General features: G+C 28.3%; 59 protein-coding genes (2 of these 59 only partly in view). 58 read left to right on the forward strand and 1 reads right to left on the reverse strand.

Going from position 1 to position 57671, the window contains the following annotated elements; genetic code table 11:
- The 5 genes in view from QOZ84_RS06250 to QOZ84_RS06270 are tightly spaced (at most 23 nt apart) and all read left to right on the forward strand, a layout consistent with a single transcriptional unit that may run on beyond the window.
- Window positions 1-1062, forward strand: the 3' portion of a protein-coding gene (locus QOZ84_RS06250) for an L-lactate permease (RefSeq protein WP_284132104.1). 501 nt of this gene lie to the left of the window's left edge; only the last 1062 of its 1563 coding nucleotides appear in the window; its start codon lies off the left edge, out of view; its stop codon occupies window positions 1060-1062.
- Between the two features lie 23 nt (window positions 1063-1085).
- The gene (larA, locus tag QOZ84_RS06255) at window positions 1086-2360 is read left to right on the forward strand and encodes a nickel-dependent lactate racemase (RefSeq protein WP_284132105.1); all 1275 of its coding nucleotides are present in this window, start codon (window positions 1086-1088) and stop codon (window positions 2358-2360) included.
- 16 nt (window positions 2361-2376) lie between these two features.
- Complete coding sequence (locus tag QOZ84_RS06260; protein ID WP_284132106.1) at window positions 2377-3165, forward strand: electron transfer flavoprotein subunit beta/FixA family protein; 789 nt, start codon at window positions 2377-2379, stop codon at window positions 3163-3165.
- A gap of 13 nt (window positions 3166-3178) precedes the next feature.
- Window positions 3179-4390, forward strand: coding sequence for an electron transfer flavoprotein subunit alpha (locus QOZ84_RS06265; protein WP_284132107.1), 1212 nt, complete (start codon window positions 3179-3181; stop codon window positions 4388-4390).
- Window positions 4391-4401: 11 nt separating this feature from the next.
- Window positions 4402-5793 carry an FAD-binding oxidoreductase gene (locus QOZ84_RS06270; RefSeq protein WP_284132108.1) on the forward strand — a complete coding sequence of 464 codons (1392 nt, stop codon included), beginning with the start codon at window positions 4402-4404 and terminating at the stop codon, window positions 5791-5793.
- A gap of 71 nt (window positions 5794-5864) precedes the next feature.
- On the opposite strand, the gene QOZ84_RS06275 is transcribed toward QOZ84_RS06270, so the two are convergent.
- Window positions 5865-7145, reverse strand: a complete 1281-nt coding sequence (locus QOZ84_RS06275) for a nucleotidyltransferase (protein ID WP_284132109.1) — start codon at window positions 7143-7145, stop codon at window positions 5865-5867.
- A gap of 315 nt (window positions 7146-7460) precedes the next feature.
- On the opposite strand from QOZ84_RS06275, the gene QOZ84_RS06280 reads away from it, so the two are divergent.
- The 53 genes from QOZ84_RS06280 to QOZ84_RS06540 form a co-directional block, all read left to right on the forward strand.
- A complete protein-coding gene (locus QOZ84_RS06280; RefSeq protein ID WP_284132110.1) occupies window positions 7461-8657 on the forward strand; it encodes an acetate/propionate family kinase in 1197 nt (398 codons plus the stop codon).
- Window positions 8658-8816: 159 nt separating this feature from the next.
- Entirely contained in the window at window positions 8817-9344 is a 528-nt protein-coding gene (locus QOZ84_RS06285) for a YceD family protein (protein ID WP_284132111.1), read from the forward strand.
- A 13-nt stretch (window positions 9345-9357) separates the two neighbouring features.
- Window positions 9358-9534 carry a 50S ribosomal protein L32 gene (rpmF, locus tag QOZ84_RS06290; RefSeq protein WP_026900430.1) on the forward strand — a complete coding sequence of 59 codons (177 nt, stop codon included), beginning with the start codon at window positions 9358-9360 and terminating at the stop codon, window positions 9532-9534.
- A gap of 210 nt (window positions 9535-9744) precedes the next feature.
- Window positions 9745-10302, forward strand: coding sequence for a transcription factor FapR (gene fapR, locus QOZ84_RS06295; protein WP_284132112.1), 558 nt, complete (start codon window positions 9745-9747; stop codon window positions 10300-10302).
- Window positions 10303-10313: 11 nt separating this feature from the next.
- Window positions 10314-11324 (forward strand): phosphate acyltransferase PlsX, encoded by a 1011-nt coding sequence (gene plsX / locus QOZ84_RS06300; RefSeq protein WP_284132113.1) that lies wholly within the window; start codon window positions 10314-10316, stop codon window positions 11322-11324.
- Between the two features lie 26 nt (window positions 11325-11350).
- A complete protein-coding gene (locus QOZ84_RS06305) occupies window positions 11351-12355 on the forward strand; it encodes a beta-ketoacyl-ACP synthase III (RefSeq protein ID WP_284132114.1) in 1005 nt (334 codons plus the stop codon).
- The gene (gene fabK, locus QOZ84_RS06310) at window positions 12348-13277 is read left to right on the forward strand and encodes an enoyl-[acyl-carrier-protein] reductase FabK (protein WP_284132115.1); all 930 of its coding nucleotides are present in this window, start codon (window positions 12348-12350) and stop codon (window positions 13275-13277) included. Before QOZ84_RS06305 ends, fabK begins: the two co-directional genes overlap by 8 nt.
- Before the next feature lie 16 nt (window positions 13278-13293).
- The gene (gene fabD / locus QOZ84_RS06315; RefSeq protein WP_284132116.1) at window positions 13294-14247 is read left to right on the forward strand and encodes an ACP S-malonyltransferase; all 954 of its coding nucleotides are present in this window, start codon (window positions 13294-13296) and stop codon (window positions 14245-14247) included.
- On the forward strand, window positions 14244-14993 hold the full coding sequence (fabG, locus tag QOZ84_RS06320) for a 3-oxoacyl-[acyl-carrier-protein] reductase (RefSeq protein ID WP_284132117.1): 750 nt from the start codon (window positions 14244-14246) through the stop codon (window positions 14991-14993). Before fabD ends, fabG begins: the two co-directional genes overlap by 4 nt.
- A 66-nt stretch (window positions 14994-15059) precedes the next feature.
- Window positions 15060-15284 carry an acyl carrier protein gene (gene acpP, locus QOZ84_RS06325; RefSeq protein ID WP_026900437.1) on the forward strand — a complete coding sequence of 75 codons (225 nt, stop codon included), beginning with the start codon at window positions 15060-15062 and terminating at the stop codon, window positions 15282-15284.
- A gap of 14 nt (window positions 15285-15298) precedes the next feature.
- Window positions 15299-16534: a beta-ketoacyl-ACP synthase II gene (fabF, locus tag QOZ84_RS06330; RefSeq protein ID WP_284132118.1), complete on the forward strand. Its 1236-nt coding sequence runs from the start codon at window positions 15299-15301 to the stop codon at window positions 16532-16534.
- Window positions 16535-16693: 159 nt separating this feature from the next.
- Entirely contained in the window at window positions 16694-17662 is a 969-nt protein-coding gene (spoIIIAA, locus tag QOZ84_RS06335) for a stage III sporulation protein AA (protein WP_284132119.1), read from the forward strand.
- Window positions 17652-18173: a stage III sporulation protein AB gene (locus tag QOZ84_RS06340; RefSeq protein ID WP_284132120.1), complete on the forward strand. Its 522-nt coding sequence runs from the start codon at window positions 17652-17654 to the stop codon at window positions 18171-18173. The genes spoIIIAA and QOZ84_RS06340 overlap by 11 nt, the downstream gene beginning before the upstream one ends.
- A 12-nt stretch (window positions 18174-18185) precedes the next feature.
- A complete protein-coding gene (gene spoIIIAC, locus QOZ84_RS06345; protein WP_026900441.1) occupies window positions 18186-18383 on the forward strand; it encodes a stage III sporulation protein AC in 198 nt (65 codons plus the stop codon).
- 24 nt (window positions 18384-18407) lie between these two features.
- Window positions 18408-18785, forward strand: a complete 378-nt coding sequence (spoIIIAD, locus tag QOZ84_RS06350; RefSeq protein ID WP_284132477.1) for a stage III sporulation protein AD — start codon at window positions 18408-18410, stop codon at window positions 18783-18785.
- 14 nt (window positions 18786-18799) lie between these two features.
- Entirely contained in the window at window positions 18800-19987 is a 1188-nt protein-coding gene (gene spoIIIAE / locus QOZ84_RS06355) for a stage III sporulation protein AE (RefSeq protein ID WP_284132121.1), read from the forward strand.
- Window positions 19988-19997: 10 nt separating this feature from the next.
- On the forward strand, window positions 19998-20570 hold the full coding sequence (locus QOZ84_RS06360) for a stage III sporulation protein AF (RefSeq protein WP_284132122.1): 573 nt from the start codon (window positions 19998-20000) through the stop codon (window positions 20568-20570).
- Window positions 20571-20584: 14 nt separating this feature from the next.
- Window positions 20585-21127 carry a stage III sporulation protein AG gene (locus tag QOZ84_RS06365; RefSeq protein WP_284132123.1) on the forward strand — a complete coding sequence of 181 codons (543 nt, stop codon included), beginning with the start codon at window positions 20585-20587 and terminating at the stop codon, window positions 21125-21127.
- A gap of 25 nt (window positions 21128-21152) precedes the next feature.
- The gene (locus tag QOZ84_RS06370; protein WP_284132124.1) at window positions 21153-21824 is read left to right on the forward strand and encodes a SpoIIIAH-like family protein; all 672 of its coding nucleotides are present in this window, start codon (window positions 21153-21155) and stop codon (window positions 21822-21824) included.
- A gap of 182 nt (window positions 21825-22006) precedes the next feature.
- On the forward strand, window positions 22007-22369 hold the full coding sequence (locus QOZ84_RS06375; RefSeq protein ID WP_026900447.1) for an Asp23/Gls24 family envelope stress response protein: 363 nt from the start codon (window positions 22007-22009) through the stop codon (window positions 22367-22369).
- A gap of 78 nt (window positions 22370-22447) precedes the next feature.
- Entirely contained in the window at window positions 22448-22951 is a 504-nt protein-coding gene (gene nusB / locus QOZ84_RS06380) for a transcription antitermination factor NusB (RefSeq protein ID WP_284132125.1), read from the forward strand.
- Window positions 22932-23915 carry a Kae1-like domain-containing protein gene (locus QOZ84_RS06385; protein WP_284132126.1) on the forward strand — a complete coding sequence of 328 codons (984 nt, stop codon included), beginning with the start codon at window positions 22932-22934 and terminating at the stop codon, window positions 23913-23915. The genes nusB and QOZ84_RS06385 overlap by 20 nt, the downstream gene beginning before the upstream one ends.
- Window positions 23890-25095 carry an exodeoxyribonuclease VII large subunit gene (xseA, locus tag QOZ84_RS06390; RefSeq protein WP_284132127.1) on the forward strand — a complete coding sequence of 402 codons (1206 nt, stop codon included), beginning with the start codon at window positions 23890-23892 and terminating at the stop codon, window positions 25093-25095. The genes QOZ84_RS06385 and xseA overlap by 26 nt, the downstream gene beginning before the upstream one ends.
- Before the next feature lie 2 nt (window positions 25096-25097).
- Window positions 25098-25313 carry an exodeoxyribonuclease VII small subunit gene (xseB, locus tag QOZ84_RS06395; RefSeq protein WP_026900451.1) on the forward strand — a complete coding sequence of 72 codons (216 nt, stop codon included), beginning with the start codon at window positions 25098-25100 and terminating at the stop codon, window positions 25311-25313.
- Window positions 25314-25315: 2 nt separating this feature from the next.
- Window positions 25316-26203 (forward strand): polyprenyl synthetase family protein, encoded by an 888-nt coding sequence (locus tag QOZ84_RS06400; protein ID WP_284132128.1) that lies wholly within the window; start codon window positions 25316-25318, stop codon window positions 26201-26203.
- 9 nt (window positions 26204-26212) lie between these two features.
- A complete protein-coding gene (locus tag QOZ84_RS06405; RefSeq protein WP_284132129.1) occupies window positions 26213-26650 on the forward strand; it encodes a divergent PAP2 family protein in 438 nt (145 codons plus the stop codon).
- Between the two features lie 315 nt (window positions 26651-26965).
- A complete protein-coding gene (dxs, locus tag QOZ84_RS06410; protein WP_284132130.1) occupies window positions 26966-28822 on the forward strand; it encodes a 1-deoxy-D-xylulose-5-phosphate synthase in 1857 nt (618 codons plus the stop codon).
- Window positions 28823-28839: 17 nt separating this feature from the next.
- Window positions 28840-29652, forward strand: coding sequence for a TlyA family RNA methyltransferase (locus QOZ84_RS06415; protein ID WP_284132131.1), 813 nt, complete (start codon window positions 28840-28842; stop codon window positions 29650-29652).
- 77 nt (window positions 29653-29729) lie between these two features.
- Window positions 29730-31412, forward strand: coding sequence for a DNA repair protein RecN (gene recN, locus QOZ84_RS06420; RefSeq protein ID WP_284132132.1), 1683 nt, complete (start codon window positions 29730-29732; stop codon window positions 31410-31412).
- 97 nt (window positions 31413-31509) lie between these two features.
- Entirely contained in the window at window positions 31510-32547 is a 1038-nt protein-coding gene (locus QOZ84_RS06425) for a SpoIVB peptidase S55 domain-containing protein (protein WP_284132133.1), read from the forward strand.
- Window positions 32548-32684: 137 nt separating this feature from the next.
- Entirely contained in the window at window positions 32685-33512 is an 828-nt protein-coding gene (gene spo0A, locus QOZ84_RS06430) for a sporulation transcription factor Spo0A (protein ID WP_284132134.1), read from the forward strand.
- A gap of 182 nt (window positions 33513-33694) precedes the next feature.
- Window positions 33695-34948, forward strand: a complete 1254-nt coding sequence (locus QOZ84_RS06435) for a CCA tRNA nucleotidyltransferase (protein ID WP_284132135.1) — start codon at window positions 33695-33697, stop codon at window positions 34946-34948.
- A gap of 153 nt (window positions 34949-35101) precedes the next feature.
- Window positions 35102-36223 (forward strand): putative cytokinetic ring protein SteA, encoded by a 1122-nt coding sequence (gene steA / locus QOZ84_RS06440; protein WP_026900460.1) that lies wholly within the window; start codon window positions 35102-35104, stop codon window positions 36221-36223.
- A 16-nt stretch (window positions 36224-36239) separates the two neighbouring features.
- Window positions 36240-37115 carry a copper transporter gene (locus tag QOZ84_RS06445; RefSeq protein ID WP_284132136.1) on the forward strand — a complete coding sequence of 292 codons (876 nt, stop codon included), beginning with the start codon at window positions 36240-36242 and terminating at the stop codon, window positions 37113-37115.
- A 17-nt stretch (window positions 37116-37132) separates the two neighbouring features.
- Complete coding sequence (locus QOZ84_RS06450; protein WP_284132137.1) at window positions 37133-37825, forward strand: glycosyltransferase family 2 protein; 693 nt, start codon at window positions 37133-37135, stop codon at window positions 37823-37825.
- Between the two features lie 7 nt (window positions 37826-37832).
- Entirely contained in the window at window positions 37833-38657 is an 825-nt protein-coding gene (locus QOZ84_RS06455) for an MraY family glycosyltransferase (RefSeq protein WP_284132138.1), read from the forward strand.
- Window positions 38658-38661: 4 nt separating this feature from the next.
- A complete protein-coding gene (locus QOZ84_RS06460; RefSeq protein ID WP_284132139.1) occupies window positions 38662-39756 on the forward strand; it encodes a DUF3866 family protein in 1095 nt (364 codons plus the stop codon).
- On the forward strand, window positions 39731-40258 hold the full coding sequence (locus QOZ84_RS06465) for an NUDIX hydrolase (RefSeq protein ID WP_284132140.1): 528 nt from the start codon (window positions 39731-39733) through the stop codon (window positions 40256-40258). The genes QOZ84_RS06460 and QOZ84_RS06465 overlap by 26 nt, the downstream gene beginning before the upstream one ends.
- A gap of 61 nt (window positions 40259-40319) precedes the next feature.
- Window positions 40320-40925: a stage II sporulation protein M gene (locus QOZ84_RS06470; RefSeq protein WP_284132141.1), complete on the forward strand. Its 606-nt coding sequence runs from the start codon at window positions 40320-40322 to the stop codon at window positions 40923-40925.
- A gap of 11 nt (window positions 40926-40936) precedes the next feature.
- A complete protein-coding gene (locus tag QOZ84_RS06475) occupies window positions 40937-41812 on the forward strand; it encodes a tyrosine-type recombinase/integrase (protein ID WP_284132142.1) in 876 nt (291 codons plus the stop codon).
- 23 nt (window positions 41813-41835) lie between these two features.
- Window positions 41836-43008: a phosphopentomutase gene (locus tag QOZ84_RS06480; RefSeq protein ID WP_284132143.1), complete on the forward strand. Its 1173-nt coding sequence runs from the start codon at window positions 41836-41838 to the stop codon at window positions 43006-43008.
- 15 nt (window positions 43009-43023) lie between these two features.
- Entirely contained in the window at window positions 43024-43845 is an 822-nt protein-coding gene (locus QOZ84_RS06485) for a purine-nucleoside phosphorylase (RefSeq protein WP_331496530.1), read from the forward strand.
- A 137-nt stretch (window positions 43846-43982) separates the two neighbouring features.
- A complete protein-coding gene (locus QOZ84_RS06490; protein ID WP_284132144.1) occupies window positions 43983-45308 on the forward strand; it encodes a pyrimidine-nucleoside phosphorylase in 1326 nt (441 codons plus the stop codon).
- 225 nt (window positions 45309-45533) lie between these two features.
- The gene (gene mltG / locus QOZ84_RS06495) at window positions 45534-46586 is read left to right on the forward strand and encodes an endolytic transglycosylase MltG (protein ID WP_284132145.1); all 1053 of its coding nucleotides are present in this window, start codon (window positions 45534-45536) and stop codon (window positions 46584-46586) included.
- Window positions 46587-46692: 106 nt separating this feature from the next.
- Window positions 46693-47361: an O-methyltransferase gene (locus QOZ84_RS06500; RefSeq protein WP_284132146.1), complete on the forward strand. Its 669-nt coding sequence runs from the start codon at window positions 46693-46695 to the stop codon at window positions 47359-47361.
- Entirely contained in the window at window positions 47354-48280 is a 927-nt protein-coding gene (locus tag QOZ84_RS06505) for a peptidase U32 family protein (protein WP_284132147.1), read from the forward strand. Before QOZ84_RS06500 ends, QOZ84_RS06505 begins: the two co-directional genes overlap by 8 nt.
- A gap of 37 nt (window positions 48281-48317) precedes the next feature.
- On the forward strand, window positions 48318-48947 hold the full coding sequence (gene udk / locus QOZ84_RS06510; protein WP_284132148.1) for a uridine kinase: 630 nt from the start codon (window positions 48318-48320) through the stop codon (window positions 48945-48947).
- Window positions 48948-49035: 88 nt separating this feature from the next.
- Entirely contained in the window at window positions 49036-50703 is a 1668-nt protein-coding gene (locus QOZ84_RS06515; protein WP_284132149.1) for a peptidoglycan D,D-transpeptidase FtsI family protein, read from the forward strand.
- A gap of 88 nt (window positions 50704-50791) precedes the next feature.
- Window positions 50792-51442 carry an RNA polymerase sporulation sigma factor SigK gene (sigK, locus tag QOZ84_RS06520; protein WP_284132150.1) on the forward strand — a complete coding sequence of 217 codons (651 nt, stop codon included), beginning with the start codon at window positions 50792-50794 and terminating at the stop codon, window positions 51440-51442.
- Window positions 51443-52159: 717 nt separating this feature from the next.
- Window positions 52160-54127, forward strand: a complete 1968-nt coding sequence (locus QOZ84_RS06525) for a PAS domain-containing sensor histidine kinase (protein ID WP_284132151.1) — start codon at window positions 52160-52162, stop codon at window positions 54125-54127.
- A gap of 30 nt (window positions 54128-54157) precedes the next feature.
- Window positions 54158-56611, forward strand: a complete 2454-nt coding sequence (locus QOZ84_RS06530) for a PAS domain-containing sensor histidine kinase (protein WP_284132152.1) — start codon at window positions 54158-54160, stop codon at window positions 56609-56611.
- Between the two features lie 60 nt (window positions 56612-56671).
- Entirely contained in the window at window positions 56672-57520 is an 849-nt protein-coding gene (gene aroE / locus QOZ84_RS06535; RefSeq protein ID WP_284132153.1) for a shikimate dehydrogenase, read from the forward strand.
- A 101-nt stretch (window positions 57521-57621) separates the two neighbouring features.
- Window positions 57622-57671 carry the 5' end (the start) of a hypothetical protein gene (locus QOZ84_RS06540; protein ID WP_284132154.1) on the forward strand. The gene runs 310 nt beyond the window's last position, so 50 of the gene's 360 nt are visible here — the first part of the coding sequence; the start codon lies at window positions 57622-57624; the stop codon falls past the right edge of the window.

Genomic DNA, 57671 nt, shown 5'->3' on the forward strand with positions numbered 1-57671 from the left:
ACATTAGCTACAGTTACAGGTTTAGATGTGATGAAGTTAAGTTACTTAATATCAATTCAATTAGCACCATTCATAATAATAATACCATTTGCATTAGTAATCTTAACTAAAAAAAGTTTTAAAGCTATAAAAGGTGTATTTTGGATAACTTTAGTATCTGGTCTAGCATTTGCTATACCACAGATATTTGTTGCAAAATATTTAGGAGCTGAATTACCTGCGCTAATAGGAAGTTTATGTAGTATGTTAGCTACGGTAATTATGGCAAAATTTATGAACAAAAATCAATCTAAATTAGAAATAGAAAGCGAAGAATCACAAGTTTATGACGTAGTAGCTCAAAGTAAAGTAACATTTAGAGAAGGGTTATTAGCATGGCTTCCATACATACTTCTATGCATTTTAATACTAATAGCTAGCCCTTTATTCCCCTCAATTAATGAATTTTTAGCGAAATTTACCAGTGAAATACAAGTTTATACTGGAGAAGGAGCTAAAGCGACATCGTTTATATGGATAAATACACCAGGAATGATGATCATAATTTCCACTTTTATGGCTGGATTAATTCAAAAAGTGAAAATTTCAATCATGTTAAACGTATTTATATCAACAATAAAACAATTAACAAAATCGTTTATAACGATAACATCTATAGTAGCAATTTCAAAAATTATGTCTTACAGTGGAATGACAAGTTCAATATCTTTTGGGCTATGTGCAACAACAGGATCATTTTACCCTATAATATCGCCATTATTAGGCTCTATAGGAACTTTTGTAACAGGTAGTGATACATCAGCAAATATATTATTTGGAGGGTTGCAAACTCAGGCAGCTACGTCTTTAGGAATAAGCCCGTATTGGATAGCAGCAGCAAACACTGCAGGAGCAACTGCTGGGAAGATGATTTCTCCTCAAAGCATAGCTATAGCTGCTTCTGCTACAGGTCTTATAGGTAAAGAAGGTAAGATTTTTAGCTCAACAGTTAAATTCTGCTTAGGATATGTAATTATATTAGGAATACTAGTTTATTTTGGTAGTTATTTCTTTACAATTTAGTCAAATACATAGGGGGTGGAAAAATGGCTACTTTAAAAGTACCTTATTCAAAAGAGGGAATGATTTTAAATATTGAAGATAAGAATTTATCAAAAATATTACAATCAAAAGCACATAACTATAAAGTAGATAAAACGCAACAAGAAATAGTAGAGCAATCTATGGATAACCCAATAGGTTCAAAACATATAGAACAATTAGTAAAGGGTAAAAAAAATGTAGTAATAATAACTAGTGATCATACTAGACCAGTACCTAGCAAAATAACAATGCCAATAATATTAAGAAGACTAAGGGAATCAAATCCAAATATAAATATAAAAATTCTAGTTGCTACTGGATTTCATAGACCTAGTACAAGAGAAGAATTAATTTATAAAATGGGTGAGGAAATAGTAAATAATGAAGAAATTGTAATGCATATATCTACAGATGATAGCAAGATGATTAAGGCAGGGATATTACCATCTGGAGGAGATTTTTACATAAATAAACTTGCATATGAAGCAGATCTCCTAATAGCAGAAGGATTTATAGAACCTCATTTCTTTGCAGGATTTTCAGGTGGAAGAAAAAGTATACTTCCAGGTATAGCATCAGCAAAAACTATAATGTATAACCATTGTAGTGATTTTATAGATAGCGAAAATGCAAGAACAGGTACTTTAAAAAATAACCCTATACATGAAGATATGGTATATGCGGCTAAAACTGCTAAATTAGCATTTATAGTAAATGTTGTAATAGACCAAGATAAAAAAGTCATAGCATCTTTTGCTGGAGATGTAGAAGATGCACATATTAGAGGTTGTAAATTCGTAACTGAGTTATCTAAAATAGATTCTCATAAAGCTGATATAGTGGTAAGTACAAATGGGGGTTATCCTCTAGATCAAAATATATATCAATCAGTAAAAGGGATGACAGCAGCAGAAGCTACATGTAATGAGGGTGGAGTTATAATAATGATTTCTGCATGCAATGATGGTCATGGAGGTCAATCTTTTTATGACAACATAGCTAATGCAAAATCACCAACTGCTATATTAGAATCTGTAAGAAAAATTAGAAGAGGAAATACATCTCCAGATCAATGGGAATTCCAAATACTGGCTAGAATATTAGAAAAACATACAGTAATAATGGTTACAGACCAATGTGATCCTGAAATGATAAAAAATATGCATATGAAGCATGCATATAATTTTGACGAAGCTTTAAAAATGGCTTTAGAGATTAAAGGGAAAGACTCAAAAGTCGTGGTTATTCCAGATGGAGTATCTGTGATAGTAAAATAGATAAGGGGGAAAAACTATGGAGATTTTAACATGTATTAAACAAGTTCCAGGAACTAGTGAAGTAGAAGTTGATGAAAAAACAGGTGTATTAAAAAGAGATGGTGTAGATTCTAAGATGAACCCATATGACTTATATGCACTAGAAACTGCTCTTAGAATAAAACAAGAAAAAGGTGCTACTTTAAAGGTAATAACTATGGGACCTCCACAAGCTAAACAAATAATCGAAGAAAGTTTTATGATGGGAGTCGATGAAGGCGCGATAGTAAGTGATAGAAAGTTTGCGGGAGCTGATGTACTTGCAACATCATACACATTATCACAAGGAATTAAAAAGGCAGGAAACCCTGATTTAATAATATGTGGAAAACAAACAACAGATGGAGATACTGCTCAAGTTGGTCCAGAAATAGCAGAGTTTTTAAATATACCTCATGTTACAAATGTAACTAAGATAATAGAAGTTAAAGATGAAGCTATAGTTGTAGAGGTTGATATGCCAAACACATTAGAGGTTTGTGAAATACAATATCCATGCTTAATAACAGTTGAAAAAGGAATATTCCAACCAAGACTTCCTTCTTTTAAATTAGGATTAAAAACAAAAGACAGAGATATACAAATGTATAGTCTAAAAGATTTTGAAGATCAAAATGAAAATAATTATGGGCTAAATGGTTCGCCAACTCAAGTTTTAAGAATCTTCCCTCCTGCTTCAAATAATGAAAAGGAAATTTTAAGAGGAAGTGCAGAAGAAACAACTGATATTTTAGTAGGGAAGCTAAAAGATTTAAAATTAGTGTAAGGGGGAGTAACAAATGGCTAAAATAGTTATAAATCACGATAAAGTAAAAGATTTGAAAGAAGCAATTGAAATATGTCCATTTAATGCAATAGAAGTGGTTAATGATAAATTAGAAATAAACGCTGGATGTAAGATGTGTAAATTATGTGTCAAAAAAGGTCCGAAAGGAGTATTTGAATTTATAGAAGATAAAAAAATAGAAATAGATAAAAATGAGTGGAAGGGAATAACTGTATATGTAGATCACCATGAAGGTGAAATACACCCTGTAACTTATGAACTTATAGGTAAAGCTCGTGAGATGGCAGCAAAAATAAATCATCCAGTTTATTGTGTGTTTGTAGGAAGCAATATAAAAGATAAGTGCGATAAATTATTGTCTTATGGAGTGGATGAAGTATTTGTTTATGATGATATAGAATTTAAAGACTTTAGAATAGAACCATACACTAAAGCAGTAGAAAATTTTATAGAAAATATAAAGCCTACAATAATGTTAGTTGGGGGAACTACTTTAGGAAGATCTCTTGCTCCAAGACTTGCAGCTAGATTTAAAACAGGTCTTACAGCAGACTGTACAATACTTGATATACAAGAAAATACTGACTTAGATCAAATTAGACCAGCCTTTGGCGGTAATATAATGGCTCATATACATACACCAAATAATAGACCACAATTTGCAACAGTTAGATATAAAATATTCTCAGCACCAGAACAAGTTGAAGACCCAACTGGAAAAGTTACTTTATGTAATATTAAAAAAGAAGATCTAGTTTCTAAAATAAACGTATTAGATATAAAGGCTAAAACTAAAGAGGTTGGTCTTGAAGATGCAGAAGTTATAGTAGTAGCAAGTAGAGCAATTAAAAAACAAGATGACATGAATATGATTTATAAATTAGCTGATGTATTAGGCGCACAAATTGCAGGAACAAGACCATTAATAGAAGCAGGATGGATAGATGCAAGGAAACAAATAGGTCTTAGCGGAAGAACTGTAAAACCAAGACTTATAATAACTTGTGGTGTATCTGGAGCTGTACAATTTGTGGCAGGTATGCAAGGTTCAGACTATATAGTAGCTATAAATCAAGATGAAAAGGCTCCGATATTTGATGTGGCTCACGTATCTTTAGTAGGAGATTTATATGAGATAATTCCTAAAATAATAGAAAAAATAGAGCAAAACCAATTAGAGATGGCATTAACAGTAGAAGAATAGGGGGGATAAAAATGTATAAAAAAATTGATAAAAATGATATAGATTTTTTAATAAGCACTTGTGGAGAAGAAGAAATAATTATAGGAAAAAACATAAGTGAAGATTTTTCACATGATGAATTAGGTGGAATTGAAAAATATCCAGAAGTACTTGTATATGCACACAATACAGAACAAGTATCTAAAATAATGAAATATGCTTATGAAAATAACATACCAGTAACTCCTAGAGGTCAAGGAACAGGGTTAGTCGGAGCAGCAGTAGCAATTCATGGAGGAATAATGCTTAATTTAAGCAAAATGAATCAAATATTAGAACTAGATGAAGAAAACTTAACATTGACAGTAGAACCAGGTGTATTACTTATGACAATAGGTCAGTATGTTCAAGAAAGAGACTTATTTTATCCACCTGATCCAGGAGAGAAAAGTGCTACAATAGCAGGGAATATAAATACTAATGCAGGTGGTATGAGAGCGGTTAAATATGGCGTAACAAGAGATTATGTAAGAGGGTTAGAAATAGTACTTCCTAATGGTGACGTTATAAATATAGGAGGTAAAGTAGTTAAAAATAGTTCTGGCTATAGTATAAAAGACTTAATAGTAGGATCAGAAGGGACTTTAGGAATAGTAACTAAAGCTATGCTTAAATTACTACCACTTCCTAAAAAAGATATAAGTTTATTAATACCTTTCCCAGATTTATCTTTGGCTATAGAAACAGTACCTAAAATAATAAAATCAAAATCTATACCAACTGCGATAGAGTTTATGGAAAGAGATGTAATACTTGCAGCAGAAGAATTTTTAGGGAAAAAATTCCCGGATAATACATCAGATGCATATCTTTTATTAAAATTTGATGGAAATAGTAAAGAAGAGATTGAAAAGGAATATGAAAATGTAGCGCACCTTTGTTTGGAAAACGGAGCATACGATGTATTTATATCTGACACACAAGAAAGAAATGAATCTATCTGGTCTGCAAGAGGAGCTTTTCTAGAGGCTATAAAGGCATCTACAACAGAAATGGATGAATGTGATGTTGTTGTACCTAGGGATAAGGTTGCAGAGTTTATAAGATACACTCATGATCTTCAAAATAAATTAAATGTAAGAATAAAGAGTTTTGGTCATGCAGGTGATGGAAATTTACATGTTTACACATTGAGAGATGACATGAACGATAAAGAATGGGAAATGAAGTTAAAAGAGACTTTTGATCATATGTATAAAAAATCAAGAGAACTTAGAGGCCAAGTCTCAGGAGAACATGGTATAGGATACGCTAAAAAAGAATATTTACATGAATCTCAAAGTGAAGCGTATATGGGATTAATAAAAAATATAAAATCAGTATTCGATTCTAAAAATATTTTAAATCCAGGGAAAATATATTAAAAATTTTAATGAAATTAAAATAGAGCACAGTTATTAAGCTGTGCTCTGTTTATACTAAAGGTAAATTTATATTATTTTATAGTATTTCTAACATAAATAGGAGTAGTATAGTAATCCATAGGACCTTTTAGTAAATGTTTATTATTTTGATAGTAGACCATATTGTAGATATTACTAGCTTTTATATCGTAATTTATTAAAGTTTTAAATACATCATCATCCATATTAAAGGATATATTTGAAAACTTATTGATAATATTAATATCAGAATTACTTTTTATGGTTTTTAAAATTTCGCGTCCTTTATCATTGAATGCTAAAACTCTTATATAAGGCATATTATTTATATTTTTAACAAGATTCATATCATCTTTTGTTATGCCTAGTAAAATATTATTAAGAGTACGTTTTATTTTGGTTAATGTGTATCTTTTTGATTTTACAGATAACTGTAAATCTTTAAGAGACGTAGATGTAAATACATTTTGATATATTTTATTCTCAATTCCTTCATTAACATCGAAGTATTTATTTAAAATATCACAATCTCTAAGAACTATAGAGTTAATTAAATCAAAATATTTATCATCAAACATAGGTAAAAAATTAGAGTTTAATTTAGATTTTAGGAAACTATAAGTGATATAAGGTATAACATCTTTAATAAGAGACAAATCATTAAAATCTTTTAAAGATTTTCTTATTGCAGTTGCAGAACAAATATCACTATCTATATTTTCGCAATTGTATGAAGATGATACTCTAGAGATTGTAAAAGGTTTTATATTACTTTTTAATTTTAGTAGACATTTTATATACTCTAGGCCTAAAATATTATTAGAGGAATTTAATAATGATAAAAGTTTTTCTTTTGAAATATCTAACAATTTGTATTTATCAATATAGTCAAATAGTGCGAGGCTTCGAGCAGTTGGATAGAGCATGCCTTTATCCAAGTGATTTTTTAGGGAATCTTTGAATTCTTTGGGTTCCTCAACTAATATATTTGAAACTACATAAAGAACATCAACATTACCTTCTTCGCTACCGAAGCAGATAGAATTTATACAATTTAGCGAATTAAGAGTAGTGATAGCTCCATGGGCAAAAAATTCTGCACTTTGACATGCAAACATAGTTGGCAATTCTATAACTAAATCGACACCATTTTTTACGGCTATTTCTGCGCGCGTATATTTATCAAACAAAGCAGGTTCACCTCTTTGTAAAAAGTTACCGCTCATTATAGCTACACTATGAGTAGCTTTAGTTATTTCTAAAGATTTAGTTAAATGGTACAAGTGTCCATTATGAAAAGGATTGTATTCAACTATTAATCCTAATATATTCATGAAATTTCTCCTTTGGTTTATTCAAAATATGTGTTTTATTAAGTATATAATAAAATTGATTATATATTTAGCAAAACATAAATAAATGTAGTGATTATATTATAATATTATAACAAATAAAGAAAAATAATCTATGTTAATAAAAAAATAATGTTTATTCAAATAAATATATTAAATACTGTACTTTTATAAAGAAAAGTGGTATATTAATTTATGTTGAAACATGTTTACTGTATACAATGTAAAATACTTTGTAAATATTAAGCCTAATAGGCTTGTTACATATTATTCATAAAATTTTAAGGAGGTATACTAATGAAAGTATTAGTATTAAACTGTGGTAGTTCTTCATTAAAATATCAATTAATAGATATGTCAAATGAAGAAGTTTTATGTATTGGATTAGTTGAAAGAATAGGTATAGATGGATCTATACTTAAGCAAGAAAAAGACGGTGTTGAAGGTAAATTAGTTGTAGAACAACCAATGAACAATCACCAAGATGCTATCAAATTAGTATTAGAAGCTGTTGTTGATACTAAATTTGGTGGAGTTAAAGAAATAAGCGAAGTTGAAGCTGTAGGACACAGAGTTGTTCATGGTGGAGAGAAATTCGCAGGATCAGTTTTAATAACTGACGACGTTATGGGTGCATTACAAGAGTGTGTTGAATTAGCACCACTTCATAATCCAGCTAACATAATGGGAATAGAAGCTTGTGAAGCTATACTTCCAGGTGTAAAAATGGTAGGGGTATTTGATACTGCTTTCCATCAAACAATGCCTAAAGAGTCTTACTTATATGGTTTACCTCATGAGTTATATACTAAGTACGGTGTAAGAAGATACGGATTCCACGGAACTTCTCACAGATATGTATCTGAAAGAGCTGCTGCTATGTTAGGAAAAAACATAGAAGATACTAAAATAATAACTTGTCACTTAGGAAATGGAGCTTCAATAGCTGCAATTGATGGTGGTAAATGTGTAGATACATCTATGGGATTCACTCCATTAGAAGGATTAATAATGGGTACTAGATGTGGAGATATAGATGCTGCTATATTACCATTCTTAATGGAAAAAGAAGGATTAGATGCTAAAGGATTATCAGACTTAATGAACAAAAAGTCAGGTGTATACGGAATGACTGGTATATCAAGTGACTTTAGAGATATAGAAGATGGAGCTAAATCTGGAAATGAATTAGCGCAAGTAGCTTTAAAAGCTTATGTTCAAAAAGTTAAGAAATATATAGGATCTTATGCTGCAGAAATGAACGGTGTTGACGCTGTTGTATTCACTGCTGGTGTAGGTGAAAATGGTATAGGTATGAGAGCTGACATAGCTTCTAACATGGAGTTCTTAGGAATGAAGTTAGATAAAGAAGCTAATAATGTTAGAGGAAAAGAAAGAGTAATATCTACAGAAGATTCTAACGTTAAGATATTATTAATACCAACTAACGAAGAATTAGTTATAGCTAGAGATACATTAGCTTTAGTAAAATAATTATAAATGGATATAATACATTTAAGGTAGGGTAAAACCTACCTTAAATTATGTCTAATTTATAATAGATTTTATTTTGATATATCTATCAAGTAAAAATACTTGACAAACAAGTTTCAAATTTGTATAATAAATTGGTAATGTATTGAGGTGAATTTAATGCAAATAAGTCTAGATAGATTAACTAGAAGAGAAACTGACAAAATAGACTTGAATTTTTGTCAAAAAATTGATACTATTAATTATTGTGATATAGATTATAAATTAGCTTCACCTGTTAGTATAAACGGTAAAGTCTCAACTACTAAAACAGGTTTGTACTTAGATGTAGATGTGGAATTTACAGTTCTTGACAATTGCTCAAGATGTTTAGAAGAGGTAGAAGTACCAATAGTATATTCTATACAAGGTTTCTTAGTCAAAGAAGACTTTGACGAAAATAGTTTTGAAAATGATGATGCATTTATTTATGATGGACAAGTATTAAACCTTGTAAATATAATAGAGCAAACATTAGACTTCAAAATGCCAGCAAGAGTTCTTTGTAATGAAAGTTGCAAAGGCCTTTGCACAAAATGTGGAGCAAACTTAAATAAACAAGATTGTTCTTGCAATAAAATCGCGAACGACGAGGAGATTATAGATCCCCGTTTTGCTAAATTAAAAGATATATTTAAAAACGACTAAGGAGGTGGCGTAAATGGCAGTACCAAAGCGTAAAACATCTAAATCAAAAACAAAAATGAGAAGAGCAGCTAACTCAAAAATGGTAGCAACTGGAATAGTAAGTTGCCCACAATGTCATGAGCCAAAATTACCACATAGAGTATGTCCAGACTGTGGATATTATAAAGGTAAAGAAGTTGTATCTAACTAATAACTTCTAAAAACATGTAGATTACTCTACATGTTTTTTTTGTTTAAAAAGGAAAAAACAGATAATAAAATGAAATATTAAATAAATAAAATGCATAGCCTAATATCAATTCTAAAAAATAATAATAAAAGTATTGATAATTTTATTGCGTTATTATATACTACTATTAGTAGTTGGTACTAATTGCAGCTATAAAAATTTGGAGGTAACATGAAAAAGAAAAGTAAAGCCCAAAGACAAAAAGAGCTTATTGAAATGCTACAGGCCGATCCTTTCTATACAGATGAAGAATTATCTAGTTTGTTTGAAGTTAGTATTCAAACGATAAGACTAGATAGAATGAGTTTAAATATACCGGAATTAAGAGAAAGAGTTAAGTCTATAGCGGAAACAGAAAGTTCAAAAGTTAAAACGTTAGGAGTTAAGGAAATTACAGGAGAAATAATTGACTTATCGGTAGGGCAGCTAGGAATATCTATGTTAGAAATTACAGATGATATGCTTTATTCTAAAACTAATACTTTAAAGGATGCATATATATTTTCTCTAGCAGACTCGTTAGCTATGGCGATAATTGACGCGCCAAAGGTAATTATGAGATTTGCAAATGTAAAATGCTTGAAATTAATACAACAAAGAGATAGGCTTATAGCTAAGGCGGAAATTTACAAAAAAGCTGATAAAAAGCACTATGTAAAAGTTGTAGTTAATAACAAAGCACAAGAGCAAATATTTAGAGGAAAATTTATATTTGAAGAATTAGATTAGGAGGAGTAGTTATGAAAATAGTAATAGATGGTATGGGTGGAGATAATGCACCGAAATCTAATGTAGAGGGCGTTGTAAACGCTATAAAAGAATATAATGTGGATTTAATAATCACTGGAGATAAAGATACTTTAGAAAAGGAATTTTCTAATTATGAATTTGATAGAAGTAAGCTAGAAATAGTTCATGCCAGTGAAATAATAGAAAATGAAGATAAGCCTGTTAAAGCTATTAGATCTAAAAAAGACTCGTCTATGGTTGTTGCCTTAAGACTTGTAAAAGAAGGTAGAGCAGATGCGGTTATATCGGCTGGAAACACAGGAGCGTTGCTTGCAGGAGGATTATTTGTAGTAGGTAGGATAAAAGGTATAGATAGACCTTGTTTATGTCCTGTTATACCTAATATAAAAAGAGGTATGACTCTTATAGCAGATGGTGGAGCTAATGCAGATTGCAAGCCTAAAAATTTAGTAGAATTTGCAGCTATGAGTAATATATATGCAAAAAAAGTTTTGGATATTAAAAGTCCAAAAGTAGCCTTAGCCAATGTAGGTACAGAAGAAGGCAAAGGAAATGACTTAGTAAAAAAAGCTTATGATGAGCTTAAAAATATAGATTTGAATTTTATAGGAAATGTAGAAGCAAGAGACGTAATAAATGCGTATACGGACATAATAGTTTGTGATGGATTCACAGGTAATATATTATTGAAGTCGGCAGAAGGTGTAGCGATGTCTGTTATGAGCTTACTAAAAGAAACATTTTTATCTAGTACAAAAGGTAAAATGGGAGCACTACTATTAAAAGATGATTTAAGAAAGCTAAAAAGCTTTATGGATTATTCTGAGTATGGAGGAGCACCGCTTTTAGGAGTTAATGGAGGTGTTATAAAAGCTCACGGAAGTTCTGACTCTAAAGCTATAAAAAATGCTATAAATCAAGGCATTAAATTTACACAAGGAAATGTTGTTGAAGATATAAAAGAATTTATAAAAAATAACGAAGATCAAGAAGAAAAATAAACTCGTTTTGGAGGTTTAATTTATATATGAACAAAAATGCTGGTATATTAGGAGTAGGAAGTTATTTACCACAAAAGATAGTAGATAATTTTCACTTTGAAAAGATAATGGATACAAGTGATGAGTGGATAAAAGCTCGAACTGGAATAAGTGAAAGAAGAATGGCTGAGGAAGATGAAAGTAGTTCAGATTTAGGAACTAAAGCAGCATTAAAAGCAATAGAATGCGCTAAATTAAGTCCTGAAGATATAGATTTGATAATTGTGGCTACGTCTACTCCAGATATGATTCTTCCATCAACAGCGTGCCTGATACAAGCAAACATAGGAGCGCATAATGCAGTAGCATTTGACGTATCGGCAGCATGTTCTGGTTTTGTATATGGTCTTTCTATTGGAGAACAATTTATAAAAAGTGGAATTCACAAAAATGTTCTTGTAATCGGAACCGAGGTCATGTCTAGAATTTTAGATTATAGTGATAGATCTACTGCAATATTATTTGGAGATGGCGCGGGAGCTGTTGTAATAGGAAATGTTGATGAAGGTGGAATATTATCTACGTATCTAGGTTCAGATGGAAGAGGTAAAGACTTTCTAAAGATACCAGCAGGAGGTTCTAGACTTCCGGCGAGTAAAAATACAGTAGAGAATAGATTACATAATATACAGATGGCAGGAAATGATGTATATAAATTTGCAGTAAGGATAATGGGTGAATCATCTTTAAAGGCCCTTGAAATGGCAAATTTATCTACTGATGAAATAGACTATCTTATACCACATCAAGCTAATATTAGAATAATTGAAGCATCAGCAAAAAGATTAAAATTAGATATGGATAAAGTTTATGTTAATTTAGATAAATATGGAAATATGTCTGCAGCGTCAATTCCAGTAGCAATGGACGAAGCATATAGACAAGGCAAGATAAATAAGGGTGATAATGTAGTATTAGTAGGATTTGGCGGCGGACTAACTTGGGGAGCTTCAGTAATTAAATGGAGCACACAAGGAGGTAATAATGAATAGAATTTGTGAATTATTAAACATAAAATACCCTATAATTCAGGGTGGTATGGCTTGGGTAGCAGATGCATCACTAGCCAGTGCAGTTTCAAATGCAGGTGCATTAGGACTTATTGCAGGAGGAAATGCACCAAAAGAAATTATTAAAGAAGAAATAAGAAAATGTAGAGAACTAACAGATAAACCATTTGGTGTAAATGTTATGTTATTGTCTCCATTCGCAGACGATATAATTGATTTAATAATAGAAGAAAAAATTCCGGTAATAACTACGGGAGCAGGTAATCCTGCAAAGTATGTAGATAGGTTAAAAGAAGTTGGTATTAAAATAATTCCAGTTGTACCTAGTATAGCTTTAGCTCAGAGAATGGAAAAGTTAGGCGCTGATGCTGTAATAGTTGAAGGAACAGAAGCTGGTGGCCATATAGGAGAATTAACTACAATGGTTCTTACTCCTCAAGTAGTAGATGCTGTTAATATACCTGTTATAGCAGCAGGAGGAATAGCTGATGGAAGAGGAATTGTTGCAACTTTTGCACTAGGTGCAAGTGGTGTACAAATAGGAACTAGATTTATATGTAGTGATGAATGCAATGTCCATGAAAATTATAAAAATATGGTTTTAAAATCTAAGGATAGAGATGCAATAGTAACAGGTAGAACTACTGGTCATCCAGTTAGAACTTTAAAAAATAAACTATCTAAAGAAATTTTAAACATGGAAAAAGAAGGTCAACCGACAGAAGAAATAGATAAAAGAGGTATAGGCTCTTTAAGAATTGCTACCATAGAAGGAGACATAAATAATGGATCTTTTATGGCAGGTCAGATAGCATCAATTATAAAGGATGTAAAACCTTGCAAAGAGATTATTGAAGAAATGATAAGTCAAGCGAAAAACATAATGCCTAACATACAATTATAAACTAGGAGGTTATTCTATGGGAAAGATAGCGTTAGTATTTCCTGGTCAAGGATCACAATATGTAGGAATGGCTAAGGATATATATGAAAACAATGAAAGTGCTAAAAATGTAATAGATAATGCTTGTAGTGTTTTAGATTTAGATCTAAAAAATATAATGTTTGAAGGTAGCGATGAAGAGTTATCAAAAACAGAAAATACTCAGCCTGCTATAGTAACTCATAGTATAGCACTTTTAGAAGCTTTAAATGAAAAAATAGACTTAAAATATGATGCATGTCTAGGTTTATCTTTAGGTGAATATAGTGCTTTAGTTGCAGCAGATGCTATTGAGTTTAAAGATGCTGTATCTTTAGTTAAAAAAAGAGGTAGATTCATGCAAGACACAGTTCCTGTAGGAAAAGGTGCTATGGCTGCAATACTTGGATTAAATAGAGACGCAGTAGAGAATGTTATAAACAATATTGATAGTGGTATTGTTGAAGTTGCAAATTACAACTCTCCAGGTCAAATAGTTATATCAGGAGAAAATGATAAAATAGATGAAGTAATGACCATGTTAAAAGAAAGTGGAGCTAAAAGAACAGTTAAATTAAACGTAAGTGGACCTTTTCATTCGTCAATGTTAAAAGAAGCTGGAAATAAATTATCTAAAGAATTAGATAAGATTAATTTGAGCAAACCTAAGGTTCATGTAGTTTCAAATGTTAGTGCAAACTACTATGAAGATGAAGGAAAAAATTTACTTATAAAGCAAGTTAGCTCATCGGTTCTTTGGGAAGATTCTATAGAAAAACTTTTAGCTGAAGGGTTTGATACTTTTATAGAAATAGGACCAGGAAAAACATTAAGAGGTTTCATAAAAAAGATTTCTTCTAGCAAAAATATTGATGTAAATATTTATAATATAGAGGACACAAAATCATTAAATGAATTTGTAGAAACTTATAATAAGGGAGAGGTTATATGATAAATTTAAATGATAGAGTAGCGATAGTTACTGGAGGTTCTAGAGGTATAGGTAAAGAAGTAGCTAAAAAACTAGCAACACTTGGAGCTAATTTAGTTATTAACTATACTTCAAAAGAAGAAGAAGCTTTAAAAACTAAAGCTGAAATAGAAGCTTTAGGAGTAAAGTGTATAAGTGTGAAATGTGACGTATCAAAATCAGAACAAGTTAACCAAATGGTAGAAACTGCAGTTAAAGAGTTTGGAAAAGTAGATATATTAGTAAATAATGCTGGTATAACTAAAGATGGTTTACTTATGAGAATGAAAGAAGAAGATTTTGATAAGGTTATAGAAATAAACTTAAAAGGTGTATTTAACTGCACCAAAGCAGTAACTAAGTTAATGATGAAAAACAAATATGGAAAAATAATAAATATGGCTTCTGTAGTAGGAGTTATAGGAAATGCAGGGCAAGCTAATTATTGTGCATCTAAAGCTGGTGTAATAGGATTTACTAAATCAACAGCTAGAGAGTTAGCATCAAGAAATATAAATATAAATGCAGTGGCACCAGGATTTATAGATACAGATATGACTAAAGTATTAAGTGATGATGTAAAACAAAATATGTTAAATAACATTCCTAAGAATGCTTTTGGAAATCCAGAAGATGTAGCTAATGTTGTAGCATTTTTAGCTAGTGATATGTCAAGCTATGTTACAGGTCAGGTTATAAATGTAGATGGTGGAATGGTAATGCAATAAGATTAATTAAGTTTAAAACAGATTTGAAATATAAAAATATAACTAAAAATTTAGGAGGAAACAAATATGTTTAATAAAGTTGTAGAAATAATAAGAGAGCAATTAAGTGTTGAGGATAAAGAAATAACAATGGAGACTTCTTTAATGAAAGATTTAGAAGCGGATTCATTAGATGCTGTAGAAATAATAATGGCATTAGAAGACGAATTTGATGTTGAAATACCAGATGCTGAAGGTGAAAAATTTAAGTCTATAGGTGACATAGTTAAATATATAGAAGCTAATAAATAGTGGAGGTATTCTCTATGAAAAAGAGAGTTGTAATAACAGGTCTTGGATGTGTAACACCTGTTGGAAATGGTAAAGATGAATTTTGGAAAAATATTAAAGCTGGTGTATGTGGAATAGACACTGTAACTAGATTTGATGCAAGTACTTTTCAAACACAAGTAGCTGGAGAAGTAAAAAACTTTAACGGTGAAGATTATATAAATAAAAAAGAGTTAAAAAGATTAGATAAGTTTACTCAATACGCTATAGCCTCTGCAAAAATGGCAGTAGAAGATGCTGAGATAGATTTAGAGTCTATTGATAGAGATCGTATGGGAGTTATAATAGGTTCTGGTATAGGTGGAGTTGAAACTATAGAAGAACAACATAAAGCACTTTTAAATAAAGGTAATAAAAGAGTAAGCCCATTCTTTATTCCTATGATGATAGGTAATATGGCAGCAGGTCAAGTATCTATATTCTTAGGAGCTAAAGGTCCTAATACTAATGTATGTACTGCATGTGCATCTGGAACACATTCAATAGGAGATGCATTTAAGCTTGTCCAAAGAGGAGATGCAAATGTTATGGTAGCTGGAGGTAGTGAAGCTCCTGTAACAGCTCTTGCGTTTGCAGGATTCTGTAATATGAAAGCAATGTCTACTAGAAATGATGATCCTAAAACATCATCAAGACCATTTGACAAAGACAGAGATGGATTTGTAATGGGAGAAGGCGCTGGAATTGTAATATTAGAAGAATTAGAACATGCATTAAAAAGAAATGCTAAGATATATGCAGAAGTAGTAGGATATGGATTAACAGCAGATGCGTACCACATGACTACACCAGCTGAAGGTGGAGAAGGTGCAACTCGTGCTATGAAAATGGCCCTACAAGATGGTAATGTACCATTAGACGAAGTTGACTATATAAATGCACATGGAACATCTACACCTTATAATGATAGACTAGAAACTCAAGCGATAAAAAATATATTTGAAGAGAGAGCATATGATATATGTGTTTCATCTACAAAATCTATGACAGGACATTTATTAGGAGCATCAGGAGCAGTAGAAGCTGTTATTTGTGCGATGAGTATAAAAGATAATTTTGTACCTCCGACAATTAATGTTCAAGAAGTTGATGAAGAGCTTGACTTAGACTATGTACTACATAAAGGTAGAGATAGAGAAGTTCGATATGCAATGTCAAATTCTTTAGGATTTGGTGGACACAACGCAACTTTAGTATTAAAAAAATATTAATTATATAAAAAAATCTCCTTATTTAAATAAGGGGATTATTTTTTATTTAAAAAACTAAATTCTATTATACAAAAAGAAGTCTAATGACTTCTTTTTTTTGTAATATTTTTGATTTTTGATTAATACAATAGTTATATAAACAAAAGAGGAGGACAAGGTATGAATAATCTTAGCGATGAAATAATTAATTCGTTAGCAGTTAATTTAAGAGAAAAAATTAAAAATGTTTGCAAAGATGATATAAACATAGAAGAAATTAGACTTCGTTCTCAAAAACCACTTATATTAAATGCAAACAATAAAGACTATTTTTATAATATTAATTCAAACAAGCTAGATAAAAGAATGAACTCTCCATATATAGTTAGCAAAGAAGACATAGAACAGACATTTCAAATAATATGTAAATATTCTATTCACTCATTTATGGATGATATTAAAAAAGGATTCATAACTCTTAGAGGAGGGCACAGAGTAGGACTAGTTGGTAAGGTAATAGTAGAAGATGGACAAGTCAAAAACATAAAGCATATATCTTCGTTAAATATAAGGGTATCAAGAGAAATCATAGGATGTTCTGATAAAATTTTAAAGCACGTAATAAAAGGAGATAATCAGGTAAATAATACACTGATAATTTCACCACCTCAGTGTGGTAAAACAACTTTAATTAGAGATATAGTAAGAAATTTAAGTAATGGGAATGAGGAATATAGATTTAAAGGTATAAAAGTAGCATTGATAGATGAACGTAATGAAATATCAGGTTCTTATTTAGGATCATCTCAAATGGATGTAGGGATAAGAACTGACATAATAGAAACGTGCCCAAAAGATTTGGGAATTGTGATGCTTTTAAGATCTATGTCCCCTAATTTAATAGTAACAGATGAAATAGGTAGTTTAGATGAAATAAAAGCTCTATATACGGCTTTAAATGGTGGTGTAAGCTTAATCACAACTGTTCATGGGGATTCTATTGAAGATATAAAAAATAGGAAAGAAATGAGCAATTTATTAGATAAAGACTTATTTAAAAAAGTAATTATACTATCAGCGAAAAAAGGCCCAGGAACAATAGAGAAAATATATGATTTGGAAGAAAAGAGATGGTATTTTGCAAATTAAAATAATGATAATAGGGGTTTTGGTAGCTTGTAGTTATTTAATAGGTGAATATATTTATAAAGCTTATACAAATAGGCATAAACAACTAAATGACCTCATAAGAATATTAGAGATAATAAGGATGGATTTATCATTTGGTATGTATACATTAGAAGAAATTTTTAAAAGGGTAGGAGATAAAAAGGAATACTGTACTTCTCAATTCTTTAAAAAAATAGAATGTGAATTACATAATAATCAAGCTAAAGTTTTAGATGAAATTCTAAATGACAATATGTACTTATTAACAAAAGAAACTTATTTACAAAACAAGGAGGTTGATGAAATAAAAAAACTTATACTTACATTGGGTAAAAGTGACATAGAATCTCAAACAAGAATGATAGATTTGTCTATTGAAAATCTAAAAAAATTAACATCTGAAACAAAAGAAGATATAGATAAAAAAGGTATGGTCTATAGAAAGTTATCTACAGTAATAGGACTAGTAATAGGAATAATTTTGATATAGGGGGGGATGAGTATGGATATATCTTTAATAATAAAGGTTGCGGGTATAGGAATATTAATATCAGTACTTAATATGTTGTTGGAAAAAAGTGATAGAAAAGATTGGGCATCTCTAACTACATTAGCAGGGGTAATAATTGTTTTAGGTATGGTATTAACAGAAATAAGTGATTTATTTAATACAGTAAGAACAATGTTTCAACTTTACTAAAGAGGGGGAGATATCTTGGAAGTTATGCAATTAGTAGGGATTGCAATAATCTCAACAACACTCTGTTTGGTAATAAAAAAAGACAGGCCAGAAATAGCAATGTTTATAGCAATACTTACAGGAATAACAATATTACTATCAGTAATATTTAAGCTTAATTTTATAGTAGAGAGTATACAAGACTTAGCAGTAAGAGCTAACATACCTTCTATGTACATAACACTAATAATAAAATTAATTGGGATAGCATATCTTATGGAATTTGCTATACAGATTTGCAAAGATTGTGGGGAAGGAAATATAGCATCTAAATTAGAATTTGGTGGCAAAATAATAGTTATGACAATGTCATTCCCTATACTTTTATCCATTGTAGAAATGATAATAAATATTATCCCATAGGAGAATGATAACGTATGAAAAAAAAATTTTTAGGAACTATATTAACCTTATTATTAATATTAGGATCTTTCGTAGTATGTTTTGGTAACGACGGTAAAGAAGCTGAAAACTACGATGATACTAAGAAAAGTATAAATAGTTATATAGACAGTCAATTAGAAAAAATAAAAATAGATGAAATACAAGGGTTTGTAAAAAATTCCCAAGTACTACATGATGTGAACCTAAAAACATTTATAAAAGATCTCATTAGCGGAGAAAAAACAATATTGGATTTATTTAATAAAGAAGGTATAAAGCTTATGTTGTTTGATGAAGTTAAATCTAGCTTAAAGGTAGCTGTAATAATACTTGTTTTAGCACTTTTATCATCTGTATTAAAAAGTCTAGATAATTCGTTTTCATCAGGAGCAGTAAGTCAAATAACCACTTATATAATATTTATAACGATGGTTTCATTAACATTGGTTGGATTTAAAGATGTACTACAAATATGCAATACAACCATAGATTCTACAGTAGGTTTAATGCAAGTAATAATGCCAGTACTTATAACATTATTGGTATTAATTGGATTCCCAATCACATCAACAGTTTTAAATCCGATATTTATAGGCGGAGTAACATTTATAAATGTTGTATTTAAAAATTTCTTATTTGTATCAATTGCAGTTGCTTTTGCAATTCTTGTCATAAATAATTTATCAAAAAATATCAGGCTAAAAAAATTATCATCATTTATAAAGCACATAAACTTAGTATCGTTAGGTGCGATGTTTACTATTTATTTAGGACTTGTATCGATGCAAGGATTATATGTTAAAAATATTGATAACTTCACTGTTAAAACGGCCAAATTTGCAATAGGTAATTTTATACCAGTAGTAGGAGGATTTGTATCAGATTCTGTTGATATACTTTTATCATCATCACAACTTATAAAAGGAGTATTTGGTGGTATAGGACTAGTTTTATTAGTTGGTATATGTTTAATACCAGTTATAAAAATTTTATCTATAGTAGTTGTATATAAAGTATCTGCAATAGTAGTAGAGCCTATAGGAGAAGAAGGTATATCTAGCTTTTTAAATGAAGTTGCAAATTTAATGGTGCTAATGCTAGCAGCTATAATAGCAATAACAATAATGTTTTTTGTAACAGTAGCAATATTAACATCAATAAGTGTAGTATCTCAAGGATAAGAGGTGTGATATGTTAGATAATATAAAAATTTGGATTGTAACAATATTAGTAGGAGCATTTATAGTCAATATAGTTGATATGATATTACCTTCTTCTAAAATGAAACCGTATGTAAATCTTGTACTTAATTTTATATTTGTATTTATTGTGTTGACCCCTATTATAAGTTTATTCTCAAAGGATATGAGCCTTGAAGATACTATATTAAAATCAATGGGAAAATACAATAAAGAATATGTAGATAGTACTAATGCTTTAGCCGATAAGACAGGTTGTAATAGCCTAACAAAAGGATATGAAAATGGATTACAAGAGGTTCTAAAGCTAAAGTTAGATGAGTATGGATATAAATTAGAGGATATAGAGTTTGATGGGTCTGAGATAGGAAATATAAAAGTTAAAGAAAAAAATAGTAATAAAGATAAAAAAGAGGACATACAATCTAAAGAAAAAGAAAATATAAAGCCGGCATTCAAAGAAAATAAAGAAAAAGAGTATGAATTAGACTTAAATGAAAATAAACTTAAAGAAGACTTAGTTAAAATACTAGACGTATCAATTGAAACTGTAGAAATTGATTAATAGGGGTTGAGTAAATGTTTAAAAACTTAAATGAAAAAGACAAGAAAAAGATATACACACTATTAACCTTAGGAATAGTTTGTGCTATAGCTCTTATAGCAATTCCAAGCTTATCTAAAGAAGAAAGTAAACCAAAAAAATCCAGTACTGATAGTCAAACTCAAGTGGTAAAGGCAGAAAATAAAGAGCCTTTAGAAGCAAAATTAAAAAGTATTTTATCTCAAATTGATAAAGCTGGAGAACTAGATGTAATGATAACATTTGAATCAAGTGAGGAAATACAGCCAGCGTTTAATACTAATTCAACAACAGAAAAAACACAAGAAAAAGATACTAAAGGTGGAGAAAGAACAGTTACAACAGCAAGTGAAAATAAAACAATGATAACATCAGGGTCAAGTGAACCAGTAGTAATAAAAACTAATGAAGCTAAAATTAAAGGAGTAATAGTAGTAGCGAGTGGAGCAAGTGATCCACAAGTTAAAGAAACGCTATATAGCGCGGTACAAACAGCACTTCAAATATCAGGGCATCAAGTAGAGATATATACTAAATAACTATATTAAACTTGGGGGGATAAAAATGAAATTTAATTATAAGGGAAGAGGATTTGTAGTATTAACTTTAGCAACAATGTTAGTAGTAGTAGGGACTGTGAATTATAAATTAAGTGAAAAATCAGCAATAGAAACAAGCAAAGAATTAAAAGCATATGAACAAACTCAGATGCAAAAAAATGATGATAAAAAAGAAGCTACTGATAATAAAAAAGAAGCTAATAAAGGAGAAGAAATAAAGGTAGTTGATAGTAAGACTACTGATATTGATGAAAAGGTAACTGAAACTAGTAAAGAAATAAAAAATCAATTAACTTCACAAAAAAATATGAAAAAAGCTACGTACATATTAGATATGAAAATGACTAGAGAGAAGCAAAGAAATGAGTTAGCTCAAAATTTAAACGAAATGATAAATAATCCATCTACAGCAGAAGAGTCTAGAAAAGAAGCTTCTTCAATGAAATTACAACTAGTGAAAGATCAAGAGACTGAGCTTAAGATAGAAAACCTTTTAAGTACTAAGGGGTTTGAAGATGCGTTAGTTTACATAAGTAATGGTGGTGTGAATGTAGTAGTAAATGAAGAAAAATTAGAAAAAGCAGATGCAGCAAAAGTATTTGATTTAGTAGCAGAACAAGCAAAAGTAAAATATGAGAATATAAAACTGATGCAACCTAATAAATCTAAACTATAAAAATTAAAGTATTATATAAATATTTTATTAAATCATATAATTATTAGAAAATATTCAATATAAATTTATTTTTTATTAAACCTCAGAGATTAACTGAGGTTATTTTCTTGCAAAGTTCTTTTATATTTGGTATTATTATAATAATAAAAATAGTTCCTTAAAATAAGGGGGTAGAATTTATCATGGAAAGCAACAATTTTGGACAAGTGAAAATATCTAATGAAGTAATAGCTACTATAGCAGGACTTGCAGCATTAGAAGTTGAAGGTGTAGAAACAAATACGACATTCACAGATAAATTACTTAAAAACAACGGCGTTAAAATACAAATAGAAGAAGAGGAAGTTAACTTAGATGTAATGGTTATGATAGATTACGGAATATCTATACCAGATGTAGCTTTTAAAATTCAGGAAAATGTAAAAAATACTGTTGAAACAATGACAGGATTGAACGTTTCTCAAGTGAATATACATGTTCAAGGAATCAGCTTTAAAAAAGAAAAAGCTGAGAAGGAAGAAGCTAAGCAAATCAAAAAAAGTTAATATATACCCTCTGAAAAATCAGAGGGTTTTTTCTTGCTTAATGTGCAAATAATAAGAATTCAAGGAGGATTATAGCCAATGAAAAATGATAAAGCTAAAAAAGTGACAAGCAGAGAGTATATGATGAAATTGATATACCAATCGGATATAAATAAAGAAAGTATGGAAGGGAAGTTAGATACATTTTTAAACAATAATTTTGAATATATATCTAATAGATACGAAGAACTTAGATTACAATACTCAGATAATCCAAACTTAGAACTCAAAAATTTAGAAATAGATAATGTTGTAGACAAAGAATACATGAATAAAATGTGTGTTGCATTAAAAGAAAATAGCGAAAAAATAAATGAATTAATAAGCAAATATGCAAAGAACTGGTCGATAGAAAGAATGCCAAAAGTAGATTTAGCTGTATTAAAAGTAGCTATATGTGAAATACTTTTTGTAGAAGATATACCTAATAAAGTTTCTATAAATGAAGCTATAGAGATTGCAAAAATATATTGTGATGATAAAACTCCTAAATTTATAAACGGAATATTAGGAAGCGTAGTTAATGAGCTTTCAGGAAAATAATATAATAATCGGAATAGATACTAGCTGCTATACAACCTCTATAGCAGCTATATCTTTGGGCAAAAATGTTATATTTAATAAAAAGATTATGCTAGAGGTGAAAAAAGACAGCAAAGGCTTAAGGCAAAGTGAGGCTGTTTTTCAACATGTAAAAAATTTAGGGGCAATACAAGAAGAAATAAAAGAGATAATAAAAAATTATGAGATAGTTGCAATATGTGTATCAAATAAGCCTAGGCCGATAGAAAATTCATATATGCCAGTATTTACAGTAGGACATAATTTCGCAAAGCTTTGTTCAACTATGATGAAATGTGAGTTATATGAGACTACTCACCAAGAAAATCATATAGAAGCGAGTTTGTTTACTAATAATATAAAAAATAAGGAAAGCTTTTTGTCTGTTCATATGTCAGGAGGAACTACAGAAATACTGTTATGCAAAAGTAATAAAAATGATCTTAACTATAGCGTAGAAATAGTTGGAGGAAGTAAAGATATAAGTTTTGGGCAACTTATAGATAGAGTTGGAGTTAAAATGGGGTATAGATTTCCAGCAGGTAAATATGTAGATGAAAGTGCTATAAATTGTACTAAGAAAATAGAACAAGGATTAAAAACATCTGTAAAAGAAGGGTATATGAATTTATCAGGACTAGAGAATCAAATTAATAAAATATTAAATGAAAAAGACGAAGAGTATATTTGTAAATTGATTTTAGACTCAGTTGTTAGAAATATGGTTAAAAGTATTATATATCTAAGTGAAAAGCATAATATTGATGAAGTTGTATTTGCAGGAGGAGTGTCTGCTAGTAAATATATATCAAAGGAGTTAATATTAAAGCTTAAAAAGTATAAAATAAATGCTTATTTTACTGATCCTGAGTATTGTACAGATAATGGTGTAGGATGTGCGTTAATAGGAGTGAATAAATTTGAAAATAAGAGCTCTAAAAATTAGTGAAGCTAATTCATATATAAAAAGAATTTTAAGCAATGACCCTATATTGTATAACTTAAAGGTAAAAGGAGAAATATCTAATTTCAAAATACATAGTAGTAAAAATGTGTATTTATCATTAAAAGATGAAAGTTCCAAGATAAACTGTGTAATTTTTAAAAATAACTTTGATGAATCCCTACAATTAGATAACGGAGTTAAAGTTATAGCAAGTGGATACATATCAGTTTATGAAAGGGATGGATCATATCAACTATATATAAATTCAATAGAAATAGAAGGAATCGGAAATTTATATATAGAGTTTAACAAACTAAAAGAAAAATTAAGCAAAGAAGGTCTATTTGATAATAAATATAAAAAGGCAATACCTAAAATGCCAAAATCAATTGGAGTTATAACTTCTCAAACTGGTGCAGTTATAAAAGATATAATAAATGTTGTAAAAAGAAGATATCCAAAGGTTAATATAAAACTTTATTCTGTAAATGTTCAGGGAAAAAGTTCTAAGGATGAGATCTGTGATGGAATTAAATTTTTTAATGAGATTCATAATGTAGATACTATAATACTTGGAAGAGGTGGAGGTTCTATAGAAGAACTTTGGTCATTTAATGAAGAAATTGTAGCTAGAGCTATTTTTGACTCTAAGATACCTATAATATCTGCAGTAGGTCATGAGACTGATTTCACTATATGTGACTTTGTGTCAGATATGCGTGCACCCACACCTTCAGCAGCAGCAGAAATAGCAACGCCATCATTAGATGATATTAACTATAAATTAGAAAATATATTAAGTAGGATGAATAAGTCTATGGCTAATACATTACAAGTTAGTGAATATAAATTAAACTATACAATTGATAAAATAAATAACTACTTAGGTTCATATACAATCAAAGATAAATTTGTACAATTAGATAAAATATATGATAAAATAAATTCTGAGGCAGAAAACAATATAAGCAGAGAAAAAGAAAGACTTCAAAGTATGGGCACTATATTACACAACCTAAGTCCACTAGCTACAATAGATAGAGGTTATAGCATAGTCCAAAAAGATGGAGAAGTTGTAAATAGTACTAAAAATCTAAATTTAAAAGATAATATAGATATTGTACTTAAAGATGGAAATATTGAGTGTATTATAGAAAAAATCAAAAATAAAGAGGTATAAGTATGAATTTAACATATGAACAAGCCTATAAAAAATTAGAAGATATATTAGAAAAATTAGAATCTAAAGGTGCTAGCTTAGATGAATCTTTAAGTTTGTATGAAGAAGGAATAAGTCTTTACAAACATTGTAATAAACTTTTAGAAAATGCCCAGCTAAAAATTAGCAAATTTACTAAATTAGGTATAGAAGAAGAATTAAATACTAGGGAGGAATAAAAGTGGAATTTAAATTAGTATTGAAGGAAAAAGCAAATTATATAGAACAATTATTAAATAAATATATGCCAACAGAAGAAGGTTATCAAAAAACTATAATGGAGGCTATGAACTATAGTTTAAGTGCAGGCGGAAAAAGATTAAGACCGATATTAACTTTAGAAGCATGTAAAATAGTAGGTGGAAATGAAAATGATGCGATACCTTTTGCAGTAGCAATAGAGATGATACACACATATTCTTTAATACATGATGATCTACCAGCCCTTGATAATGACGACTTAAGAAGAGGAAGAAAAACTAATCATATAGTATATGGAGAGGATATGGCTATACTTGCTGGAGATGCTCTTTTAAATTATGCATTTGAGATTATGCTTTCAAATTCACTAGGAAAAGAAAATCCAGAAAAATATTTAAAAGCAATAAATGAAATAGCTAAGTCATCAGGTATATATGGAATGATAGGTGGACAAGTTGTAGATGTCCAAAGTGAAAATCAACAAATACCTAAAGAAAAATTAGATTATATACACAACAATAAAACAGCTGCAATTATGATTGGTTGTATGAGAGCCGGAGCTATAATAGGAAATGCTAATGAAGAAGAGTTAGATAAAATAACAAAATACGCAAATAATATAGGGCTATCTTTCCAAATAGTAGATGACATATTAGATATAGTAGGAGATGAGTCTAAATTAGGAAAAAAAGTTGGAAGTGATATAGAGAACAATAAGTCTACATATCCATCACTATTAGGCTTAGAAAAATCAAAAGAAATTGCACGAACACTAATAAATGAAGCTAAAGAAAATATAAATGAACTTTCTGAGCATGTTGACTTCTTAAATGGATTAGCTGATTATATAATAGATAGAGAATATTAAGGAGGAACAATGAACGTTTTTTCACAAATTTTTAACAACCAAGTTTTAAGCATAAGTGTGTTTGCTTGTTTTTTAGCGCAATTTATAAAAATATTTACTGGAAAAGAGAAAAGAATTGATTTAATGAGGCTGTTTTCTTCTGGTGGAATGCCAAGTTCTCACAGTTCTTTTGTTACAAGTTTAGCAACTTTAGTTGGAATTGAAAAGGGATACAGTTCAACCGAATTTGCAATAGTATGTGTATTTGCATTAATAATAATGTATGATGCAACTGGAGTTAGGCGCTCTGTAGGAAAACAGGCGGCAATAATAAATCAAATGTTAGATGACTTACACCATAGAAAGCCTATAGAACAAAAACGATTAAAAGAGTTAGTAGGCCATACTCCAAAAGAAGTTTTATTTGGTGCAGTACTAGGAGTTATAACTGCCTTAACTTTGCGATAAATTGAAAAAAAATGTAGTATATGGTATAATTTTTATTTATCAAAGTATTATAAAAGTTAGTAATCATTGATAACTTCTATTAAAAAACAATATAAGTAAATATCTTGTAATTTTTAATTAGTAAAATAAATTTCAAGAAACTATATCCACGATATCGAGGAAGTAAATGTTTTAATATAGTTATAAAATGAATATAACTTAGTCAATACTAAGATATATTCATTTTTTATATATTGAAGTTATTGGCAAGAGAAGCTAAGCCAATTTTATAAATTAGAATAAATAAAAATTTACACAATAAAAGGTGAGGATAATATGTATAAGTATTTAGATAAAGTAAATTCTCCAAAAGATGTAAAAGTTATGGATGCTGAAGAAATGGATATGTTAGCAAAAGACATACGAAAATTTTTAGTAAGATCGGTTTCTCAAACTGGAGGTCACTTAGCATCTAATTTAGGTGTAGTAGAATTAACACTAGCTCTACATAAAGTATTTGAAAGTCCTAAAGATAAAATAGTATGGGATGTAGGGCATCAATCTTATGTACATAAAATAATTACAGGAAGAAAAGATAGTTTTGTATCTTTAAGACAATTTAATGGGTTAAGTGGATTTCCAAAGGAAAATGAGAGTCCTCATGATATATTTGATACTGGCCATAGTAGTACTTCTATTTCAGTTGCACAAGGGATAGCTTGCGCAAGAGATATAAAAGGAGAAGATGGAAGTGTTATCGCAGTAATAGGAGACGGATCTATAACTGGAGGAATGGCTCTTGAAGCACTAAATCATTTAGGTTATACAAACACTGATATGATAGTGATTCTTAATGATAATGAAATGTCGATAGATAAAAATGTTGGAGGTATGTCTAGACATCTGTCTAACATAATAAGAAATTCAACAGCAAATAAAGTAAAAGATGAAGTAGAAAAAATATTAAGTGTGGCACCAGGTGGCAATTTAATATCAAAAACAGCAAACAAAGTAAAAGATACTATTGTTAGTAAATTTATACCACAAGAATGTGCGTTGTTTGATTCATTAGGAATAAAGTATTATGGACCAATAGATGGACATAATACCAAAGAATTAATACAGATATTAAATAAAGCAAAAAACAAAAAAGGCGCCGTGTTGTTGCACGTAATAACTAAAAAAGGAAAAGGGTATAGATATGCAGAAAATGAGCCACAAAAATATCATGCAGTATCAAAGTTTGATATAAAAGAAGGTGTCAAAAGTGGATCAAGCAAATCTATATCAGCATCAGTAGGAGAAAAACTTGTTTCAATGGCAAGTAAAGATGATAGAGTAGTAGCTATAACAGCGGCTATGCCATCAGGAACAGGTCTTAACTTATTTGAAAAAGCTTATCCAAATAGATATTATGATGTAGGAATAGCAGAACAACACGCTACAACATTTGCAGCAGGGTTAGCTAAAAATGGAATGAAACCATACTTTGCAGTCTATTCATCATTTTTACAAAGAGGATATGATCAAATTATACATGATGTATGTATAACTAAAAAACCAGTAACATTCCTTATTGATAGAGCTGGTATTGTCGGAAATGATGGAGAAACACATCATGGTATGTTTGATTTGAGTTATTTAAATTTGATACCAAACATAGTAGTTATGGCTCCTAAAGATACTAAGGAACTAAATTTAATGATGGATTTATCTCTAAAATTAAATTCTCCAGTAGCTATAAGGTATCCAAGAGGCAATAGTTATTATTTAGAAAGCGGCGAATATGAGCCAATAGACTTAGGTAGCTATGAAGTATTGTCTAGTGGAGAAGATACTGTTATTTTAGCTATAGGAAACATGGTAAAACAAGCGATAGAAGCTAAGAGAATTTTACTAGACAATAATATAAATCCAGCTATAGTTAATGCTAGATTTTTAAAGCCGATAGATGAAAATTTGTTAAATGATTTATTTAAGAAATATAAAAATGTAGTAACCATAGAGGATAATACTATAACAGGCGGATTTGGTAGTAGAATTAATAAATTTATAATAGATAATAATCACAATATAAAAGTAGTAAATATAGCTCTTCCAGAAGAATTTGTTCATCATGGAAGTACAGAGGAGATATATGAAAGTATAGGCTTATCACCAAGTAAAATAGCAGATAAAATAAAAAGTTTATAAACAAGAAAGGTAAATTTATGAAAAAAAGAATAGATGTATTATTAGTAGAGCAAGGTCACTTTGAGAGTAGAGAAAGAGCAAAAAAAGCTATAATGGCAGGTCTTATATTTGTTGATAATCAAAGATGTGACAAGCCTGGGGTAGAGGTTAAAGAAGAGGCTAAGATAGAAGTAAAAGGAAATCCAATACCATATGTTAGTAGAGGTGGACTTAAACTTGAAAAAGCTATGAAAAACTTTGATTTAACTTTAGATAAAAAAATATGTATGGATATAGGCTCGTCTACTGGTGGATTTACAGATTGTATGCTTCAAAATGGAGCGGTTAAAGTATTTTCAATAGATGTAGGATATGGTCAACTTGCTTGGAAACTAAGACAAGATGAAAGAGTTGTTTGTATGGAAAGAACTAATATAAGATATGTAACCATAGAACAAACAAAGGAATTTGCAGACTTTGCATCTATAGATGTATCATTTATATCTTTAAAATTAGTGCTTCCAAAATGTAAGGAACTTGTTAGTCCAAATGGGGAAATAGTAGCATTAATAAAACCTCAATTTGAAGCAGGAAGAGCAAAAGTTGGTAAAAAAGGTGTTGTTAGAGAAAAGTCTACACATATTGAAGTTATAGATATGATATCAAAGTTTGCAGTAGAAAATGGATTTGAAATATTAGGATTAGACTATTCTCCTATAAAGGGTCCAGAAGGTAATATAGAATATCTAATTCACTTAAAAAATGGAAACGAAGGATATACATTCAATGAAGAAGAGCACAATAAAGAAATAGTAAAAGTAGTTGAAGATTCTCATAATTTAAGTAAATAAGTTTGATTTTATATTTTAATATTTAAATAGATAATGTTTATAGTTCGAATTTTTAGATAAAAAGAGGGTGATTTAAATTGATCCTTGAGTTATATATGAAAAACTGTGCATTAGTAGAAGAACTAAGGTTAAATATTGATGAAAAACTAAATATATTAACAGGTGAAACTGGTTCAGGAAAATCTATAATAATTGATGCTTTAGGATTATGTTTAGGAGAAAAATATGATAGATCATTTTTAAGAAAAGGTACAGATAAGGGATTAGTTGAAGCTGTATTTTATTCTAAAAGTAATTACTTAAATAAAGTTTTAGAAGAAAATGATTTAGAATTAGATGAAGATAATATGCTAGTAATTACTAGAGTTATTTATGCTGATGGGAAAAGTGTTGGTAGAGTAAATGGTAGAACTGTTAAAATGGGTGTTTTAAAGAAGATAGCTTCTAGGTTAATAGATATACACGGCCAACATCAAACACAAGCTTTATTTAATAAAGAAACTCATTTAGAATTTGTAGACTTATTTGGAGAAAATGAATTAATAAAATACAAACAAGAATATAAAACTATATATGAAAAATACAGTGAAATAAAAAAAGAGCTAAGTATGATAACAGAAAATAAAGATGACATGCAAATTCAAAGGGAAATAGATTTGTTGAAATTTCAAATAAATGAAATCGAATCAGCTAATTTAAGTAAAGATGAATATGAAGACTTACTTAAACAACGAGATGTTTATAGGAATAGCGAAAAAATTTATAGTAATTTAAACTTAAGTTATCAACATCTATATGATGGTTCAGTTAATGCAGTAGATTTAATAGGCAATGCAGTGAGGGAATTAAGTTCTATAGCTGAATATGATGAATCTTTAAGTAATTATAATAATGATATAGAGCGAATAATGTATGAACTTCAAGACATATCTAGAGAAATAAGAAACTACAAAGAAAATATAAATTTTGAACCTTATGAATTAGAACAAATAGAACTTAAGGTAGATGAGATAAATAATTTAAGAAGAAAATATGGCGAAACTATAGAAGATATATTTGAATATTATAATAAAATAAAGTCTAGACTAGATGAAATACTAAACAGAGATGAAAGAATAGAAAAATTAAAAAGTGAAATTCTTGAATTCGAAAAAAAATTATCTATTAAAGCTGATAACTTGACAGAGGCAAGAAAAAGAGTGGCAGCTAAACTTGAAGAAATTTTACTCATTGAATTAAAGAGTTTGAATATGAAAAATGTAGTATTTAAAGTCAAATTTGAAAAAGTTGAATTTATGCAAAAAGGACAAGATGATGTAGAATTTATGATATCATTTAACTTAGGCGAAGATATAAAACCTATATATAAAGTAGCATCAGGTGGAGAAATGTCAAGATTTATGCTAGCATTTAAAACAATACTCGCAGATATAGATCAAATTGATACACTAGTATTTGATGAAATAGATACAGGTATAAGTGGTATAGCAGCCCAAATTGTAGGTGAAAAGCTTAGCAATATAGGAAAGAAAAAACAAATAATATGTATAACTCACTTACCTCAAATTGCAGCTAATGCAGATACACATTATTGTATAGAAAAAAGTACATCAAATGAAAGAACATTCACAACTATACAAAAGCTAGACCATAGTCAAAAAAGAGATGAGATAGCTAGGCTTATAGCAGGAAGCAATATAACCGAAAAAACAATAGAACATGCCAATGAAATAATAGAATTAGCTAAAGGAAGCCTATAAGGCTTCTTTTTATATGGAATTTATAAAGCTAATGAGAATAAATTTTTCCTATAAAGGAACTATAAGTATATAGTTTATAGGTAGGGAGTGCAGTAAAGTGATAAAAAACATTAAAAATAAAAAAATAGTAATAATAATATCAGTAATGAGTTTATTACTAATCAGTGTAAAAGTTATAAAGGGAAACTATAAAGAACTGTCAACACAGGTTATGGTAAACAATAAAGAGGATGAAATAAAATATGTTTATCCATTAGGCAGGGTAGTAGGCGTTAAGGCGACGACAGATGGAGTTTTAGTGGTAGGTTATGAAGAAGATAATGTAGAATATATAGGTGGAATACAAAAGGGTGACAATATAGTTAAGATAAATGGAAAGAAAATAAATAATGAGCAAGATGCAACTAATATTTTAAATCAATTGGAAAAAGAAAACGTAGATGTAACATTTGAAAGAAATGGTAAGTATAATACACAAACAATAAAAATAAAGAAACAATATGGTAAAGCAAAGCTTGGATTATGGGTAAGAGATAAGATATCTGGGGTAGGAACTGTAACATTTTACGACCCAGGAAACTCTAAATTTAAAGCAATTGGACATGCTATTACAGATGTAGACACAAATGAGTTCTTAAAAATAAAGCAAGGGAATATATATAACCCTATAAGTATTGAAATAACAAAGGCAAATGACAGTAAAGTAGGACACATCAAAGGCGACTTTAAAACAGAAAAATCTATAGGTGATTTTAATAATAACTCAAACTTTGGAATAAGTGGGAATATGACAGGTGAAATAAATAAAAATATGCAATTAGTAGAAGTAGGGAAAAAAGAAAGTGTAAGTATAGGAAAAGCGTCTATTATTTTCGAAGATAAAAGTAGAAATGCAACAAGTTATGATATAGAGATTGATAGTTTTGTAGACGATAAAAAAAACGATAGAAATATGATAATAGAAGTTGTTGACGAAGATTTAATAAACTATACAGGAGGTATAATTCAAGGTATGAGCGGTGCTCCTATAATACAAAATAATAAAATTGTTGGTGCAGTAACGCATGTATTTAAAGACAATCCTAAAAAAGGATATGGTATTTTTATAGATGAGATGGTAGAATTAGGTAAGTGATATTAAAAAATTAATATTTATTTAAATAAAATTTCAATATATTTAAATAAATTGAAGGAATATAATTTTAGCGTGTCGAATATGCTTAATATGAAAAACTTTTGATATTATTATATAAAAAAGAAGATGTTTTATTAATGGGGGGATTTTTAGTGAACGAAAAGATTAAAATAGTTTTAGCAGATGATAATAAGGATTTTTGTCAAGTACTTAAGGAATACCTATCTAATGAAAGTGATATAGAGATACTAGGTATAGCAAAAGATGGAATAGAGGCATTAGATTTAGTCAAAAAAACACAACCTGATTTATTGGTTTTAGATGTTATAATGCCACATTTAGATGGTTTAGGTGTTATAGAAAAGCTAAACGCAATGGATATCCCTAAAATGCCTAAGATAATAGTATTATCGGCAGTAGGACAGGACAAAATAACACAAAGTGCAATCAATTTAGGGGCAGATTATTATATAGTTAAACCATTTGATTTTGTAATATTTATAAATAGAATAAGAGAACTAGTTTCAAATAGAACTAGCCATATAGAAATGAGACCAAGAACACATGCAGATATACAAATGACAAGAAGTGATTTTGTAAAAAATGTAGGTAATATAGAAACAGAAATAACAAATATAATCCATGAAATAGGAGTTCCGGCTCATATAAAAGGATATTTATATTTAAGAGAAGCTATAAAGATGGTTATAGAAAATGTAGAGTTATTAGGAGCTGTAACAAAAGAATTATATCCTAGTATAGCAAAGAAATTTAATACTACTCCAAGTAGAGTAGAAAGAGCTATAAGACATGCAATAGAAGTAGCATGGAGTAGAGGTAAAGTTGATACAATAAATCAATTATTTGGATATACAGTTCATAATACAAAAGGAAAGCCTACAAATTCTGAATTTATAGCAATGATTGCAGATAAATTAAGATTAGAACATAGTATGGTTAAATAAATATATACTTAATGCAAAAGTAAGCCTTCTCAAATAAAAGAAGGCTTATTTTTATATGACATAGTATATTTAATAAATTATGAATTTAATAAGTATTAATATAAAAATATTAAAGTATTGTGTATTAGTTATAAATTTGATAGTTAAACTATGATTTATAAGAAATGGAAAGGATATATACAATGAAACAAAAATTACCTAAAAAAGTTGAATTTATAATTGATAAAATATATGAACATGGATATGAGGCTTTTATAGTTGGAGGATGTGTAAGAGATTTTATATTAGGCATTGAGCCTAATGATTATGATATTACAACTAATGCTAAACCAATTCAAATAATAGAAATATTTAAAGACTACAAGATATTAGATCATGGAATAAAGCATGGAACAGTAGGTATAGTTATAGGCAATGATATTTATGAAGTAACAACATATAGAATTGAAAGTGAATACGAGGACAATCGTAGGCCTAAAGATGTTCAATTTACATCAAATATCATGGAGGATTTAAAAAGAAGAGACTTTACAATAAATGCCATTGCTTATAATTATAAAATGGGATTGATCGATGTATTTGATGGAGTAGGTGATATAGGGAAAAAAATAGTTAAAACAGTGGGAAATCCAGATGAGAGATTTAATGAAGATGGGCTTAGAATAGTAAGAGCGATAAGATTTAGCAGTAAATTAGGCTTTAAGATAGAAGATGAAACTTTAAAAAGTATATATGAAAATGCACATATTGTAAAAAAAATAAGTAAAGAACGAACAACAGAAGAGGTGAATAAAATAATACTAAGTGAAAATCCAGATAAACTTATTCTTTTATATAAAACAAATATTTTTAAAGATTTAGGAATTTGCTGTTATTTTAATGAAAATGAGTATAATAACTTTGAAAAAAATTTAAATATATTAAATAAATGTAGAAAAAATTTACAAGAAAGATTGCTAATGCTGCTATATTTAACAAATGAAAAAAATATTCAAGAAAATAGTATAATAAATAAATTGAAATATTCTAAAACTATAATAAACAATTGTAATTTATTAATAGAATATATGTTTATAGACGAAATAAATATAAATTCAATAAAAATAAAACAAATATTAAATAAAATAGGTAGTGAAAATTTAATAAATATTTTCACTTTAAAAAAAATATATTATAAAGATAAACTAAATATTATATATAATAAAGAATATGAGATTAGATGTAATATTTTAGATAAATTTATTAATCAAATAATAGAAATAGAAAAAAATAAAGAATGCTATAAGATAAAAGACTTAAAGATAAATGGAAAAATAATAAAAGAATTAGGATATAGTGGAGCAGAAATAGGTAAAAAATTAGAATACTTACTAGAAGAAGTTATTAAAAATCCTAAATTAAATGAAGAAAAAAAATTAATTAATTTACTAATATAAATTATATATGCTACCTATCATATTAATAGTTAAATTAGTACTCAAAATACAAAATTTTCCTAAATATACAAAACAAACTTTAAACATTTCTTTTATTGCTAAATAATGCTATAATTGAATGTGATTTTATAAATGATATCGGAGGTTTAAAATATGAGAGTCGAAGCCCCTATTAAGGTAGATCGAAAAACAAAAAGGCTTGCAAAAAGACTTACAGGTAAAGAAATCGCAGTTATAAATCATATAGATATTGATGAAGTTGCTGCAAATTCGTTAGTAGAAGGTAAGGTAAAACTTGTAATCAATGCATCTCCTTCTATAAGTGGAAGATATCCTAATAAAGGACCTGGAATATTAACTGAAAAAAATATCCTTATAGTTGATAATATAGGAGAAGAATTATTCCATGAATTATCAGAAGGTCAAATAATCGAGGTTATAGATGGTAAGATATATAGAGATGGCGAACTTTTAGGAGAAGGCGAAGTCTTAGGAAAAAAAGAAGTAGATATTAGATTAAAAAAGGCATATGAAAACTTATCTGTAGAACTAGATAGATTTATAGATAATACTATAGATTATGCTAAAAAAGAAAAAGGATTTATACTAGGTGAAATTGAAATACCTAAGGTTAGTACAAACTATGCAAATAAACATGTTTTAATAGTTGTAAGAGGACAAGATTACAAACAAGATTTAAGTACTATACTATCTTATATTGAAGAAATGAAACCAATATTAGTTGGAGTTGATGGAGGAGCAGATGCACTTTTAGAATTTGGATATACTCCAGATGTAATTGTTGGAGATATGGATAGTGTAAGTGATGAGGCTTTAAAAAAGGCAAAAGAGATAATAGTTCATGCATACACGGATGGAAGAGCACCAGGACTTAAGCGAGTACAAGACTTAGGTTTAGATGCTATAGTTTTTCCTGCGCCGGGAACAAGTGAAGATATAGCTATGCTTATAGCATATGAATATAAAGCTGAACTTATAGTAGCTCTAGGGACACATTCAAATATGATTGATTTCTTAGAAAAAGGACGAAAGGGTATGGCAAGTACTTTTTTAGTAAGATTAAAAATAGGCTCTAAGTTAATAGATGCTAAAGGTGTTAATTTATTATATAGAAGCAAACTTAAGATGAAATATATAGGAGCATTAATAGCAACGGCATTATTCCCCGTGTTAATACTTATATCTTTTACACCAAGTGCGCAGCAATTTATACACTTAATGCAATTAAAGCTTAGATTCTTATTACAGATGTAAATTTAGGAGGATTAAAATGCATATAAATATGAAATATTATATAGTTACCATAGGAGCTATATTTATAGCTCTAGGCATAGGTATGCTAGTTGGATTTAACTTTAACTATGACCAAGAACTTAGTAAGCAACAGGCAAATATTATAAATGACTTAGATAGTAAGTTTGAAGATTTAAAGCTTACTAACGATAATTTAGAAGAAAGCTTATCAAATTTAAATTCAAGTTATGATAAGACAATAGAATTTATAAATAAAAATAGCGATAAGTTATTAGTAGATGGATTATCAGAAAAAAATATAGGAATAATATCTACTAATGAAAGCAATAATTACAACAATGAGATAGAAGAAACTTTAGATAAAGCTAATGCAAAATTATCTTTTAATATAGTTTTAAATAACAATATATCAAATAAAGAAAAATTAGAGGAAGCATCTACTAAGTTACAAACAGAATTCAAAACTAAACAAGATTTAGTTAAATATATAGGAGAATGCTTAGGCAATGAAGAAGGTTTAACTAAACTACAAACTCTTCAAAGTATAGAATTGATAAAAATAAATTCTATTTCAAATGATTATTTAAATTGTGAGTCTATAGTTTTAACCGGTGGTAGTGAAACTAAGGATGAAGCTAAAAAGTTAAAGGAAATAGATGAATCATTAATAACTAGCTTGAAACAACAAAATAAAAATATTGTTGGGGTACAAAAGCGTAATACTAAATACTCTTATATAGATTTATACTCTAAAAACAAGGTTACAAGCATTGATAATATAGATGAAGGTATAGGACAAGTATCATTAGTAATATTATTAAATGACAAAGGTATAACTGGTGACTTTGGAAGATTAGAAAGTGCAAAAAGCTTGTTACCATATAACAAATAAGTAAAAGGAGAAAATATATGAATCATTATATAAGTATAATAATACCCGCTTATAATGAAGCTGATAAGATAAAAGATACTTTAGAAAATATTATAGATATAAATGAAATAAATGAAATTATTGTAGTAGATGACGGATCAAGCGATAATACTGTTGAGATTGCATCAAATATAAAAAATGATAAAGTTAAAGTTTTTAAATTAGATAAAAATAGAGGTAAAGGATATGCGCTAAATTATGGATTAAAAATATCTATGAAAAATGCAGATATTATAGGTTTCTTAGATGGTGATTTAGGAAGTTCATCTAGTGAAATAAAAAAACTTATAACTCCGATATTAAATGATGAAGCTGATGTAATAATAGCTAAGTTCCCTCCAGCTAAGAAAAAAGGAGGACTAGGCTTTGTAAAAGGATTAGCTAAACAATCTGTATTAGATATGACAGGTGTAGAACTAGATGCTACTTTATCAGGTCAAAGAATATTCAAAAAAGAAGTATTAGAAAGATTTGATGAGATTCCATTTGGATATGGTGTAGAAGTAGGTATGACTATAGATATGTTAAAACACGGTTATAAAATAAAAGAAGTATTGGTTGATATGACACATACTGAAACAGGAAGAAATTTAAAAGGATTTGTTCACAGAGGTAAACAATACTACCACATAAAGAAAGTTTTAAAGCAAAAAAGAAAAGAATGGAGGTAGTATGTAAGTGGAAAATTATATACTTTATACTATTTTACTATTAACAGGATTATTGGGTACATACGCAATAATACCTTTATTTAAAAATTTACTAATAGAAAGTAATATACTAAGGCCAAACTATAAAAAAGATATGATACCTGTAAGTATGGGAATAGTTTTTTTACCTATGATAATCATAAATGGTATAATATTAGCATTTTTTACTGTAGAACATGAAAATCTATTATACTTATTTATGTTTATATTTGGTATGATATCTATGTTTTTTGCAGGTGTATTAGATGATATTATAGGAAATAGAGACGTAAGTGGGCTAAAAGGACACTTCAAAAGTTTGTTAAAAGGAAGCCTTACTACAGGTGGATTTAAAGCTTTATTCGGTGGATTTGTTGGGGTTATTATATCTGTTGCAATATCTAAGAATTTAGGAGATATTATTGTAAACACATTAATAATTGCTTTATCAACTAACTTAATGAATTTATTGGATTTAAGACCAGGGAGGGCTATAAAAGTATATATTTCTATATCTACAGTTTTATTTTTAACTTTAACTGGCTATGTAAAGTCTTTAATACTTCTTATAGTTCCAAATGTACTTGCGTACTTTAATTATGACTTAAAGGCAAGAGCAATGATGGGAGACACAGGATCTAATGTATTAGGTATATCAGTGGGTATGCTTATTGTCATGGGATGTTCAATAAAAATTAGAATCGGGTGGTTAGTATTTTTAGTATTAATACATATACTTACAGAAAAATATTCATTAACCCAAATAATAGAAAAAAATAAATTCTTGAATTTTATAGATAAGTTAGGAAGGTAGACTTATGATAAGTAAAAGAGTAGGAGTCGTTGAATCTATAGTAGATCAAAACGAAGGATTAGATGATATAAGAGTAAGCATAAATGGAGACATACAAAGGGCTTATAATTATTCTAAAATGACTGGTAAAATAAATGTAGGTGATGAGGTAGTTTTAAATACTACTGCAGTTGAACTTAGTTTAGGGACTGGTGGATATCATTTTGTAATAACAAATTTAAATAATTTAGAATCTGACTTAACACAGGGCGGACATATAATGAAGTTAAGATATACTCCATTTCAAGTCAAAGTAGATTCTGTAGAAGAACAAGAAAGTATTTATCATGATAAGATAGAAAAATTTAAAAGTTTAGATGATATGCCGGTTGTAGTTGGAACACTACACAGTATGCTAACTCCATTTGTAGCATCATATAAAAAAAATAATCCTAACAAAAAACTTGTATATATAATGACTGATGGAGCAGCTCTTCCGATATACCTAAGCAAAAATGTATATACATTAAAAAGTAAGGGATTGATAGATAGTACTATCACTATAGGTAGTGCTTTTGGAGGAGACCATGAGTGTATAAATATATATACTGCATTAATAACAGCAAAAGAAATTTTAAATGCAGACTGTGTATTTGTAAGTATGGGTCCAGGAATTGCAGGGACTGGAACTAAATATGGATTTACAGGTATAGAACAAGGACCAATATTAGATGCAGTTTATAAGTTAGGTGGTAATCCTATAGCTATCCCTAGAGTTAGTTTTGCAGATAAAAGAGATAGGCATGTAGGTATATCTCATCACAGTATTACTGTATTTAAGGATATTGTAAATGTTAAAGTTAATATACCTATAACAAATTATCAAGATGAAAAGATAAATGTAGTAAAATCACAAATAGAAAAAAATAAATTAGAAAATAAGCATAATATAACAATTATAGATAACAAAAACACTAAACTAGATTTAGATTATTTTGGATTAAAAGTACGAAGTATGGGTAGAAATTACGAACAAGATAAGGAATTCTTTGAAGCTGCCAGCACAGCTGCATATTACTTAATGGAGGTTTGTGATGTTAATAGAAGAGAAAACTATTAGTAGTGATAAAATTTATACGGGTAAAATAATTAGTCTAAGAGTAGACACTGTTGAAGTCGAAAGACAAGGATACCAAAAAAGAGAAATAGTAGAACATGGTGGTGCAGTAGGAATAGTTGCTATAAATGAAAATAATGAAATTGTATTAATCAAACAATTTAGAAAAGCTATAGAAAAAGTTATTTGGGAACTTCCATCAGGAAAATTAGAGGTTGGAGAAAATCCTAAAGAATGTGCTATAAGAGAACTTAAAGAAGAAACTGGATATAATGCACAAAACTTAAAATTAATACATAAATTTTTTACTTCATCAGAATTTTCTAATCAAAAAATATATATATATTTAGCAACTGGGCTTACGCTTGAAGATAATCAGATTGATAATGAAAGCGTAGAAATTTGTAAAATAGGCTTAGAAGATGCTTATAACATGGTTATAAAAAATGAAATTGAAGATGCAAAAACTTCAATAGGAATTTTATTAGCTAAAGAATTAATATAAAATGCATAACCTCCTCTTTTTGTACATACTATTTTGTAAGGTATAAGAGGGGGTTATAAATTTGAGAAGAACATATAGAAAAGGGAATTTTAAAGAACTAAACAAACAAATAATAGTTAGTGGAGTTATATTTATAGCATTTATAGTACTTGGGACGTATTTGAATAAAATATGGCCAAGTTCTCAAAACAACATAATGGACAATATTAATCCAGCTATAGAGTATTATAATTTAAGTACAGGCATAAAAGACGCAATAACATCTAACTTAAAGTCAGATTTAATATTTATGGGTGCAATAAGTATATTCACATTATTAGTTGTAACTTTTCCTATCATATTAATAATATTTATGCTAAAAGGTTTATCAATAGGCTATACTATAAATAGTGCTATATTAGCATTAAAATTTAAAGCTACAAAAATGATATTTATTATTTTATTTAAAAACTTAATAATTATCCCAGGTGCAATTATATTAGCATTAATTTCATTCAATTATTTAAAAGAGACAATATACGAGTTAAAAAAGGGAAAAAAAGATAATATATTATTTTTAGGAAAAAGATATTTATTAAATGCCATAATTGTACTGGCTATAACAGTTGGTTTACAAGCAATACTAAATACAATAAGTATAAGTATTATTAAGTTCCTAGTCAGATAAAGGAGTTTACTATGGAAGTTGTAAAGGAATATATAAGTTATTTAAAAGATAAAAAGAAACTCTCAGACAATACTGTATCATCTTATTTTATTGATATTAAAAAGTATATAGAGTACTTAACAACAAACGAAATAAAAATAAATGATGTAGTAGAAAATGATATCATTGGTTATGTTATAAAATTAGAAAAAGATAATGTATCAGTAGCTACAGTATCTAGGATGATATCTTCAATTAAATCTTTTCATGATTACTTATTGCTAAGCCATGTAAGTGAGAATAATCCAGCAAAATGCATAAGAAAGCCTAAAGTAGAAAAAAATGATATAGATATATTGACAGAAGAAGAAATAGAGGCGTTGTTAAATTTCCCTAAATTAACAACACCTAAGCAAATAAGAGACAAGGCTATATTTGAAGTATTATACGGAACTGGAATAAAAGTTTCTGAATTAGTTGAAATGAATCTAGACAGTGTAGACTTAGATATGGATTACATATATTGTAGTACTAATAAAAATCCAAGAGTTATACCACTTTGTGATATAACTAAATTATATTTAGAAAAATATATAAAAGAATCAAGATATAAGCTAGCAAATGAAGGTGAAAATTCGCTTTTTGTAAGCTCTCTAGGGCAAAGGTTTACTAGACAAGGTTTATGGAAGCTAATAAAAAAACATGCTAGCTTAGCTAATATAAATAAAAATATAAATCCAAGTATGCTTAGACACTCTTTTGCAATTCATTTGCTAAATGAAGGTGCAAATATTGCAGTAGTTAGTAAAATATTAGGAAATGCTAACTTGTCTAGTTTGCAATCATATTTAAATCATATAAATAAAAATATGAGAAGAGAAATAAAAGAAAAACATCCTAGGAGATAAACTATTAAAAGGAGGACAAAAAAATGAATAGAGTAATATGGATGGTAATTGATAGTGTTGGAATAGGTCAACTTCCTGACTCTAAAAAATTTGGAGATGAAGGTGTAAACACTTTAGGTAATATAGTTAGATCATTTACTGATATAAAAATTCCAAATCTAAAAAAATTAGGTATTGGAAATATAAATGAAGTAGATTTTATGGAAAGTGAAAAAAATCCTATAGCTGCATTTGGAAAATGCAGTGAAGTATCACAAGGAAAAGATACTACAACAGGACATTGGGAAATGACAGGTGTTTTAGTTGAAACACCTTTTAAGACATTTGAAAATGGATTCCCTAAAGAGATAATAGATGAGTTTGAAAAAAGAACAGGAAGAAAAGTAGTTGGGAATAAACCATCTTCAGGAACAACTATATTAGATGAATATGGAGAACACCAAATGGAAACTGGAGATGTAATAGTGTATACATCTGCAGACAGTGTATTCCAAATAGCAGCCCATGAAGAAATAATACCTTTAGATGAATTATATAAAATGTGTAAAATAGCTAGAGAGATAATGATGGGAGACAACGCAGTTGCTAGAATAATTGCAAGACCATACATTGGCAAAAAGAAAGGTGAGTTTTCAAGAACATCCAACAGAAGAGATTACTCACTAAACCCATTTGAACCAACTGTACTTGATAATATTAAACAATCTGGTCTAGATGTAATCGGAGTAGGTAAAATAGAAGATATATTTAATGGACAAGGTATAACAGAGGCTATCCATACTAAAGATAATATGGATGGTGTGGATGAAACAATAAACTATATTAAAAAAGATAACAAGGGGCTTATATTTACTAATTTAGTAGATTTTGATTCTAAATACGGTCACAGAAGAGATACTAAAGGATACAAAGAAGCTTTAGAAGAATTTGATGCTAGGATACCACAAATCATAGAAGCTATGAATGATAATGATGTTTTAATAATAAATGCAGATCATGGTAATGACCCTACTTATAAAGGAACTGACCATACTAGAGAGTATATACCTTTACTAGTTTATGGAAAAAATATAAAGCAAGGTGTGAATCTAGGAATAAGAAATAGCTTTGCAGATATTGGAGCAACAGTTACAGATATATTAAATGTAGAGATGCCTAAAAATGGTATTAGTTTTAAAGATGAGATGAGTAAATAACTAGGAGGAAAAGTAATGAATAAGATGTTTGACAGAGTAGAAGAAAGTGCAGAATTTATAAGAAACAAAAGCAAAGTATCACCTAAAATAGGATTAATATTAGGATCAGGTCTTGGTGTATTAGGAGATGAAATACAAAATCCTATCAAAATAAAATATAACGAGATACCAAATTTCCCAGTATCTACAGTAGAAGGTCATGCTGGACAACTTGTAATAGGTAACTTAGAAGGAAAAGAAGTAGTAGCAATGCAAGGTAGATTCCACTATTATGAAGGATACTCTCAACAAGAGATAACATTCCCAGTTAGAGTTATGAAGGCATTAGGTGTGGATACTGTTGTTGTAACAAATGCAGCAGGTGGTGCTAATGCAGAATTTAATCCAGGAGACTTAATGGTAATAAAAGATCATATAAACCTAAGTGGAAATAATCCATTAATAGGAAGTAATGATGAAAGATTTGGACCAAGATTCCCTGATATGTCTACAGCTTACAAGCCAAAATACGTAGATTTAGTAAAGGATTGTGCAAAAGAATTAAATATGAAAATACAAGAAGGTGTTTATGCATTCTTTAGTGGTCCAACATATGAAACTCCATCAGAAGTTAAAATGGCTAGAATATTAGGGGCAGATGCAGTTGGAATGTCTACAGCACCAGAAGTTATAGTAGCTTCTCACTGTGGAATGGACGTTGTGGGTATATCTTGTATAACTAATATGGCAGCGGGAATATTAAACCAGCCTCTAGACCATGAAGAAGTAATAGAAACTACACAAAAGGTAAAAGCTGAGTTTTTAAGTTTAGTAAAAGCTGTAGTTAATAAAATATAGTTTCAAAGAACTTTCTAAATATAAGCTTAATATTAATTAATATTAAGCTTATTAAAATTCACAAAAAGTTAAGCTAATGTATTTTTAATAAATTTTCATGAGTAAAGTTAATACAAACTTATTTAAGGAGAGTTAAAATGAGAATATACGATATAATAAAGAAAAAAAGAGATAACTATGAATTAAGTAAAGCAGAAATAGACTTTTTTATAGAAAAATACTGTGAAGGTGAAGTAACAGATTACCAAGCTTCAGCATTATTAATGGCTATATATTTAAATAAAATGAATAAGCAAGAAACTGCATATCTTACAGAAGCTATGATGAATTCAGGTGATGTAATAGATTTATCAGGTATAAAAGGAGTTAAAGTAGACAAGCATAGTACAGGTGGAGTAGGAGATAAGACTACGATAGCATTAGCACCTCTTGTAGCTGCATGTGGAGCTCCTGTGGCTAAAATGTCTGGAAGAGGATTAGGACATACAGGAGGGACTTTAGATAAATTAGAAGCTATACCTGGATTTTGTATAGAAATGCAAGCTGATAAGTTTATTGAATCTGTAAATAAACATAATATAGCTGTATGTGGACAAACGGCATCAATAGCAGTAGCTGATAAAAAAATGTATGCATTAAGAGATGTAACTGCAACCGTAGATAATATTTCTCTTATAGCTGCAAGCATAATGTGTAAAAAACTAGCTTCGGGGGCTAATGCAATATTGCTTGATGTTAAAACAGGTGATGGAGCTTTTATGAAAACGTTAGATGATTCTTTTGACTTAGCAAAGGCGATGGTTGATATTGGATCTGAAATGAATAGAGAAACTATAGGAATTATAACTGATATGGATGAGCCATTAGGGTTTGCAGTAGGAAATTCTCTAGAAATTATAGAAGCAATAGAAACTCTAAAGGGAAATGGACCTAAAGACTTTGTTGTGTTGTGTGAAACTTTAGGTGCGTATATGTTAGTTTTATCTAAAACTGTAAATAGCTTTGACGAAGGTATACAAAGAATTAGAGAATCTATAAAATCAGGCGATGCACTTGATAAATTAAGAGTGTTTATAGAAAATCAAGGCGGAGATAAGAAAATAGTAGATGATTATTCGCTATTACCAAAAGCATCTAAAATAGTAGAAATAAAAGCCAGTAAAAGTGGATTTATAAGCAAGATAGAAGCTGAAGAGGTTGGAGTTAGCGCGATGATATTAGGCGCAGGAAGAGAAACTAAAGAAGATGAACTAGATTTATCAGCTGGAATAGTTCTTAACAAAAAGGTTGGAGATTATGTAGAAAAAGGTGATACATTAGCCTTTATGCATTTTAATAAAGAAGAAAAGTTACAGCAAGCTAAGGAAAGACTTGTAGATGCATATGAAATAGTAAAAGAAAAAGTAGAACCTAAAAGGCTAGTGTATGGTGTTGTAACTAAAGATGAAATAAAAAAATTCTAAAAATATGATTATAAAGAGTTTAACGTGTAAACAATAACGTTAGACTTTTTTTTATTTTTAAATAAGGAAAAATGGTAAATTATTCATCTTAATAGTATGGAAATTATGAGATAAAAGAATACTTAACAGTCAACAAGTAAATTTATTCGACAATTTCATTGAAAATTTTCATTCTTAGATTTATAATATAAAAGATATAAATATATATAAGGAGTAGATAGCCCGATGGATTTTAATAAAAACAAATGGAAGATAATGATGTTAGCTTCTATTGTATTAGTAGTTTCGATAGGGATTTTTATGTTTACAGAGATAGGTCCATACAATAAAAATAATAAAAATAACATAGTAGTTGAAATACCTTCAGGATCAACTTCTAACCAAATAACAGATATATTATATAAAAACAAGTTGATAAAGAATAAAACTTTGTTTAAAGTAGTTGCGAAAGTTAGTAATGATGTGCCGAAAATTAAGGCAGGCAAATATCTACTTAACCAAACATATTCAAACAATGATATAATAAATATTTTGGCTTCAGGCAAAGTATATCAAGATGGAATTAAAATAACTATACCAGAAGGATCTACATCTACAGAAATAATAGACATACTTATATCAAAAAAGCTTGGTAGCAAAGAAGTATATAATAAATTAGTACAAAATCCAAAAGAATTTTATGACCAATATTTATATTTGAAGGAAAAAGATATAACATCTTTAGAGGGATTTTTATACCCAGAAACTTATTATTTTAATAAAGATGATTCTGAGAAAAAAGTGATAAGCCAAATGTTATCAGCGTTTGACAAAAATTATGATGATAAATTAAAAGATAGACAAAAAGAACTAAATATGAGTCTTCAACAAATTGTAAACTTAGCTTCTGTTATAGAAAAAGAAGCTGTTTTAGATGAAGATAGAACTATAATATCAAGTGTGTTTTATAATAGACTTAAAATTGACATGCCACTACAATCAGATGCTACAATACAATATGCTTTTCCACAGAGAAAAAAGATAGTGACATACAACGATTTAAAAATAAACTCTCCATATAATAGTTATAAAAACAAAGGATTACCTCCAACGCCAATTTCAAATCCAGGGATAAAGTCTATAGAGGCTGCGCTATACCCTGAAGATACAGAATATTTATACTTTGTTGCGAAAATGAATGGTGGGAATAGTTATAATGTGGAATATGAAGATCATCTTAAATCTGTAAAAGAGTACAAAGATGAAAGAGCGAAGTTAAACCAAAATAATAATAAATAAAATAAGCTAAACGTTATTAAAAAATTATCTAAAAGCAAGGATTATGCTTTGAAATCTAAAAGCATAATCTGCTATTAATTTTTTTTGCACTTAAGGAGTGAGTTTAATGAGTAATATAGTTAATGAATTAGTACAAGATTACATAAGAAATACGTTAAAAGAAAAAGAGGGACTTTTAAAAGAATTAGAAGATTATGCAGTAGAGCATAATGTGCCAATAGTACACAAAGAGGTATCGGATTTATTAAAAGTATTACTTAAAATACAAAAACCAAAGAGAATATTAGAAGTCGGATGTGCTATAGGATACTCTTCAATATTATTTGCATCAACAGTAGGAGATGATGTTGAAATAATAACAGTAGAGAGAAATGAAAAAATGATAGAACAAGCTAAAAAGAATATAAAATTAGCAGGGCTTGAAAATAAAATAACTATTCTTGAAGGTGATGCAAAAGAAAAACTTCAAGAAGTTGAAGGCGAATTTGATATGATCTTTTTAGATGCAGCTAAAGGTCAGTATAAGTTATTTTATGATATGGTTATAGATAAATTGAAAGTAGATGGTCTTTTAATTTCAGATAACATACTGTACAAAGGTATGGTAGCCCATGACGATTTTGTTATAAGAAGAAAAATAACTATAGTTAAAAGAATGAGAAATTATTTAGATTATATATGTAACTGTGACTATTTAGAGACATCGCTAATACCAATAGGTGATGGTGTAGCACTTAGCTATAAGCAAGGTAAAAGAGGTGACATAAATGCATAAAGTAGAACTTTTAGCACCAGCTAGAGACTTAGAAGAACTAAAAGTAAATATAAGTAACGGAGCAAATGCTATTTATATAGGTGGAGAAGTATTTGGTATGCCAACTGAAAAGGATGACTTTTCTAAAGAATATATGATAAAAGGTATAGAATTTGCCCATAAAAGAGGAAGTAAAGTATATGTAGTAGTTAATATAATACCTCACAATGAAGATTTTATAGAAGTTGAGTCATATTTAAAAGAACTAGAAGTAATTGGAGTAGATGCAATTGTAATATCGGATCCTGGTATGCTTACTATTGTAAAAAATACTATACCTAATATGGAAATTCATTTGAGTGACCAGGCTAATACTACAAACTATGTCACAGCTAAATTTTGGTTTGAGCAAGGAATAAAAAGAGTTGTAGTATCAAGAGAACTGTCTTGTGAAGAAATAGCACAAATAAGAGCTAAAACACCTTTAGAAATGGATATAGAGGCATTTGTACATGGTGTTATGACTCTATCTTATTCGGGAAGATGTTTAATTAGTAATTATATGAATGGTCAAAATTGTGATGAAAAAATAAACAAAAGAAGCTATAGTCTAGTAGAAGAAAAAAGACCTGGAGAATATTTCCCTGTTTATGAAGATGAAAAAGGAACATTTTTATTTAATTCGCAAGATTTATGTATGATAGAATATATACCTGAACTAGTTAAAGCAGGTATAACAAGCTTTAAAATCGAAGGCAAAATGAAAGACTCTAAATATATAGAAAAAGTTGTTAAAGCTTATAGAGTAGCTATAGATACATTTTATAAAAATCCAAATGAATGGAAATTTAATAAAATATGGCTAGAAGAATTAGAGCAAATAAGTAATAGAGAATTTACATCTGGATTCTATTTAAACAATCCAAATGATGAAAAATAAAAATAAGCATTTGATTTGGTAAGGAGAGTACTACAATATGAAAAATAAAAAAAGACCGTTAATAATAGGAATTACAGGAGGAACAGGTTCAGGAAAGAGTACAGTTTGTAAAGCTATAATAGAAAACATACCAGAAGAAAATATAGCAACTTTAGAGCAAGATGCTTACTATAAAGATCAAACTCATTTAACTTTTGAAGATAGATTAAAAACTAACTATGACCATCCGCTTTCTTTTGATAATAAGCTTCTTATAAAGCATATAGAGGATTTATGTGAAGGAAAGGCTATAGAAAAGCCTATATATGACTATGAGCTTCATACAAGAAAAGACAATGAAATAGTTAATATAGCCCCTAAAGATATAATAATAGTTGAGGGGATAATGATATTGGAAGATGAAGATTTAAGAGACAAGCTAGATATAAAAATATATGTAGATACAGAAGATGATATAAGAATTCTTAGAAGAATACAAAGAGATATAAAAGAAAGAGGTAGAACTGTAGATTCTGTTATAGAACAGTATTTAGCTACAGTAAAGCCTGCTCATGATCAATTTATAGAGCCATATAAAAAATATGCTGATATAATAATGCCTGAAGGTGGTCAAAATGAAGTAGCTATAGATATAGTTATAAGTAAGATCAGAACTCAACTGGACTAGATTATAAAAAATAATATGAATAATTTATAAAATTAGTATTAACCCCTTAGAAATTGTCAAAAATGACAAGTATCTAAGGGGTGATTTTATGTCAAGAAATAAAGAGAGCATATCTAAAGTAATTAAAAGACGTGTATGGATTATATTTTGGTGCAGCATAGTAGCATATTCTTTTTTAATTTATAGATTAGTAACTATACAAATTTTAGAAGCTGATAAATATAAAGAAAAAGCAGCTATGCAAAGTATTCAAAAGGTAGATTTAAATAGTGGAAGAGGTATTATCTATGATAGAAATTCAAAACCATTAACAGATACTGTAAAAGAGCAAGTAATGATAGTAGAAAAAGAGAGCTTTATAAATGACTCAGAGATTAGATCATTAGTAGAAGAATGTAGCAAAATGAAAGTTAAAGATATTTATTTAAATATAGAGAAACAATTAAATTCATCAGTGTTTGAAATCAAAGTAGAAAATTTAAGTGACGATATGAAAAAGAAATTATTAGAAAAAAATATAATAGTAGAAGAAAAAACATTAAGATATCCATCAAAAGGGCTATTGTCACATACTATTGGGCATATAAAAAGCTCAGATAAATCGGGTCAATCAGGAATAGAAAAATCAATGGATGATGTATTAAAAAAATCAAATGAAAAATATGTGTCTGCATTTAAAGCAGGTGCATCAGGAAATACACAAGATTTAAGCATATTAAAAGGGAGTATAAAAACTGTAAACAAAGTTGAAAATGCAAAACACATAAAATTAACAATAGATAAAAAAATTCAAAAAAATATAGAAGAGATAGTAGATAAAGAGGAAAATCCAACAGCAGTAGTGGTATCTGATGTAGACACTGGTGAGATTTTATCTATGAGTTCAAGACCAAATTTTGATCAAAACAATGTGTTTGAATATAATAAAAGCCAAAAGGGCGAGCTAGTAAATAGAGCTATTCAAAGTATATATCCTCCAGGATCAGTATTTAAAATAGTGGTACTATATGCAGCTTTAGAAGAAGGCGTAATAGATGAAAGCTATACTTACAATTGTACTGGTAAAACTAAAGTAGGAAAAAATGGAGAAGTTTTAAATTGTAACAAAAAAGAAGGGCATGGAATACAAACATTACAACAGGCATTTTCTAATTCTTGTAATACAGCATTCTTTGATATAGCACAAAAAGTTGGAGAAGATAAAATAATTGAATGCGCTAAAAAGCTTAAACTAGACGAACTCGTAGACATAGGACTGGATGAAGAAAAATCTAGAGAAATCCCTACTGACATACCTATACGTAATTTAGCTATAGGTCAGGGGAGTCTTGGATTTACACCACTACAAATAAATCAAATGACTCAAATAATATCCAATAATGGAACCTACAAGCCTTTATATTTATATGATAGCATAGTAGATAATAATAAAAAAATAATCAAAAATTTTAGAAGTTCTAAAAAAGAGGATATTATATCACCATACACTATAACTATAGTTAAAGAACTTATGAAAGGTGTATCCAAAGATGGAACGGGAAAAAATTTAAAAGATATAAATGGAGGCTGTGGAGTTAAAACAGGAACAGCAGAAAGTGTATCTAATGGAAAAGATGTAAATCATGGATGGATAACAGGGTTTTATCCTGAGGAAAGACCTAAGTATGCTATAACTGTGTTAGTAGAAGGTACAGAACAAAAAAGTAAGCCAGCTTTACCTGTTTTTAAAGAAATATGCATGAAATTAAGCAAATAAATAAAAATAAATATTTATAAAACAAGCAATTTAATACGGCCACCTTCATATAATTTAAAATGAAACATCAGAAAGAGGGGGTGGCTCGTTGACTATTCTCAAATCGTTTGAAAAACCATTAACCCCTGAAGAAGAAGTTACTTATCTAACAAAATTTAAACAAGATAAAGATGAAAATGCAAAAGACGTTTTAATTGAAAGAAACATGAGATTAGTAGCGCATATTGCTAAGAAGTATAACAATTCTAGTGAAGATCAAGATGATCTTATATCCATTGGTACAATTGGTTTAATTAAAGCTATAGAAACCTATAATGTAGACAAAGGCACGCGATTAGCAACATATGCATCAAAATGTATAGAAAACGAGATATTGATGAATATAAGAACTAATAAAAAAAATAAAGTTCAAGTATCTCTTCAAGATCCTATTGGAATGGATAAAGAAGGAAATGAGATTAGCTTAATTGATGTATTAGGGACAGATATTGACTATATAATAGACCAAGTTGAATTAAAAGTTCAAATTGGGAAATTATATGAGCAATTAGAAACTATATTGACTAAAAGGGAAAAAGAAATAGTGCTTCTGCGATATGGATTAACTACTTGCGGATATAAAACTCAAAGGGAAATAGCACAAAAACTTGATATATCTAGGTCGTATGTATCTAGAATTGAAAAGAGAGCTCTTAAAAAACTTAAAAAAGAGTTGAAACCAGAAAAAAGCCTATCATAGGCTTTTTTTTGTTTTGTTATTAACTGATATTTATTCATAAAGCGTACTAATTAGCTAAAAGAAATTAAATATTTTATGTTATTTTCTAAAAAAGTATTTTTTATGCGATTTAATAACAAAAAACAATAATTTATAGCAAATAATTTTACTTGAAACGAATCAAAAACTGACAAAAAAATTCTGAATAGTATGCTAACATAACATATATAGTAAAAAAAAATACTATTATAAATCTATATATCATAATTAAAAAGAAATATAAAAATTTTATATTTTAAAGAAGTAAAATAAAAAAGGATGGTGGATGTTGTGATAGATTTATATAAGAATATAGAAAATTTAGAGTTATTGAATTTAATTATTATTGCTTCTATACCTTTTATTTCCTTTGCTTTATATAAAATATCTAAAAATAAATTTTTTCTTTGGTTATTACTTATGTATGGTAGTGAAGTAATGCTATACATAAATAAAAGTAAAATAGATACAAAAATTTCCTACTGCTTAGTAGCCTTAATTACAGTTAAGACACTCTTAATTATAAAAAACAAAAAACAATTTAAAATAAAAAAGTTTTCAATTGTTTTTTTATTATTTCTAAATATTATAGCTTTTTTTAATTTAGCAAATGGATATAAAAACAATTTAATTTTAGATATAATAATAAATTTAACTATAATCAATATAGTTATTCTTAATTACATAAAAAGTTTCACAATGGAACTGAAAATAGACAAACAAAAATTAAACTTATATAAAAAACACATATCATCATCTGCCAATGAAATAGATCTAGAGTGTAGATTGCAAAGTCAATATAAAGATGAAATTTTAGAATTAAATACTAAAATAAGTCAATCTATAGAAAAATCAGACAATCCTATATTTATCTTAGATAATACTAAAAATTATATTTATAGCAATGAATCATTTAAAAAATTAATAAAGCTAGATAAATTAAATGAATATGAATTTGATATATATTTATACTTAAATTTAAAATTTACAAATAGTGATGAGGTTATTAAAGGAATAAATAAAAACTCTAGTAAAATTGTTAAATCATATGATGGAAGGATATATAAGTTCATAAGTAAAAGAGATATCATAGAAGGCAAGAATATAATAATATGTATTTTAAATGATATAACAGAAAGTATGATGATACAAAATGAACTAGCAGAAAGTGAAGAGAGATGCAAAAAATTAATGGATATATTAAATGATGGTGTAATGATTCACGATACAAATACTATTACTTATATAAATAATAAAGCCATTGAGTTATTTGAACTAGAGGGAAATTCACACTCAGAAGTTTTAATAGATAATGTAGAAGCAAATATAAATAAAAAATTTAGAAAAAAATTTATTGATAACATAAACTTAGTTCAGTTTGGCAAAAAAGATAAATCTACAACTAAAATAGAAACAAAAGAAGGTAAAACTGTAGAATTCATAACAACAAACATAGTTTTAAACAATAAAAAGATGTTGCTTAGCATAGCAATTGATATAAGTATTTTGGAAAATGCTCTTACTGAAATAGAGCAAAGTGAAAAAACATATAAATTATTATTACAAACTTTACCAGAGGGAATAATAATAATAGATAAACAAACTAATAACTATATTTATAGAAATAAAGCTATGATTAAAATTCTTAAGGATATAGGCGTAGATAATCTAAACAATATAATAAAAAAATATTTGAACAAACATGAAAATGGAAGTTTTAAAAAGTTTACTGTAAATAATGGGCAAATAAGAGATATTAATATAGCGATAATAAATAGTAGCGAAGAAAACACTTTTGTAGTAGTTGTAAGATTATTAGATGATAAGCAAAAAGCAGAAAAAATGAAAGAAACATTAGCACAAATTAGTGATAAATATAGATTTAAAACTGAATTTTTAAGCGATTTATCTAATGATATAAAAAAACCAATAAATACTATATTTGAAACTAATAAGATACTTTATTTAAATAAAGACAGATATGATTCACAGTATATAGATAACTATACTAGATTAGTAAGACAAAATTGTTATAGGCTTATGAGATTACTTAACAATATTCAAGAAATAGGAAATTTAGAAAATGGAATGTATAAAATTGATTTGAAAAAATATGACATTATAAAATTAGTAAAAGACTTAGTTGAAAAATCTAAAAAATATACAAATGAGAAAGGTTTAGAAATTAAATTTAAATCAAATGTAGAGAAAAAAATATTTGCTATAGACAAAGAAAAAATAGAAAAGATTATATTGAATCTTTTATCAAATTCAATTAAATTTACTGAAAAAGGAGGAAAGATAACTATTTCAGTAATTAGTGAAGATGAAGAATTAAAAATTTATGTAAAAGATACAGGTGTAGGTATACCAGAGGATAAGATAGATCTTATATTTGAAAGCTTTGAACAAGTAGATAGAACTCTATCTAGAGGTGCAGAGGGCAGTGGGATAGGGCTATCGCTAGTGAAAAAACTTGTAGACGCACAAGATGCACGTATAAGTGTAAAAAGTGAAGTTGATAAAGGTAGTGAGTTTATTATTATATTAAAAGATAATATACATCAAAAACAACTGGCTAGTGAAGTATCTAGTGGATATGATTTTAGTGATAATGAAAAAATAGATATAGAATTTTCAGACATATATTTTAATTACAGCTATTAATGGATAAATATATATAAAAGGAGTAACGGTATGTACAAATATATAAATGTATTTAGTATATCAATTTTTCTTATGAGTTTGTATATTCTATGGGCAAGTTGGAGTATAAACAAGACAAAACGAAATGGAATTTTATTAGGAATATTAGTAACCATAGTAAGTTCTAAAATTTTATATATAACTATGAATGAAGGGGCTTTAAATTTAAATTATATATATAAAGTAATGGTAGTATTATTGATAATAAAGATAAACATAAGGGCTAGCCAAAATAAAATACCTAGAGCTTTGATTTTTATAAATTATATGTTAGGAATTATTAATTTATATATTACGATGTTTTATAATACTAATATAGACACTATATTAATAGGTTCTTACTTATTAATGAGTGCTTTATGCTTAAGCTTTACCGTAATATATGTGAAAAAGCTTAATGCAAAAGAAACTCTATTGCTAACTTTAATATATCTAGATTTATTTACTTTTATATTAGTTAAAGAGAGAGCAAATTATTTGTACACAAATAATATAGTAGATATTACAATTTCTATGTATGTATTTTTAAGCATATTTAAAGCAGATATTGTAGATGCAAATAATAGAAAATTAAAAATGAAAAGTGAATTAAACAAAGCAAGTATAACAAAAAAAATTAACCTTGGAAATTTAGAAGTTAATAGAAATATAAGCAATATGATTAATGAAAGCTTATCTAAGAAGCAAATTTTAATGAAAACTATAGTAGATGAGTATAATAGATGCACATTTATAATAGATAGTGAAGGGTATATATTAAATGAAGATAATAGTTTTTCTAAAATGTGGAAGAAGTATTCAAAGTATAACTATAAAATAAATTTAAATGCTTTTCTAAACAACAATATAAAAAATACAAATGATTTTATAAAAAGTATAAATAAAGTTAAGCAAAAGGGTGTAGAGGTACATGGTGAACTTAGAGGAAAAGAAGGCGAATTTTTTGAATGCACATATGCACCATTTATAATAAGTAATAAAAATATAGGCGTTATATGTTCGATGAAAGATATTACTTATAAAAAGAATAGCGAAACAAAAATCAAAGAAAATAATACGAAATATAGAAAAATAGTAGATAATATACCTTATTCTATATTAATTACACATGAAAATAACATACTCTATAATAATAATAAAAATGATGAAATAGATTTTTACAATGAAGATATAAAAAATATTATAGTGGATGCATATACAAGTGGGGAATTAAACTATACTTGTAAAAATAACAAGGAAGTGTGCTTAAATGTTGATAGGGTAAGTTTTGATGATATAGAAAGTGAAAAAAATTTAGTGGTTATAAGAGATATAACAAACTACAAAAAAATACTGAAAGATGTAGAATATAGCAAAGAAAAATATGAATCATTAGTAAATGTAATACCAGAGGGCATATACTTATCAAATTATGACAATAAAGTAATTACTTATTCTAATAAAATGTTTTCAAGATTAATAGATAAAGATGGGTTAAATAAAATTGAAAATAGTACTATAACGTTAGGAAAAAACAACGATAACTTTAAGTTTATGAGAAAAATTATAACAAATAAATATGGAGAAATAGTTAACGTTGAGAGTGGAGAAATGCTAATAGAAGTAAACAACAAAATTAAAACAGTGGGGATTATAAGAGATATAACTGAACAAGTAAAAACAGAAGATATGGAACGAGAAATTGAAGTTAAGAAAAAAGAAAATGAGATAAAAACAGAGTTCTTTGTAAACATATCTCATGAATTAAAGACACCATTAAACGTAATATCTTCATCAAATCAGTTATTAGAAATTATGAATAAAGATTACATAAGCAAAAACCCTGATAGTGAAATTTCTAAATCTGTACAGATAGTAAAAAAACATTCATATATGCTAATGGGGTTAATTAATAATATAATAGACTTAGCTAAATTAGAATCGAAATTTCATGAATCAAAAATGGACTACTATAATATAGTTAGTGTTATAGAAGATGTGTGTGAAGAATTCAATAAACATGTAAAAATAAATGATATAGAAATCTTATTTGATACTGATGAAGAAGAAAGAATTGCTAATGTAGACCCAAGTGATATTGAAAAAATAGTTTTGACATTATTATCGATGGTTATAAGGTATTCATATAAACATAGTACTATATGTGTTGATTTGAGCAGCTATGAAAATAAAACTAAGATAACTATCAAAAATAAAGGTGGATATGATTACAATAGATACCTAAATGATCAAGAGAGAAGAAGTTTAGATATTGGAGTAGCTGTGGCTAAATCAATGATGGAATTATATAAAGGAAGTATAGATATAAAAACAGGATCTAAAAAGGATATTGAGATTAATGTGGAAATAGAGGTAAACAAAGAAATTGACAACTATAAAAAAAGAGCGAAGTCAAATGGAGATGAATTTATTTACACAGAATATTTAAGAATGTGCAATTTATAAATAAAATGGTATAAATTAACAAATATATGACAATAAAAATAGATAGGAGTATATGCAAAAATGAATTCAACAACTAAAATTATAGGACTTTTAGGACATCCGGTTAAACATAGCTTTTCCCCAGATATACATAATTACTTATTTGAAAAGTATAATCAAAATAGTGCTTACTGCTGTTTTGATGTTGAGGAAGACAAATTAAAAGAAGGTGTAGAAGGTATAAAAGCTTTAGGAATCAAAGGTTGTAATGTTACGATACCTCATAAAGTTAATATAATAACTCATCTGGACAATATTGATAAAAATGCAAAATTAATAGGAGCCGTAAATACTGTAAAAAATGAAAAAGGAAATTTAAAAGGATATAATACTGATGGATCAGGCTTCGTAAAAGCTATATTAAGTAAAGGTTACGATTTAGAAAATAAAAAAATAATGATAATAGGAGCAGGAGGTGCATGTAGAAGCATAGCTGTAGAATTAGCTTCGAAAGGTGTTTTATCTATAGAAATTAGAAATAGGAGCATAAACAAAGCTAGTGAAATAGTTAGAACAATAGAGAATAATTTTAGTACAAGGATTTTATGCTCAACAGAAATTATAAAAGAAAATGATTTAGATGACATAGATATATTAATAAATACAACACCTATAGGTATGGAAACTGATTTATGCCCTATAAGTGAAAGTATAAGTTTGAGCAAAGATATATTAGTTTGTGATATAGTATACAAACCGCATAATACAGCATTTATAAAATGGGCAAAAAGAAATGAATTAGAAGTTATATATGGAATAGATATGCTTATAAATCAGGCACTACATGCATTTTACATATGGACAGGAATTGAACCAAGTAAAGAAGATGAAGAATGTATAAAAAATCTTTATAAAAAAACTATTGAATAGAAAATCTTATATTTATAATCTTATCTGCATTATTACTTAAAAATTAATACAACATATATAATGTATTTGTGGTTTGAAATTAATTATTAAGGAGATTTAAATTGAAGGGAAAACAAGATGGTTTTGTATCCATTGAATGTATAATGAGTAT

Source organism: Romboutsia sedimentorum (genome assembly GCF_030131845.1).
Lineage (GTDB): Bacteria > Bacillota > Clostridia > Peptostreptococcales > Peptostreptococcaceae > Romboutsia_D > Romboutsia_D sedimentorum.

What these genes read in the sequence shown, in the direction of transcription:
- fabD (WP_284132116.1), top strand. Translation starts at nt 13,294, where the DNA reads ATGGGAAAGATAGCGTTAGTATTTCCTGGTCAAGGATCACAATATGTA.
- spo0A (WP_284132134.1), top strand. Translation starts at nt 32,685, where the DNA reads ATGGGGGGATTTTTAGTGAACGAAAAGATTAAAATAGTTTTAGCAGAT.
- QOZ84_RS06265 (WP_284132107.1), top strand. Translation starts at nt 3,179, where the DNA reads ATGGCTAAAATAGTTATAAATCACGATAAAGTAAAAGATTTGAAAGAA.
- fabF (WP_284132118.1), top strand. Translation starts at nt 15,299, where the DNA reads ATGAAAAAGAGAGTTGTAATAACAGGTCTTGGATGTGTAACACCTGTT.
- QOZ84_RS06370 (WP_284132124.1), top strand. Translation starts at nt 21,153, where the DNA reads ATGAAATTTAATTATAAGGGAAGAGGATTTGTAGTATTAACTTTAGCA.
- xseB (WP_026900451.1), top strand. Translation starts at nt 25,098, where the DNA reads ATGAATTTAACATATGAACAAGCCTATAAAAAATTAGAAGATATATTA.
- QOZ84_RS06285 (WP_284132111.1), top strand. Translation starts at nt 8,817, where the DNA reads ATGCAAATAAGTCTAGATAGATTAACTAGAAGAGAAACTGACAAAATA.
- acpP (WP_026900437.1), top strand. Translation starts at nt 15,060, where the DNA reads ATGTTTAATAAAGTTGTAGAAATAATAAGAGAGCAATTAAGTGTTGAG.
- QOZ84_RS06260 (WP_284132106.1), top strand. Translation starts at nt 2,377, where the DNA reads ATGGAGATTTTAACATGTATTAAACAAGTTCCAGGAACTAGTGAAGTA.
- QOZ84_RS06490 (WP_284132144.1), top strand. Translation starts at nt 43,983, where the DNA reads ATGAGAATATACGATATAATAAAGAAAAAAAGAGATAACTATGAATTA.
- QOZ84_RS06485 (WP_331496530.1), top strand. Translation starts at nt 43,024, where the DNA reads ATGAATAAGATGTTTGACAGAGTAGAAGAAAGTGCAGAATTTATAAGA.
- spoIIIAC (WP_026900441.1), top strand. Translation starts at nt 18,186, where the DNA reads ATGGATATATCTTTAATAATAAAGGTTGCGGGTATAGGAATATTAATA.
- steA (WP_026900460.1), top strand. Translation starts at nt 35,102, where the DNA reads ATGAGAGTCGAAGCCCCTATTAAGGTAGATCGAAAAACAAAAAGGCTT.
- fapR (WP_284132112.1), top strand. Translation starts at nt 9,745, where the DNA reads ATGAAAAAGAAAAGTAAAGCCCAAAGACAAAAAGAGCTTATTGAAATG.
- nusB (WP_284132125.1), top strand. Translation starts at nt 22,448, where the DNA reads ATGAAAAATGATAAAGCTAAAAAAGTGACAAGCAGAGAGTATATGATG.
- QOZ84_RS06360 (WP_284132122.1), top strand. Translation starts at nt 19,998, where the DNA reads ATGTTAGATAATATAAAAATTTGGATTGTAACAATATTAGTAGGAGCA.
- QOZ84_RS06375 (WP_026900447.1), top strand. Translation starts at nt 22,007, where the DNA reads ATGGAAAGCAACAATTTTGGACAAGTGAAAATATCTAATGAAGTAATA.
- udk (WP_284132148.1), top strand. Translation starts at nt 48,318, where the DNA reads ATGAAAAATAAAAAAAGACCGTTAATAATAGGAATTACAGGAGGAACA.
- QOZ84_RS06480 (WP_284132143.1), top strand. Translation starts at nt 41,836, where the DNA reads ATGAATAGAGTAATATGGATGGTAATTGATAGTGTTGGAATAGGTCAA.
- QOZ84_RS06445 (WP_284132136.1), top strand. Translation starts at nt 36,240, where the DNA reads ATGCATATAAATATGAAATATTATATAGTTACCATAGGAGCTATATTT.
- QOZ84_RS06405 (WP_284132129.1), top strand. Translation starts at nt 26,213, where the DNA reads ATGAACGTTTTTTCACAAATTTTTAACAACCAAGTTTTAAGCATAAGT.
- fabG (WP_284132117.1), top strand. Translation starts at nt 14,244, where the DNA reads ATGATAAATTTAAATGATAGAGTAGCGATAGTTACTGGAGGTTCTAGA.
- QOZ84_RS06275 (WP_284132109.1), bottom strand. Translation starts at nt 7,145, where the DNA reads ATGAATATATTAGGATTAATAGTTGAATACAATCCTTTTCATAATGGA.
- rpmF (WP_026900430.1), top strand. Translation starts at nt 9,358, where the DNA reads ATGGCAGTACCAAAGCGTAAAACATCTAAATCAAAAACAAAAATGAGA.
- QOZ84_RS06505 (WP_284132147.1), top strand. Translation starts at nt 47,354, where the DNA reads ATGCATAAAGTAGAACTTTTAGCACCAGCTAGAGACTTAGAAGAACTA.
- QOZ84_RS06525 (WP_284132151.1), top strand. Translation starts at nt 52,160, where the DNA reads ATGGAACTGAAAATAGACAAACAAAAATTAAACTTATATAAAAAACAC.
- QOZ84_RS06500 (WP_284132146.1), top strand. Translation starts at nt 46,693, where the DNA reads ATGAGTAATATAGTTAATGAATTAGTACAAGATTACATAAGAAATACG.
- plsX (WP_284132113.1), top strand. Translation starts at nt 10,314, where the DNA reads ATGAAAATAGTAATAGATGGTATGGGTGGAGATAATGCACCGAAATCT.
- QOZ84_RS06270 (WP_284132108.1), top strand. Translation starts at nt 4,402, where the DNA reads ATGTATAAAAAAATTGATAAAAATGATATAGATTTTTTAATAAGCACT.
- QOZ84_RS06450 (WP_284132137.1), top strand. Translation starts at nt 37,133, where the DNA reads ATGAATCATTATATAAGTATAATAATACCCGCTTATAATGAAGCTGAT.
- fabK (WP_284132115.1), top strand. Translation starts at nt 12,348, where the DNA reads ATGAATAGAATTTGTGAATTATTAAACATAAAATACCCTATAATTCAG.
- QOZ84_RS06515 (WP_284132149.1), top strand. Translation starts at nt 49,036, where the DNA reads ATGTCAAGAAATAAAGAGAGCATATCTAAAGTAATTAAAAGACGTGTA.
- QOZ84_RS06280 (WP_284132110.1), top strand. Translation starts at nt 7,461, where the DNA reads ATGAAAGTATTAGTATTAAACTGTGGTAGTTCTTCATTAAAATATCAA.
- spoIIIAA (WP_284132119.1), top strand. Translation starts at nt 16,694, where the DNA reads ATGAATAATCTTAGCGATGAAATAATTAATTCGTTAGCAGTTAATTTA.
- QOZ84_RS06465 (WP_284132140.1), top strand. Translation starts at nt 39,731, where the DNA reads ATGTTAATAGAAGAGAAAACTATTAGTAGTGATAAAATTTATACGGGT.
- QOZ84_RS06460 (WP_284132139.1), top strand. Translation starts at nt 38,662, where the DNA reads ATGATAAGTAAAAGAGTAGGAGTCGTTGAATCTATAGTAGATCAAAAC.
- QOZ84_RS06435 (WP_284132135.1), top strand. Translation starts at nt 33,695, where the DNA reads ATGAAACAAAAATTACCTAAAAAAGTTGAATTTATAATTGATAAAATA.
- QOZ84_RS06415 (WP_284132131.1), top strand. Translation starts at nt 28,840, where the DNA reads ATGAAAAAAAGAATAGATGTATTATTAGTAGAGCAAGGTCACTTTGAG.
- dxs (WP_284132130.1), top strand. Translation starts at nt 26,966, where the DNA reads ATGTATAAGTATTTAGATAAAGTAAATTCTCCAAAAGATGTAAAAGTT.
- QOZ84_RS06305 (WP_284132114.1), top strand. Translation starts at nt 11,351, where the DNA reads ATGAACAAAAATGCTGGTATATTAGGAGTAGGAAGTTATTTACCACAA.
- QOZ84_RS06530 (WP_284132152.1), top strand. Translation starts at nt 54,158, where the DNA reads ATGTACAAATATATAAATGTATTTAGTATATCAATTTTTCTTATGAGT.
- QOZ84_RS06475 (WP_284132142.1), top strand. Translation starts at nt 40,937, where the DNA reads ATGGAAGTTGTAAAGGAATATATAAGTTATTTAAAAGATAAAAAGAAA.
- spoIIIAE (WP_284132121.1), top strand. Translation starts at nt 18,800, where the DNA reads ATGAAAAAAAAATTTTTAGGAACTATATTAACCTTATTATTAATATTA.
- mltG (WP_284132145.1), top strand. Translation starts at nt 45,534, where the DNA reads ATGGATTTTAATAAAAACAAATGGAAGATAATGATGTTAGCTTCTATT.
- QOZ84_RS06385 (WP_284132126.1), top strand. Translation starts at nt 22,932, where the DNA reads ATGAGCTTTCAGGAAAATAATATAATAATCGGAATAGATACTAGCTGC.
- aroE (WP_284132153.1), top strand. Translation starts at nt 56,672, where the DNA reads ATGAATTCAACAACTAAAATTATAGGACTTTTAGGACATCCGGTTAAA.
- QOZ84_RS06365 (WP_284132123.1), top strand. Translation starts at nt 20,585, where the DNA reads ATGTTTAAAAACTTAAATGAAAAAGACAAGAAAAAGATATACACACTA.
- larA (WP_284132105.1), top strand. Translation starts at nt 1,086, where the DNA reads ATGGCTACTTTAAAAGTACCTTATTCAAAAGAGGGAATGATTTTAAAT.
- spoIIIAD (WP_284132477.1), top strand. Translation starts at nt 18,408, where the DNA reads ATGCAATTAGTAGGGATTGCAATAATCTCAACAACACTCTGTTTGGTA.